Origin of the sequence: Nocardia sp. NPDC050712 (assembly GCF_040654295.1) — a bacterium.
GTDB lineage: Bacteria > Actinomycetota > Actinomycetes > Mycobacteriales > Mycobacteriaceae > Nocardia.
The window spans coordinates 1,914,338-1,969,544 of the sequence record NZ_JBFAHT010000001.1; the positions used below are offsets into that span (position 1 = coordinate 1,914,338).

At 67.4% G+C, this 55,207-nt stretch carries 57 protein-coding genes and 3 pseudogenes (2 of these 60 cut by a window edge); 32 read left to right on the forward strand and 28 right to left on the reverse strand.

Annotation, left to right across the window (positions count from 1 at the left end):
• The 5 genes in view from AB0H76_RS09220 to AB0H76_RS09240 are tightly spaced (each overlapping or abutting the next) and all read left to right on the forward strand, a layout consistent with a single transcriptional unit that may run on beyond the window.
• On the forward strand, window positions 1–556 hold the 3' portion of the coding sequence (locus AB0H76_RS09220) for an ABC transporter permease subunit (protein ID WP_357319615.1). It extends 329 nt beyond the left edge of the window; 556 of the gene's 885 nt are visible here — the last part of the coding sequence; its start codon lies off the left edge, out of view; the stop codon is at window positions 554–556.
• Window positions 553–1,443, forward strand: a complete 891-nt coding sequence (locus AB0H76_RS09225) for an ABC transporter ATP-binding protein (protein ID WP_357319617.1) — start codon at window positions 553–555, stop codon at window positions 1,441–1,443. Before AB0H76_RS09220 ends, AB0H76_RS09225 begins: the two co-directional genes overlap by 4 nt.
• A complete protein-coding gene (locus AB0H76_RS09230; protein WP_357319620.1) occupies window positions 1,440–2,210 on the forward strand; it encodes an ABC transporter permease subunit in 771 nt (256 codons plus the stop codon). Before AB0H76_RS09225 ends, AB0H76_RS09230 begins: the two co-directional genes overlap by 4 nt.
• The gene (locus tag AB0H76_RS09235; RefSeq protein WP_357319623.1) at window positions 2,207–3,349 is read left to right on the forward strand and encodes an ABC transporter substrate-binding protein; all 1,143 of its coding nucleotides are present in this window, start codon (window positions 2,207–2,209) and stop codon (window positions 3,347–3,349) included. Before AB0H76_RS09230 ends, AB0H76_RS09235 begins: the two co-directional genes overlap by 4 nt.
• Window positions 3,346–4,659, forward strand: coding sequence for an aspartate aminotransferase family protein (locus AB0H76_RS09240; RefSeq protein WP_357319625.1), 1,314 nt, complete (start codon window positions 3,346–3,348; stop codon window positions 4,657–4,659). The genes AB0H76_RS09235 and AB0H76_RS09240 overlap by 4 nt, the downstream gene beginning before the upstream one ends.
• A 3-nt stretch (window positions 4,660–4,662) precedes the next feature.
• Here the strand turns inward: AB0H76_RS09240 and AB0H76_RS09245 are convergent, their stop codons facing one another.
• Window positions 4,663–5,166, reverse strand: coding sequence for a nitroreductase/quinone reductase family protein (locus AB0H76_RS09245; RefSeq protein WP_357319627.1), 504 nt, complete (start codon window positions 5,164–5,166; stop codon window positions 4,663–4,665).
• Between the two features lie 90 nt (window positions 5,167–5,256).
• Here AB0H76_RS09245 and AB0H76_RS09250 point away from each other — a divergent pair, with 90 nt between their 5' ends.
• Both AB0H76_RS09250 and AB0H76_RS09255 read left to right on the forward strand, forming a co-directional pair.
• Complete coding sequence (locus AB0H76_RS09250; RefSeq protein ID WP_357319629.1) at window positions 5,257–5,616, forward strand: arsenate reductase family protein; 360 nt, start codon at window positions 5,257–5,259, stop codon at window positions 5,614–5,616.
• A gap of 21 nt (window positions 5,617–5,637) precedes the next feature.
• A complete protein-coding gene (locus AB0H76_RS09255; protein ID WP_357319630.1) occupies window positions 5,638–6,318 on the forward strand; it encodes a TIGR00266 family protein in 681 nt (226 codons plus the stop codon).
• Window positions 6,319–6,524: 206 nt separating this feature from the next.
• Here the strand turns inward: AB0H76_RS09255 and AB0H76_RS09260 are convergent, their stop codons facing one another.
• Window positions 6,525–7,031, reverse strand: a complete 507-nt coding sequence (locus AB0H76_RS09260) for an NUDIX domain-containing protein (RefSeq protein ID WP_357320548.1) — start codon at window positions 7,029–7,031, stop codon at window positions 6,525–6,527.
• A 90-nt stretch (window positions 7,032–7,121) separates the two neighbouring features.
• On the opposite strand from AB0H76_RS09260, the gene AB0H76_RS09265 reads away from it, so the two are divergent.
• Window positions 7,122–7,502, forward strand: coding sequence for a nitroreductase family deazaflavin-dependent oxidoreductase (locus tag AB0H76_RS09265; protein WP_357319632.1), 381 nt, complete (start codon window positions 7,122–7,124; stop codon window positions 7,500–7,502).
• A gap of 5 nt (window positions 7,503–7,507) precedes the next feature.
• Here AB0H76_RS09265 and yidC read toward each other — a convergent pair whose 3' ends face one another.
• The 3 genes from yidC to AB0H76_RS09280 form a co-directional block, all read right to left on the reverse strand.
• Window positions 7,508–8,386, reverse strand: coding sequence for a membrane protein insertase YidC (yidC, locus tag AB0H76_RS09270; protein WP_357319635.1), 879 nt, complete (start codon window positions 8,384–8,386; stop codon window positions 7,508–7,510).
• Between the two features lie 83 nt (window positions 8,387–8,469).
• Window positions 8,470–8,769 carry a DUF6412 domain-containing protein gene (locus AB0H76_RS09275; RefSeq protein ID WP_357319637.1) on the reverse strand — a complete coding sequence of 100 codons (300 nt, stop codon included), beginning with the start codon at window positions 8,767–8,769 and terminating at the stop codon, window positions 8,470–8,472.
• A gap of 9 nt (window positions 8,770–8,778) precedes the next feature.
• Window positions 8,779–9,486: a TetR/AcrR family transcriptional regulator gene (locus tag AB0H76_RS09280; RefSeq protein ID WP_357319640.1), complete on the reverse strand. Its 708-nt coding sequence runs from the start codon at window positions 9,484–9,486 to the stop codon at window positions 8,779–8,781.
• 96 nt (window positions 9,487–9,582) lie between these two features.
• Between AB0H76_RS09280 and AB0H76_RS09285 the strand changes: the two genes are divergently transcribed.
• Both AB0H76_RS09285 and AB0H76_RS09290 read left to right on the forward strand, forming a co-directional pair.
• Window positions 9,583–10,485, forward strand: coding sequence for a diiron oxygenase (locus AB0H76_RS09285; protein ID WP_357319642.1), 903 nt, complete (start codon window positions 9,583–9,585; stop codon window positions 10,483–10,485).
• Window positions 10,482–11,270: a DUF4873 domain-containing protein gene (locus tag AB0H76_RS09290; protein WP_357319645.1), complete on the forward strand. Its 789-nt coding sequence runs from the start codon at window positions 10,482–10,484 to the stop codon at window positions 11,268–11,270. The genes AB0H76_RS09285 and AB0H76_RS09290 overlap by 4 nt, the downstream gene beginning before the upstream one ends.
• Here AB0H76_RS09290 and AB0H76_RS09295 read toward each other — a convergent pair whose 3' ends face one another.
• From AB0H76_RS09295 to AB0H76_RS09315, 5 genes are all read right to left on the reverse strand, one after another.
• Window positions 11,271–12,062, reverse strand: coding sequence for a helix-turn-helix domain-containing protein (locus AB0H76_RS09295; protein ID WP_357319648.1), 792 nt, complete (start codon window positions 12,060–12,062; stop codon window positions 11,271–11,273).
• Window positions 12,063–12,225: 163 nt separating this feature from the next.
• Window positions 12,226–14,274, reverse strand: coding sequence for a CocE/NonD family hydrolase (locus AB0H76_RS09300; RefSeq protein ID WP_357320551.1), 2,049 nt, complete (start codon window positions 14,272–14,274; stop codon window positions 12,226–12,228).
• A gap of 160 nt (window positions 14,275–14,434) precedes the next feature.
• Entirely contained in the window at window positions 14,435–15,652 is a 1,218-nt protein-coding gene (locus AB0H76_RS09305; RefSeq protein ID WP_357319651.1) for a helix-turn-helix domain-containing protein, read from the reverse strand.
• Between the two features lie 45 nt (window positions 15,653–15,697).
• Window positions 15,698–17,506, reverse strand: a complete 1,809-nt coding sequence (locus AB0H76_RS09310) for an AMP-dependent synthetase/ligase (protein WP_357319653.1) — start codon at window positions 17,504–17,506, stop codon at window positions 15,698–15,700.
• Window positions 17,507–17,662: 156 nt separating this feature from the next.
• Window positions 17,663–19,249 carry a right-handed parallel beta-helix repeat-containing protein gene (locus AB0H76_RS09315; protein WP_357319656.1) on the reverse strand — a complete coding sequence of 529 codons (1,587 nt, stop codon included), beginning with the start codon at window positions 19,247–19,249 and terminating at the stop codon, window positions 17,663–17,665.
• A gap of 221 nt (window positions 19,250–19,470) precedes the next feature.
• Between AB0H76_RS09315 and glnA the strand changes: the two genes are divergently transcribed.
• The gene (gene glnA, locus AB0H76_RS09320; RefSeq protein WP_357319658.1) at window positions 19,471–20,910 is read left to right on the forward strand and encodes a type I glutamate--ammonia ligase; all 1,440 of its coding nucleotides are present in this window, start codon (window positions 19,471–19,473) and stop codon (window positions 20,908–20,910) included.
• Window positions 20,911–20,917: 7 nt separating this feature from the next.
• On the opposite strand, the gene AB0H76_RS09325 is transcribed toward glnA, so the two are convergent.
• From AB0H76_RS09325 to AB0H76_RS09340, 4 genes are all read right to left on the reverse strand, one after another.
• Window positions 20,918–21,673 (reverse strand): phosphotransferase, encoded by a 756-nt coding sequence (locus AB0H76_RS09325; protein ID WP_357319661.1) that lies wholly within the window; start codon window positions 21,671–21,673, stop codon window positions 20,918–20,920.
• Window positions 21,674–21,677: 4 nt separating this feature from the next.
• Entirely contained in the window at window positions 21,678–23,189 is a 1,512-nt protein-coding gene (locus tag AB0H76_RS09330) for an alkaline phosphatase family protein (protein WP_357319664.1), read from the reverse strand.
• 162 nt (window positions 23,190–23,351) lie between these two features.
• Window positions 23,352–23,792, reverse strand: a complete 441-nt coding sequence (locus AB0H76_RS09335; RefSeq protein ID WP_357319667.1) for a hypothetical protein — start codon at window positions 23,790–23,792, stop codon at window positions 23,352–23,354.
• A gap of 131 nt (window positions 23,793–23,923) precedes the next feature.
• Complete coding sequence (locus tag AB0H76_RS09340) at window positions 23,924–25,129, reverse strand: DUF418 domain-containing protein (protein WP_357319670.1); 1,206 nt, start codon at window positions 25,127–25,129, stop codon at window positions 23,924–23,926.
• A gap of 164 nt (window positions 25,130–25,293) precedes the next feature.
• On the opposite strand from AB0H76_RS09340, the gene dop reads away from it, so the two are divergent.
• From dop to AB0H76_RS09380, 8 genes are all read left to right on the forward strand, one after another.
• Window positions 25,294–26,793 (forward strand): depupylase/deamidase Dop, encoded by a 1,500-nt coding sequence (gene dop / locus AB0H76_RS09345; RefSeq protein WP_357319672.1) that lies wholly within the window; start codon window positions 25,294–25,296, stop codon window positions 26,791–26,793.
• 152 nt (window positions 26,794–26,945) lie between these two features.
• A complete protein-coding gene (locus AB0H76_RS09350; protein WP_194813738.1) occupies window positions 26,946–27,140 on the forward strand; it encodes a ubiquitin-like protein Pup in 195 nt (64 codons plus the stop codon).
• 14 nt (window positions 27,141–27,154) lie between these two features.
• Window positions 27,155–28,003, forward strand: a complete 849-nt coding sequence (gene prcB / locus AB0H76_RS09355) for a proteasome subunit beta (protein ID WP_357319675.1) — start codon at window positions 27,155–27,157, stop codon at window positions 28,001–28,003.
• Window positions 28,000–28,755 (forward strand): proteasome subunit alpha, encoded by a 756-nt coding sequence (gene prcA / locus AB0H76_RS09360; RefSeq protein ID WP_357319678.1) that lies wholly within the window; start codon window positions 28,000–28,002, stop codon window positions 28,753–28,755. The genes prcB and prcA overlap by 4 nt, the downstream gene beginning before the upstream one ends.
• Window positions 28,756–30,113: 1,358 nt before the next feature.
• Entirely contained in the window at window positions 30,114–30,797 is a 684-nt protein-coding gene (gene merB, locus AB0H76_RS09365) for an organomercurial lyase (RefSeq protein WP_357319681.1), read from the forward strand.
• Between the two features lie 483 nt (window positions 30,798–31,280).
• The gene (locus AB0H76_RS09370; protein ID WP_357319683.1) at window positions 31,281–31,826 is read left to right on the forward strand and encodes a hypothetical protein; all 546 of its coding nucleotides are present in this window, start codon (window positions 31,281–31,283) and stop codon (window positions 31,824–31,826) included.
• A gap of 362 nt (window positions 31,827–32,188) precedes the next feature.
• Window positions 32,189–32,440, forward strand: coding sequence for a hypothetical protein (locus AB0H76_RS09375; protein ID WP_357319686.1), 252 nt, complete (start codon window positions 32,189–32,191; stop codon window positions 32,438–32,440).
• 392 nt (window positions 32,441–32,832) lie between these two features.
• Window positions 32,833–33,603, forward strand: a complete 771-nt coding sequence (locus tag AB0H76_RS09380) for a hypothetical protein (RefSeq protein ID WP_357319689.1) — start codon at window positions 32,833–32,835, stop codon at window positions 33,601–33,603.
• Between the two features lie 274 nt (window positions 33,604–33,877).
• On the opposite strand, the gene AB0H76_RS09385 is transcribed toward AB0H76_RS09380, so the two are convergent.
• The 4 genes and pseudogenes from AB0H76_RS09385 to AB0H76_RS09400 form a co-directional block, all read right to left on the reverse strand.
• The gene (locus AB0H76_RS09385; protein ID WP_357319692.1) at window positions 33,878–34,531 is read right to left on the reverse strand and encodes a chitinase; all 654 of its coding nucleotides are present in this window, start codon (window positions 34,529–34,531) and stop codon (window positions 33,878–33,880) included.
• A 141-nt stretch (window positions 34,532–34,672) separates the two neighbouring features.
• Window positions 34,673–35,119, reverse strand: a complete 447-nt coding sequence (locus tag AB0H76_RS09390) for a transposase (protein ID WP_357320553.1) — start codon at window positions 35,117–35,119, stop codon at window positions 34,673–34,675.
• Window positions 35,082–35,837: pseudogene (locus AB0H76_RS09395) on the reverse strand (transposase); the annotation flags it as partial. The pseudogene AB0H76_RS09395 and the gene AB0H76_RS09390, both read right to left, overlap by 38 nt.
• Before the next feature lie 527 nt (window positions 35,838–36,364).
• Window positions 36,365–36,925: a TetR family transcriptional regulator gene (locus AB0H76_RS09400; RefSeq protein ID WP_357319695.1), complete on the reverse strand. Its 561-nt coding sequence runs from the start codon at window positions 36,923–36,925 to the stop codon at window positions 36,365–36,367.
• A gap of 79 nt (window positions 36,926–37,004) precedes the next feature.
• Here AB0H76_RS09400 and AB0H76_RS09405 point away from each other — a divergent pair, with 79 nt between their 5' ends.
• Complete coding sequence (locus AB0H76_RS09405; protein WP_357319698.1) at window positions 37,005–37,355, forward strand: DoxX family protein; 351 nt, start codon at window positions 37,005–37,007, stop codon at window positions 37,353–37,355.
• Window positions 37,356–37,672: 317 nt separating this feature from the next.
• Here AB0H76_RS09405 and AB0H76_RS09410 read toward each other — a convergent pair whose 3' ends face one another.
• Window positions 37,673–38,668 carry a pentapeptide repeat-containing protein gene (locus AB0H76_RS09410; RefSeq protein WP_357319701.1) on the reverse strand — a complete coding sequence of 332 codons (996 nt, stop codon included), beginning with the start codon at window positions 38,666–38,668 and terminating at the stop codon, window positions 37,673–37,675.
• Between the two features lie 464 nt (window positions 38,669–39,132).
• Between AB0H76_RS09410 and AB0H76_RS09415 the strand changes: the two genes are divergently transcribed.
• The 3 genes from AB0H76_RS09415 (at window position 39,133) to AB0H76_RS09425 (ending at window position 40,078) form a co-directional block, all read left to right on the forward strand.
• A complete protein-coding gene (locus tag AB0H76_RS09415) occupies window positions 39,133–39,309 on the forward strand; it encodes a hypothetical protein (protein WP_357319704.1) in 177 nt (58 codons plus the stop codon).
• Between the two features lie 75 nt (window positions 39,310–39,384).
• Window positions 39,385–39,645, forward strand: a complete 261-nt coding sequence (locus AB0H76_RS09420; protein WP_357319707.1) for a ubiquitin-like protein — start codon at window positions 39,385–39,387, stop codon at window positions 39,643–39,645.
• A 265-nt stretch (window positions 39,646–39,910) separates the two neighbouring features.
• Window positions 39,911–40,078: a hypothetical protein gene (locus AB0H76_RS09425; RefSeq protein ID WP_357319710.1), complete on the forward strand. Its 168-nt coding sequence runs from the start codon at window positions 39,911–39,913 to the stop codon at window positions 40,076–40,078.
• 143 nt (window positions 40,079–40,221) lie between these two features.
• Here the strand turns inward: AB0H76_RS09425 and AB0H76_RS09430 are convergent, their stop codons facing one another.
• Complete coding sequence (locus AB0H76_RS09430; protein ID WP_357319713.1) at window positions 40,222–40,359, reverse strand: hypothetical protein; 138 nt, start codon at window positions 40,357–40,359, stop codon at window positions 40,222–40,224.
• A gap of 127 nt (window positions 40,360–40,486) precedes the next feature.
• Between AB0H76_RS09430 and AB0H76_RS09435 the strand changes: the two genes are divergently transcribed.
• Entirely contained in the window at window positions 40,487–41,260 is a 774-nt protein-coding gene (locus AB0H76_RS09435; protein ID WP_357319715.1) for a sulfite exporter TauE/SafE family protein, read from the forward strand.
• Between the two features lie 191 nt (window positions 41,261–41,451).
• Here the strand turns inward: AB0H76_RS09435 and AB0H76_RS09440 are convergent, their stop codons facing one another.
• Entirely contained in the window at window positions 41,452–42,201 is a 750-nt protein-coding gene (locus AB0H76_RS09440) for a M12 family metallopeptidase (protein WP_357319718.1), read from the reverse strand.
• Window positions 42,202–43,219: 1,018 nt separating this feature from the next.
• Here AB0H76_RS09440 and AB0H76_RS09445 point away from each other — a divergent pair.
• Window positions 43,220–43,483, forward strand: a complete 264-nt coding sequence (locus AB0H76_RS09445) for a hypothetical protein (RefSeq protein ID WP_357319721.1) — start codon at window positions 43,220–43,222, stop codon at window positions 43,481–43,483.
• 50 nt (window positions 43,484–43,533) lie between these two features.
• Here AB0H76_RS09445 and AB0H76_RS09450 read toward each other — a convergent pair whose 3' ends face one another.
• Together AB0H76_RS09450 and AB0H76_RS09455 are read right to left on the reverse strand one after the other, a co-directional pair.
• Complete coding sequence (locus AB0H76_RS09450; protein ID WP_357319724.1) at window positions 43,534–43,821, reverse strand: hypothetical protein; 288 nt, start codon at window positions 43,819–43,821, stop codon at window positions 43,534–43,536.
• A gap of 136 nt (window positions 43,822–43,957) precedes the next feature.
• Window positions 43,958–44,314: an STAS domain-containing protein gene (locus AB0H76_RS09455; RefSeq protein ID WP_357319725.1), complete on the reverse strand. Its 357-nt coding sequence runs from the start codon at window positions 44,312–44,314 to the stop codon at window positions 43,958–43,960.
• Between the two features lie 577 nt (window positions 44,315–44,891).
• On the opposite strand from AB0H76_RS09455, the gene AB0H76_RS09460 reads away from it, so the two are divergent.
• Window positions 44,892–45,389, forward strand: a complete 498-nt coding sequence (locus AB0H76_RS09460; protein ID WP_357319728.1) for a GNAT family N-acetyltransferase — start codon at window positions 44,892–44,894, stop codon at window positions 45,387–45,389.
• A gap of 261 nt (window positions 45,390–45,650) precedes the next feature.
• On the opposite strand, the gene AB0H76_RS09465 is transcribed toward AB0H76_RS09460, so the two are convergent.
• Window positions 45,651–45,902, reverse strand: a complete 252-nt coding sequence (locus tag AB0H76_RS09465) for a hypothetical protein (protein WP_357319731.1) — start codon at window positions 45,900–45,902, stop codon at window positions 45,651–45,653.
• A gap of 3 nt (window positions 45,903–45,905) precedes the next feature.
• Window positions 45,906–46,176, reverse strand: a pseudogene (locus AB0H76_RS09470) (MerR family DNA-binding transcriptional regulator).
• 744 nt (window positions 46,177–46,920) lie between these two features.
• Between AB0H76_RS09470 and AB0H76_RS09475 the strand changes: the two are divergent.
• Window positions 46,921–47,307, forward strand: a pseudogene (locus AB0H76_RS09475) (ATP-binding protein); the annotation flags it as partial.
• A gap of 351 nt (window positions 47,308–47,658) precedes the next feature.
• Here the strand turns inward: AB0H76_RS09475 and AB0H76_RS09480 are convergent.
• Window positions 47,659–48,429: an SDR family oxidoreductase gene (locus AB0H76_RS09480; RefSeq protein ID WP_357319733.1), complete on the reverse strand. Its 771-nt coding sequence runs from the start codon at window positions 48,427–48,429 to the stop codon at window positions 47,659–47,661.
• Window positions 48,430–48,604: 175 nt separating this feature from the next.
• Here AB0H76_RS09480 and AB0H76_RS09485 point away from each other — a divergent pair, with 175 nt between their 5' ends.
• A complete protein-coding gene (locus AB0H76_RS09485; RefSeq protein ID WP_357319736.1) occupies window positions 48,605–49,477 on the forward strand; it encodes a helix-turn-helix transcriptional regulator in 873 nt (290 codons plus the stop codon).
• A 136-nt stretch (window positions 49,478–49,613) separates the two neighbouring features.
• Here the strand turns inward: AB0H76_RS09485 and AB0H76_RS09490 are convergent, their stop codons facing one another.
• Complete coding sequence (locus AB0H76_RS09490; protein WP_357319738.1) at window positions 49,614–50,561, reverse strand: alpha/beta hydrolase; 948 nt, start codon at window positions 50,559–50,561, stop codon at window positions 49,614–49,616.
• A gap of 10 nt (window positions 50,562–50,571) precedes the next feature.
• Between AB0H76_RS09490 and AB0H76_RS09495 the strand changes: the two genes are divergently transcribed.
• Complete coding sequence (locus AB0H76_RS09495) at window positions 50,572–51,069, forward strand: MarR family winged helix-turn-helix transcriptional regulator (RefSeq protein WP_357319740.1); 498 nt, start codon at window positions 50,572–50,574, stop codon at window positions 51,067–51,069.
• A 206-nt stretch (window positions 51,070–51,275) separates the two neighbouring features.
• Here AB0H76_RS09495 and AB0H76_RS09500 read toward each other — a convergent pair whose 3' ends face one another.
• Window positions 51,276–51,740: a CinA family protein gene (locus AB0H76_RS09500; RefSeq protein WP_357319743.1), complete on the reverse strand. Its 465-nt coding sequence runs from the start codon at window positions 51,738–51,740 to the stop codon at window positions 51,276–51,278.
• A gap of 277 nt (window positions 51,741–52,017) precedes the next feature.
• On the opposite strand from AB0H76_RS09500, the gene AB0H76_RS09505 reads away from it, so the two are divergent.
• From AB0H76_RS09505 to AB0H76_RS09515, 3 genes are all read left to right on the forward strand, one after another.
• Entirely contained in the window at window positions 52,018–52,449 is a 432-nt protein-coding gene (locus AB0H76_RS09505; protein ID WP_357319744.1) for a Fur family transcriptional regulator, read from the forward strand.
• Between the two features lie 33 nt (window positions 52,450–52,482).
• On the forward strand, window positions 52,483–54,702 hold the full coding sequence (gene katG / locus AB0H76_RS09510; protein WP_357319747.1) for a catalase/peroxidase HPI: 2,220 nt from the start codon (window positions 52,483–52,485) through the stop codon (window positions 54,700–54,702).
• A gap of 179 nt (window positions 54,703–54,881) precedes the next feature.
• Window positions 54,882–55,207, forward strand: the start of a protein-coding gene (locus tag AB0H76_RS09515) for a hypothetical protein (RefSeq protein ID WP_357319750.1). The gene runs 961 nt beyond the window's last position; only the first 326 of its 1,287 coding nucleotides appear in the window; the start codon lies at window positions 54,882–54,884; the stop codon falls past the right edge of the window.

The following is a 55,207-nucleotide window of genomic DNA, read 5'->3' on the forward strand; positions in this document are numbered from 1 at the left end:
ACGTGGACTGCTGCCCTACATCGTTGTCTCCCAGACGGTTCCGCTGATCGCGCTGGCGCCGCTGGTGGCGGGCTGGGGCGGGAAGATCGTGATCGCCGGGGAGCCGTGGCGGCCGTGGATGAGTATCGCGGTGATCGCGTCGTATCTGGCGTTCTTCCCGGTCGCGGTCGGCATGCTGCGCGGGCTGCAAGCGCCGTCGAAGGCCTCGGTGGAGCTGCTCTACAGCTACTCGGCGGGCTGGTGGGACACGCTGGTGCACTTGCGGTTTCCCGCGGCCGTCCCGCATTTCCTGCCCGCGCTGCGCCTGGCCGCCGCCGCCTCGGTGATCGGCGCGGTGGTCGCGGAGATCTCCACCGGCACCGCCGGCGGCATCGGCCGCCAGATCATCGTCTTCTCCCAGCAGGCCACCGGCGATTCGTCGCGGCTGTTCGCGGCCGTGCTCGCCGCCGCGCTGCTGGGTATCGCGGTCACCGGCGTGGTCGCGCTCGCGGAAATCGCGCTTCGCCGCTACAGCCGTCCCGCCGGGGCCGGCCGCTCGTCAGGAGGTACTCGTTGATCGCCGAACAAAGTCCGGCACCCGGCCTCGAACTAGCCGCGACCGCGGCGGTTCTGGAGCCCGAAGCGGCGACCGTGCCGGCGGTCGCCGCCCCGGGCCAGGTGGCCGCGGTCGAGTTGAGCGACGTCGGGAAGATCTTCGCGGCGGGCTCGGTCACTGCCCTGTCCGAGGTCGCCCTGACCGTCGGCGCGGGCGAGTTCGTGGCGCTGATCGGCCCGTCCGGCTGCGGCAAGTCGACGCTGCTGCGCATCATCGCCGACCTGGAGCAGCCCACCGGCGGCACCGTCACCGTGCACGGCAAGACCGCCCGGCAGGCCCGCCTCGATCAGGACTACGGCATCGCCTTCCAGCAGGCCGGGCTGCTGGATTGGCGCACGGTGCAGGCCAATGTCGAACTCCCGCTGGAGTTGCACAAGGTGCCCAAGGCCGAAAGACGCAGGCGCAGTGCCGAACTGCTGGAGATGGCCGGGTTGACCGAGTTCGCCACCCGGTATCCGCCCGAGTTGTCCGGCGGCATGCAGCAGCGCGTCGCGATCGCCCGCGCCCTGGCCCGCAAACCCTCGCTGCTGCTGATGGACGAACCATTCGGCGCGCTCGACGAGATGACCCGGGAACGCATGCAGGGCGAGTTGCTGCGCATCACCGGGGAGACCGGCGCCGCGGTCGTTTTCGTCACCCACTCCATTCCGGAGGCGGTGTTCCTGGCCGATCGCGTGGTGGTGATGTCGCCGCGCCCCGGCCGCATCACCGGCATCGTCGACACCGGCGGCTGGGGCCGCGCGCAGTCCGGCGACGACGTCCGCGCCGGTGCGCCGTTCTTCGCGGCGGTCGCCGCGGTCCGCGCCGCCCTGCACGGCGGCCACGCGCCGGAACGGGACCTCGGATGACAACGCTGCGAACGGTGTTCCCGCCGTTGCTGTTCGGCGTCGGCGGGCTGGCGCTGTGGCAGGTGCTCACGGTCGTCGCCGGAGTCCCGTCGTTCCTGCTGCCCGCCCCCACCGCAATCGCCGGCCAGTTCACCGAGAACTTCGACCGCATCCTCGAGGCCGCCACCGCGACCGGCACCAACGCCCTGGTCGGTCTGCTGCTCGGCGCGGTGCTCGGTATCGCCGCCGCGATGGTGGCGGTGCGCTTCCACGTCGTCGACGGGCTGCTGAGCCCGATGGCGGCCGCCGCGGCCGCCGTGCCGATCGTGGCCCTGGCGCCCCTGCTCAATTCGATGTACTCGACCACCACCGACACCCCGCGCCGGATGGTCGTGACCATCGTGGTGTTCTTCCCGATGTTCGTCAGCACCGCCAAGGGCCTGCGCCAGGTGCCGCAGGTGCAGCAGGACCTGATGACCTCCTACGCCGCGGGCGGCTGGCAGGTCACGCGCACGGTCCGCCTGCCCGCGGCGCTGCCCTACCTGTTCACCGGCCTGCGCATCGCCGCGCCGGGCGCGGTGATCGCCGCCATCATCGCCGAATACTTCGGCGGCCTGCAGAACGGCCTCGGCTCGCGGATCATCTCGGCGGCCTCGAACACCGCCTATCCCCGCGCCTGGGCCTACGTCGCCGGCGCCATGCTCGTCGGCCTGCTCTTCCTCGCCGCCGTCGTCCTACTGGAACTACTCACTCGCAAGCCCCGCACCACGCTCAGGAGATCGACATGACCACATCCACCCGGAGACTGCGCGCCTGTCTGGCGCTGGCAGTGCTCGCCGCCGCGGCGCTGACCGGCTGTAGCACCACCGAGAGCGGCTCGGGTACCACCGCCGACGGGCTCACCGAGGTCCGCCTGCAGTTGCAGTGGTTCAAGCAGGGACAGTTCGCGGGCTATCTGGCCGCGGTCGATCAGGGCTTCTACAAGGAACAGGGCCTGGCCGTCGAAATCCTGGACGGTGGAACCGATATCGTGCCGCAGACCGTGCTCGCGCAGGGCCAGGCCGACTACGCGGTGGCCTGGGTGCCCAAGGCGCTGGCCTCGCGGGAGGCGGGCGCGGGCATCACCCAGGTGGCGCAGGTGTTCCAGCGCTCGGGCACCAAGCAGGTCGCGTTCAAGTCCGACAACATCGCCGACGCGGCCGCGCTGCGCGGCAAGACCGTCGGAAACTGGGGCTACGGCAACGAATTCGAGCTCTTCGCGGGCATGACCAAGGCGGGGATCGACCCGTCCCGCGACGTGAAGCTGGTGCAGCAGCAGTTCGACATGAACGCCTTCCTGGCCAAGGACATCAACGCCGCCCAGGCCATGTCCTACAACGAGTACGCCCAGCTGCTCGAGACCAAGAACCCGGCCACCGGAAAGCTCTACACCGCAGACGATTTCACCACCATCGACTGGAACGACCAGGGCGTGGCGATGCTGCAGGACGCGATCTGGGCCAACACCGAGAAACTGAAGGACGCGAAGTACCAGGACCAGACCGTGCGCTTCCTGGCCGCCTCGCTCAAGGGCTGGGCGTTCTGCCGCGACAATGTCGACAAGTGCCGTGACATCACCGTCGCCGCCGGTTCCACGCTGGGCGCCAGCCACCAGCAGTGGCAGATCAACGAGGTGAACAAGCTCATCTGGCCCTCGCCCGCCGGGATCGGCGTGGTCGAGCCGGCCGCCTGGGAGCGCACGGTCAAGATCGCCAAGGAGACCCGCAACGCCGAGGGCGCGACGGTGCTGAAGCAGGATCCCGACGCCGCGGCCAGCACCGGCGAGTACGTGACCAAGGCCCTGCAACTGCTGAAAGACGGTGGAATCGATGTCACCGGAACGGGGTTCAAGCCCATTCAGGTGACCCTGACCGAAGGTGGGAAATGAGCGCTGACGACCATGTTTTTTATCCCTGGAGTGTGCAGGGCGGCCCGAATCCGCCGCTGATCACGGGCGCGTCCGGCTCCTGGTTCTGGGACGAGCACGGCAAGAAGTACCTGGATTTCTCCTCCCAGCTGGTCAACGTCAATATCGGGCACCAGCATCCGGATCTGATCGCCGCGATCGTCGAGCAGGCCCAGCTGCTGGCCACCATCTCGCCGACCGTCGGCAATCAGGCGCGCAGCGACCTGGCCCGGCTGATCACCGAACGCGCACCGGGACAACTGAATCGGATCCTGTTCACCACCGGCGGCGCGGAAGCGGTCGAGCATGCGGTGCGCCTGGCCCGCAGCTTCACCGGCCGCACCAAGATGCTGGCCGCCTACCGCTCCTATCACGGCGGCACCGGCACGGCGATCGGCCTGACCGGTGAACCCCGCCGCTGGGGCACCGAGCCGACCAACGTCGATGTGACCCGGTTCTTCGCGCCCTTCCCGTACCGATCACCCTGGGGGACGGACAGTCCCGAGGCCGAGACGGCGGCGGCGCTGAGCCACCTGCGCCAGGTCATCGAGCTGGAGGGCCCGGACCACATCGCGGGCCTGATCCTGGAGACCGTCGTCGGCACCAACGGCGTGCTGGTCCCGCCGCCCGGCTACCTGGCCGGGGTGCGGGCGCTGTGCGACGAGTTCGGCATCGTCTACATCGCCGACGAGGTGATGGTCGGTTTCGGGCGGATCGGGGAGTGGTTCGCGGTCCAGGCCTGGGAGGTCGAACCCGATCTCATCACCTTCGCCAAAGGCGTGAACTCCGGCTATGTTCCGCTCGGCGGCGTGCTCATCGCCGAACGCATCGCGCAGCGCTACGACGACACGCTCTACCCGGGCGGGCTCACCTACGCGGGTCATCCGCTGGCCTGCGCGGCGGGGGTGGCCTCCATCGGCATCTTCGAGCGCGACGGCATCCTCGACCATGTCCGCACGGTCGGCGCGGATGTGCTCGGAAAAGGGTTGCAGGAGCTGGCGACCCGGCATCCGAGCGTCGGGGAGGTGCGCGGGCTCGGGTTCTTCTGGGCGCTGGAACTCGTGCGCGACCCCGGTACCCGGGAGCCGCTGATCCCGTTCGCCGCGAGCGGCGCGGCGGCCGAGCCGATGGCACGGGTGACCGCCGCCGCCAAGGAACGCGGCCTCTGGCCGTTCAACGCGGGCAACCGATTCCAGATCGCGCCGCCGCTGACCACCTCGGCCGACGACCTGCGCACCGGACTCGAGCTCGTCGACCAGGTGCTGGAGGTGGCCGACCAGTACGTGGCGTGAGGGTCAGCGCGGGGTCAGTTCGATGACGACCCCGCCCAGCTTCCAGGTCTGGTAGATATCGGCCTTCTCCGGCGCGCCGTCGGCGGCGAAACCGATGCCGTTGAACTTGGCGTTGGTGGGGTTGTCCCGGGCGATGATCTCGTAGAGCCGCATGACATCCAGCTCGCCGGTGTGCACGCGCGGCGCGAACTCGCGCGGCCTACCGCCCAGCGAGGCCGACACCGGCGTGCCGGCGATCAGGTTCTTGACCCAGGGCCGCAGCGCGGTGCCGATCAGGATGGCGCCGTCGTGGCGGGTGTAGGCGACGGGCACGTCGAAGGTCTTGCCGGACTTGCGGCCCACCACGTGCAGCACCAGCAGGCGCTTGCCGATCACCCCGGACAGCCCGGGGACGCGCAGCAGTTTACGGACGATCGAATTGACCAGTTGCTGGCGCTTCATCAGCGGTTCGGGCCCGCTGGTCGTCGGTGTGCCGAAAGGGTTTTCGGCCGGTTTGTGCTCGCTCATCACCCCAGTATCGGCCGCTCGCGCGAGCGCCGCCGGGTGCCGTCGCGGTCGGGGGTCTGGCCTGCGGCGATGGCCTCTAGGCTGGCAGCCATGAGCACCGAGATCTGGCACAATCCGCGCTGCACCAAGAGCCGCGACGCGACCGCCTATCTGGCCGCGGCCGGTATCGAGTACCGCGAGCGGCGTTACCTCGACGACCCGCCGACCGCCGCCGAGCTGCGCGAAGTGCTGACCCGGCTCGGCGCCGAGCCGTGGGAGATCACCCGCACGGGCGAGCAGATCGCCAAGGATCTCGGCCTGGCGAGCTGGGGTCGCACGGCCGCGGACCGGGACCGCTGGATCGCGGCGCTGGCCGCGAATCCCAAGTTGATCCAGCGTCCGATAGTGCTCACCGACGACGGCGGCGCGGTCGTCGCGCGCACCGAGGAAGTACTGCATACGCTGGGCTGAATCCCGGTAGGGTCGGCGGATATGAAGGTACAACTGCGCCACAATCCCGCCTCCGCCATCGCGCGCTGCTTCCTCGACGGCGGCGAGCCGATGCGCGTGGAAAGCGGTGCCATGGTGGCTCATTCGGCCGGCGTCACGCTGCAGGCCAAGGCCGAGGGCGGGATCCTGGCCGGGCTCAAGCGGTCGGTGCTGTCCGGCGAATCGTTCTTCGTCTCCACCTTCACCGCGCCGCCGCAGGGCGGCTGGGTGGACGTGGCGCCCGCGCTACCCGGCGACATGCTGAACCTGCAGATCACCCCGGACCGCCCGTACTTCATCAGCCGCGGCGGCTGGATCGCCAATTCCCATGCCGTGCAGGTGGAAAGCAAATGGGGCGGCTTCGCGAACATGTTCGGCGGCGAGGGCGGGTTCGGCCTGCGCGCGCACGGTGAGGGTGAGGTCGTGGTCGGTGTCTTCGGCGCGATCGATGTGATCGATCTGCAGCCGGGCGAGCCCATCACCATCGATACCGGGCACGTGGTCGCCTACGACCTGGCGATGAACTTCACCATCCGGCGCGCGGTGGTCGGGCGGTCGATCCAGTCGCTGAAATCGGGGGAGGGCTTCGTCTTCGATTTCGTCGGCCCCGGCCGGGTACTGCTGCAAACCCGCAATCCCGGCGCGTTCGCGGCCTGGGCTGGGTCGGTCACCTCCAGCAGCTGATTCGCCCAGCGATTGCGGAGTGAGGGTTTCATTGCGAGGATGACGCCGCACGATAGTCGTTGTCGATCTATTGAAGGATTCCTCCATGGAACTGCTCACTGTGCTGGCCGATCTCGTGAAGAACCTGCTCGACCTGAGCTCCCTGAGCGCAGGCTGATCCACCACTGATCGACCAGGCGGCCCACCGGTATTCCGGTGGGCCGTTCTCATGCGAGGAGGTCCTCGATGAACTCCCGGGTGTCGGGGACGAACGGCCAGGCCGGATCGGCCAGGTGGGCGCGCAATTCGGCGTCGGTCCACCACCAGCCCTCGGCGATCTCCTCCGGCTGGTGCCGGATCGGCCCGTCGTAGCGCAGCTCGTAGGCGAACAGATGGCAGCGCATCGGCCGGCCGTGCCACTCGCCGTCCCACGCCGCCGCGGCCAGGGGCAGCGGTCCGGTGTCCTCGGGCAGCACGATGCCGAGTTCCTCGGCCAGTTCGCGCACGGCCGTCTGCTCCGGGCTCTCACCCGGGCCGACCACGCCGCCGGCCAGGCAATCGTGCATGCCCGCGAACACCATTTTCGTCTCGGTGCGCCGGTGCACGTAGATCCGCTCGGCGTCCAGCGAGCGGACCAGCACGCCCGCGCTGGCGTGCCACAGCCCGTCGCGATAGACCCGCGCCCGGTCCTCGGCGCCGACGACCCGGCCCAGCCGGTCGTAGACGGCGATCATTTCACTTTGTTGCGGCTGCGAGTTCGGCTGCGCTGACACCGGTCGAGAGTAGCGTGAGGTCAGCAGGCCACCCTTTCGAGAGGACCGCCGATGGTGCTTCCCCGCGCACTCGCGAAATTCAACCGGCATGTGACGAACCCGGCGGCCAGCGTGCTGGCCGGGCGCGTACCGCCCTTCGGCACCATCGTGCACAAGGGGCGAAAATCCGGGCGCGAGTACCGGACACCGGTCTGGGTGTTCGAATCCGACGGGGAGTACCGGGTGGCGCTCACCTACGGGCCCGCGGTGGACTGGGTCAAGAATCTCACCGCCGCCCAGGCTTTCGCGCTCGAGTGGAAGGGCCGCACCCTGGCGCTGATCGACCCCGAGGTGGTGCACGACCCGGCCGCGAGCTGGGCGCCGCTCGGGGTGCGGCAGGTGCTGGTCGGCATCAACGCCGACTACTACCTGCGCGCACGCCCGGCGGTGTAGGCGCCCTACCGGCGCCGCTGCGGCTTCACCCCCGGCTTCGGCGCGGTCGCCTTGCGCACCACCACTTCCTTTGCCGCCGTGGCCGATTCCGCGTCCAGCCGCCGGTAGACCAGGTGCTGCTGGGCCAGCGTCCAGGCGTTGTTGGACACCCAGTACAGCAGGATCGCCACCGGCAGCAGCGCGCCGCCGATCAGCACGCCCGCCGGGAACACCCACAGCATCAGCGTGTTCATCAGCGGCAGCTGCTGGGCGGCCGGATCCTGCCGGGCGATCGAGGCCCGCGCGGTGAAATGCGTGGCGACCGCGGCGATCACCATCAACCCGACCGCCACCACGCTCATGGCGACCGACGGATGCCCGGCCAGCGTGCCCGAGAGCGGCGCGCCGAACAGCTTGGCCTGCAAGAAGGACCGCACCGCCTCGGCGTCGAAGAAATAGTTGGCGGTACTGGCGTTCTGCTCCGCGGTCATCGGTGTGGGCGTCGAACCGAACGGCACATGCCCGGCCGTCCCGGTGCGATCGAAGGACCGCAGTACGTGGAACAGCGCGAAGAACACCAGGCCCTGCCCCAGCATCGGCAGGCAGCCCGCCAGCTGGTTGACGCCGTTGTCCTTGCGCAGCTGCTGCATCTCGCGATACTGCCGCGCCTTGTCGTCGGGGTACTTGCGCTGGATCGCCTGCAGTTGCGGTTGCAGCCGCTTGAGCGCGGCCTGCGTGCGGGCCTGCTTCAGGAAGGGCAGGACCAGGACCGCGCGTAATGAGGCGACGAGGAACACCACGGCGAGCACCCAGGCCAGACCGCTGGTGGGGCCGAGGACGGCGGCGAAGACGGTGTGCCACAACCAGAGCACGGCGGACACGGGGTAATAGACGAAATCGAACATGAAGGGAGCACCTGACTGGTGACGTGCGGGCACCGCACGGAACGGGAATGGTCAGCGTGGCCGACAACCCCGCGGGGGAGTCGTCAGGCGGTGACCAGACCGGGTGCTCGGGGGCGCGGCCGACCGGCGGTGTCCGGATTGCTCTGCCGCAGATAGGAACCGCGACGGCGGCGCTGCGCGGAGGACGGCGGCCCGGACCGGGCCATCCGCACCGGCAGCAGGCGGGTGGAGCGCAGCGAGACCAGCGCCAGCAGCGCCGAAGCGGCGACCACACCGAGCACGGCCAGGGCGGTGGACTCGTTGGCCGGCGCGGCGAACAGGGCCAGCGCGGGCAGCAGGCAGGCGAGAACCGCCAGCGTGCGCAGCTGCAACCCCGTGACCATGCTGCGAGCTTACCGGGTGGCGACCGGCGCCGGCTCGGTCCGGGTGAGCAGCTCGCTGACGATGGTGTCGCGGGTGACCGGCATGCCGAGGCTGCGGGCATTGCCCTCGAACAGTGCCAGCACCGATTCGGTCAGCATCGCCTCCACCTGTTCGGAAGTGAGCGGAGAGGCCGGGTCGGCGCGCCAGGCGTTCACCACGCCGTCGGCCAGGGCGACGATCCCGAAGGCCATGGGGCGGGCGGGCGCGGGATCGATCCCGAAGCGGGCGAGACCGACGGTGAACAGTTCGGCCAGCCGGCCGCCGATCCGGTGGCGCGCGCTGGCCAGCGCCCCGTCACCCGGGGTGGCCGCCGTGCTCAGGAACTGGTGCAGATTGGGGTGGGCGGCGACCCAGCGGACGTACGCGCCGATCGCCGTGCCGACGGCGTCGCGGACGGTGCCGTTCGGGTCGAGGGTCGGCATCAGTTCGGTCAGCAGCGACCGCAGGATGCGCTGACGGATCTGCTCGTCGAGATCGGCGCGACCCTCGAAGTGGCGGTAGACGACCGGGCGCGGCAAGGCCAGGCGGTCGGCGACCAGGCGCACCGACACCTCGACGCCGTGCTCCTCGATCACCGCGATCGCCGCGTCCAGCACCTCCGCGCGGCGGCGCGCCTTGTGCCCGTCCCAGCGGGTGGCGCGGCCGTCCACGGCATCGCGTTTTCCGTTGGTGGTCACAGCATTACGTTACCCGTTTCGGCATTGACTGAGACAGGTCGTCTCACTAATCTGAGTGATACACCTTGTCTCGTATACCTGAGGGTTGGAGTCGATATGGGCGACGATGCCGTAGTCCTGTCCGCGCCGGAAGCTTTCGCGCAACGCCTGCTCACCGGATCGGTGAAGAAGTCCTACGACCCGGTGGTCGACATGGACTGGGACGCGCCCCTGGATCCGGAGAAACTGTTCCTCCCAGCGGAATTGGTGTCGCTGTACGGCACCGCGCTGTGGGAGGCCATGACGCCCGAGCAGCGGCGCGAACTGTCCCGCCAGGAGCTGGCCAATGTGCTCTCGGCCGGCATCTGGTTCGAGAACCTGCTCAACCGCCTGCTGTTGCGCGAGCTCATGGCCGACGATCCGACCAGCAGGCACTCGCACTACACGCTGGTCGAGATGGGCGACGAATGCCGCCACATGATGATGTTCGGCAAGCTGATCGACCGCATCGACGCCCGCCCGTACTGGCCCAATCGGGCCGGGCGCCTTGCCATCAGCTCGTTGCAGGTGCTGCTGCGCGGGTCGATGACCTGGGTCGGCGCGCTCGTCGGCGAGGAGATCTTCGACGCGCTCCAGCGTAAGACGCTCGACGATCCGGAGTTGCAGCCCTTGGTGTCGCGGGCCATGCGCATCCACGTCACCGAGGAGGCGCGCCATATCGGGTTCGCGCGGGACGCGCTCGCGCGGCGGGTGCCGGTCATGTCGAGGGCCGAAATCGCTTACACCCGGCTGTGTGTCGCCGTGGCCGCGCCGCTGTTCGTCTACCTGCTGACCAATCGGCACATGTACGACCGCGCCGGGCTGGACGGGCGCGCCGCCCGCCGCGTCGCCACCCGGAATCCGCACGCGCACCAGGCCTTGGCGACCGGTGCGGCCAATCTCGCGGCCTTCCTGGACAAGCAGGGCCTGATCGACCCGGTCGGCAAATGGATCTGGCGGCGGCGGGGTCTGCTCGGATGAGCGACCCGGAGGTGATCGTCGTCGGCTCGTTCGCCGTCGCGGCGGAATTGCGCGCGGCCGATGTGCTGGTTCTCGAACAGGGTGTGCGGCGGCTCGAATTCGATCCGGCCGAGGATCGATGGGAACTGGGAACCGCGGACGGACGGCACTACCGGCCGCGAGTGGTCGTGCTCGGAGCGGCTGCCCAGCTCGCGAACACCGTTGCGCTGCCGATGGATTGGGCCACCGGCAAGATCGGTTTCCTGGGCGTCGCCCTGCACGGATTCCCGAACCTGTTCCTGCACACCGCGTCCGGCCCCGAGGGCACGCGGCAGCTCCACTACATCCGGCACTGCCTGGAGCTACTGCGCCGCACCGCCGGTACGCGCATCGAAGTCCGCTCCGCCACCCAGCACGAATACCTGCGCCGCACCGCCCACCCGGGCGCGGACACCTGGCGCCGCCGTGCCCTGCGCCGCCCCGACCCGCACCACTACGACCTCACCGTCCCCGCCGATCGTGAACCACCCCACGACTATTCGGGCCCCGCCATGCTCGACGCCCCCGGCGTCCTCCTCCCGGTCCAGGTCACCCTGAGCGGCCACCCCGACCCCATCGACGGTCAATTCCACTGGTACGGCCGAATCTCGGCCACACCCGACCTCCCCGACCCCGGCCGCGCCACCGTCACGCTCACTCTGCCCGGCCACCACCCCGCCACCGGTCGCCTCCAAGAACGCGACCCCTGGGGCAACCTCCGCATCACCGGCACCGGCACCCCACCCTTCCCCCGGGACGCGGTCTGACTATCGCCCGGCGATCGGGTGCCAGGCGCCTTCGCCGAGGTCCCAGTCGGCGGCGCGGCTCAGGGCGGCGGGGAAGAGGCCGAAGGTGCGGCGGCAGGTGCGGGTGAGGTGGGCGGTGTCGTCGAAACCCGCGGCGGTGGCGGCGGCGGCGAGGTCGTCGCCGGAGCCGACGCGGATGATCGCCACGCGCAGGCGCAGCCAGAGAATGTAGGGGCGCAACGGGATTCCGACCTGGGCGGCGAACAGGTGGGAGAGGCGGGCGGGGGAGAGGCCGACCCGGCGGGCGACATCGGCGCCGCGGATCGAGCGGTCGGGTACCAGCGTCGGCAGCACGCGTAAGGCCTCGGTGACGGCGGTGTGCCGGGCGCCGCCGGTGGTGGCGGGATCGCAGCGCAGGTCGCCGATGATGGCGGCCACCTGGTTCGCCAGCGCCGCGCGGGCCGGGCCCGTGTTCGGCAGCCGGGTGGTGCTGGCCCAGCCGTTGTCGTGGGCACGGCGGTCGGCGGTGGCGCCCGCCACGGTTTCCGGGTCCAGGTAGAGCGCGGCCCCGTCCTCGGCGCCCGCGTCGATGCGATGCGGGGCGTCGGCGGGAACGATGACCTGGGTGCCGCGGTGCCGGACACCGCTGGCGTCCATCACGGTGAGCGGCGTGGCCGCGGTCAAGACCTGGACGGCGTGGTGGGCGTGCAGATCGGAGGGGGCGATGGGGCCGCCGAAGGCGAGGATCCCCGGGCGCAGAAAAGCCGTGCCAGTCCGTGCGGACACCCCATTGGTGACCAGAGCCTTCTCCATCGGACGCTCCCGGCAGGTGACGCGGGATCCAGGTGCGGATCCATGGCTGAGACTATCGGGACGATGCGGGCACGGTGCGGGTTTCGGTGAGCTGAGGGGGAATTCGCCAGGTACGCAAAGGGTCCCCGGCGGAAATTCGCCGGGGACCCCGAGTGATCACCTGCTAGAACGCCGAGGCCGGCGCGAGCGGCAGCACGATGCTGGACGGCCGGGCCGCGTCCCGGTGAATCTGCTGCGACGAGCCGAGCAGCCGGGGCAGATCGGTCGGAATCGGAATCGTGGACGGGAAGGTGCCGGTGGTGATGCGCAGGCGCAGCGCGTGGCCCGGCTCCAGCCGGTAGAAGGTCGGACGGAGTTTGATCTCCATCCGGACCACCTCACCCGGCGTCAGCAGCTGCTCGGTGTCCTTGCGCACGACATGCTCCGGGCCGTAGACGGTGCCGTCCGGCGCCCGCCAGGTCTTGGACTCCTCCAGCAGGCGCTGGCTGGCCAGCTGCGAACCGCCCGTGATGTTCACGGCCGTCCCGTCCGGCGCGACGTCGTCCAGCCACACCTGGAAGGCGGCGTCGGTGCTGGTCGAGGACGCGTACAGGGCGATACTGCCCGGCCCGGCCAGCATGGTCGGCTCGGTCACCGGATCCATCGTGTACTTGCGCCCCGCGACCGGCTCCTGCACCCACTCGGTGCACGGGTTGTAGGCGGTGAACAGCCGGAACACGAAATCGAACAGGCCCGCGGCGTACTGGCCGAGCGACTGCCGGTTGCAGATGGTGTCGATTCCGCTGTAGTCCAGGCGATCCGAGGCGTCGGGCACCGCCGGCGGCTGCGCCACCAGCCGATCGCCGTCGAAGTAGCGCTGCTGGATGGCGGTCTGCTCGAACGGGTAGCGGGCCGTGGAGACGGCCACATTGTTCGGGTCGATCACGTGCAGCGTGTTGTCGAGTTCGTCGATGCCGTTGGGCATGTCCTTGAGCCACCGGTCGAACCAGGCCACGGTGATCATGGTGGTGTCCAGCCGCGACCCGGGCCCGGAGCCGAGGCCGACGTGGTACCACGGGCCCATCATGAGCTGGAAGCGTCCGTCGGTCGGCTGGCCCGGCGCCATCGGCGCGAACTGGTCGCGCCCGGCGGAGAGGTTCTGCAACTGCGAGTAGTTGCGGAACGGACCCTCCTGGTACAGGTCCCACAGCCCGCCGACCTGATACATGGCGATGTCGTTTTCCACCAGCTTGGCCAGCCCGGTCTCGAAACGCCTCTCCTGCCACCAGGATCCGTCATAGGCGAGCGGTCCGCCCGCATACGCCTCCAGCAGCAGTTTGATCGTGGAGTCGGAGGACACCAGCGCCGCCAGGTGATCGCCGAGCGCGCGCAGGAACGTCTGCGGTGACACCGCCGCGGTCAGGAACGGCCCGATCAGGCTCAGGTACGGCACCATCACCGAGATGACGGTGAGCAGCAGCGGGCTCATCATGCCGTCGTGCCCGAGCACCTCGTTGAAGATGTTGTTGGGCATGGCCATCGGCACGATCGCCTTCAACGGCGAACCGGGACCGACGGTTTCGGCCGTGCGCAGCGCCGAGAGCGCCGGGAACGAATAGCCGTACATGCCGACCTTGCCGTTGGAGCCGGGCAGCTTCGCCGCCCAGTCCACCAGCTGCGCACCGTCGACGCCGTCCTGGTCGGAGGCCGGATTCCAGGCGCCGGTGGAACCACCGGTGCCGCGCACGTCGGCGATGACCTCGATGTAGCCGCGGCGCACCAGCGTGTCCTGAGCACTGGTGGCCTGGTTGATGATTCGGCGCGCGTCCTTCAGCTGATCGGGCAGCGCGATGTGCAGCGTGTCGACCACGCTGGTCACGGCGGCGGCCAGCGAACTGGTCAGGGCGCCGTAGGTGGTGAAGTTGACGACGACGGGGAACTCGCCGCCCGCGCGCTGCCCGGTGGCCGGGTCGGTCGGGTAGCGGACCTCGGTCTGCAACTGGGTGCCGTCGGCGAGTGGCACCACGTGCCCGAGTTCATAACCGATGCCGTACCGCTCGGGGCTCGGCTGGAAATCGGCGGGCAGCCCGAAGTTCGCGGGCGCGGTCGGCACCGGCCCGGCGGTGGGGACCGCCTGGGCGGGCACCGTCTGCACGGTCAAGCCGAGGGTGGTGATCGCGGCCGCGGCGATCGTCGCGAAGCGGCGCCGGTGCCACCGCGCGCGGGTCGTCATTCTCAACTGCCTGATCCTCATCTGGGAAGTCGGCGAGGTCAGGGCAAGCGCGCACCGCGCAGGTGACCTCATCGTCGAGATACAGCACACCGCACAGCGCGGGGTGCGCAGTACCAGCAATTCGCCCGATGAACGACGGTTGTCTTGTGCGCTCGACCAATCAGGGGGCGAACGAGGCCGACTCCAGCCGGCGCGCGAGCCGGGCCGCCGACAACGTCATCGCGTCGGCCGGGCGATGCGGGTCCAGCCCGGTCAGTTCGTGCACCCGGGACAGCCGGTAGGTCACCGTGTTGCGGTGCACGTTGAGCTGGCGGGCGGTGGCGAGCTGGTTGAACCCGCTGTCGACGAACACCTCGAGCGTCTCGGCGAGCATCGGCTGCGCGTCCAGTGGCGCGAGCACCGAGGCCAGGCCCGGGCGCGCGGCGTCACTCACGGCCACGGTGTACTCGAATTGCAGATTCGTGCGGCGGCACAGGATTTCGCGGCGGGTCAGGCAGCGGCCGAGTTCGGCCAGTACCCGGGCTTCGGCGTACATCACCGGGATCTCGGCGCGGGTGCGGGACGCGCCCACCCCGACCCAGTACGGCGGCGTCTGCCCGGCCTGCTGCGCGGGCAGGCGGGCGGTGAGCCCGGCCAGGGTGGCCGCGCCGTCGTCGCCGGGTTGCAGCGGGATCAGCGCGGTCCAGCCGCCCGCGTCCAGGCGCAGGAACACCCCGGGGATGGCCTCGACCCGGTGCCGCAGCGCCGAGGCGGGACCGCCGTTGGTGCCGCACAGGCGGAATACCGCGACCAGGAACGCGTCGGCGACCGGGATCACCGGATCGTTGGCCCACTCCACCGGATCCTGCCCGGTGAGCAGCGCGTCGGCGATGCCGCGCCGGCGCTCCAGTAGTTCCCACCGCGGATCGTGGGACCGCTGGGTGGCGGCCGTGGCGATCCGGGTGGTCACCAGCGTGACGTACTGCAAGAGCGCCAGCGACACATCCAGCAGCGCGTCGGATTCGCCGGGCCCGGCCGAGGCCCGCAGCCGCTCCCACAGGGAGGTCGCGCCGAGCCGGTAGCGGTCGAGCACGTCGGTGAGCGGCGTGCCGTCGCGCACCCGTTCCATCGCGAGTTCGACCAGCTCCCGGGTGTCCTCGTCCGAGGGTTCCGCGCCGCGGCGCAGGAAGTCGAAGAACAGATCCACGTTGAGCTTGGTGCCCCGCGCGAAATCCGTCTCCACCAGCGACTGTGGCATCTGCGTGTAGGGCGGCAGCTCGGAGTAGAAGCCATCCACCATCGAGGCCGCTCGCCGGTGCAGATCCTCGAACAAGGTCACGGTGCGGGTCGCGCGCACCCGGTCGGCGCCGAGGCGCGCGGCCTCGCCTGCAGGGCTCATCCGGGACTCCGGGTGCACGCTGACTTCATGGCCGATCTCCCCAACTTACTGCGAGTAAAGATCCTCGATCGTAGCGGTATAACGAGCTGCGATGGGGTTCCGTTTGAGTTTTCCGGTGGCGGTCAGGCAGTCGCCGCCGTTCTCCCACACGTCCGGAAGCACCAGGTACTTCTTGACCTGCTCCACCCGGGAGAGCTTGCTGTTCGCCTCGGCGACGCCCTGTTCGATCGCGGTCAGCACCTGCGGATCCACCGCCAGCTCGGCGGTCGAGGTCGCGGTGATCCCGTGCCGCTGCGCGAACGCGGCGACCAGATCCGGATCCAGGCAGATCAGCGCGGTGTTGAACGGGCGCTGCTCGCCGATCACCACCACGGTGCCGGCCAGCGCGGTCGAGGCGGCGATGGTGTTCTCGATATTGGACGGCGACATGTTCTTGCCGGCCGCGTTGATGATGATCTCCTTCTTGCGGTCGACGATGGACAGGTAGCCGTCGCTGTCGATGGTCCCGATGTCGCCGGTGTGCAGCCAGCCGTCCGCGTCGATGGTCTCGGCGGTCTTCTCCGGGTCGTTGCGGTAGCCGCGCATCACCATCTTGCCGCGCACCAGGACCTCGCCGTCGTCGGCGAGCTTGATCTCCGCGCCGGGCAGCGGCGTGCCGACGGTGCCGATCTTGACCCGCTCGGGGCCGTTCAGCGTGGCGCCCGCGGTGCACTCGGTCATGCCGTACCCCTCACACAACGGCAGACCGAGGCCCAGGAAGAACTCGTGCACCTCGCGCGGGATCGCCACCGACCCGGTGACCGCGGCGCGCACCTGCTCCAGCCCCAGCTTCTCCCGGATCGGGTACAGCACAAGCTTTTCCGCGATGCCGTACCGGAGCTGCTCGACCGCGCCGAGCGCGCGGGCCTCCGAGGCGGCCCGGGCGCGGGCCCGGCCGACGCCGATAGCCCAGTGCACCAGGCGGCGCTTGAGCGGCTTCTCGGCGGCGAAGCGCTCCTCCAGGGCGCCCTTGACCTTCACCCACACCCGGGGCACGCCGAGGAAGACGGTCGGATGCACCTCGCTCAACGCGGCGGCGACCTGCTTGAAGTCCGGCACCGTGGTGATCTGGCCGCCCTCGAGCATGGTCAGGTAGTGCGCGAACCAGCGGTTGGCGGCGTGCGCGTCGGGCAGGTAGGAGATCACCCGGTCGTCCCGGCCGCCACCGCCGAATTGCTCGATGACGCGGGCGTTTTCGATGAAGTTGGTGTGGGTGAGCTCCACGCCCTTGGGCGGTCCGGTGGTGCCGGAGGTGTAGACGATGGTGAGCAGCCCCTCGGGGTCCACTGCGCGCCAGGTGGCCTCGAAGTCGAAGTCCGCGTGCGGATTCGACTCCACCTCGGCCAGCGACAGGGTGCCCTCGACCGCCTCGTCGACGCAGATGACGTGCTCGACCTGGAAGCCCTGCGCGGCCGCCTTGGCCACCGCGGCCAGAATCTGTGGCGTGAACTGCTTTTCGCAGATCACCACCTTGTTGCCGGCATTGCCGAACTGGTAGGCCAGCAGATCCACCGGGTTGGTGTTGTAGACCGAGAACGGCGTCGCGCCGGTGTGCAGCACGCCGGTGTCGCACAGGTGGAACTCGGGGCGGTTGGTCATCATCAGCGCGACCGTGTCGCCCGGCCCGACCCCCAGCCCGGCCAGCCCGGCGGCGATCGCCCGCACCCGGTCCCCGTACTCCCGCCAGGTCAGCGTCTGCGCGCCGCCCATGGTGCGCAGGGCGACCGCGTCGCCGAAGCGCGCAACGTTCGCCTGGAATGCGGCGCACAACGTGTCCGGACGGGCCTTGCCCGCCGGGACTGTCGATGAAACCAAAACCCGACCCTGTCTACTCATCGTGGTAGAGGCCACACCATCGCCTGCGCAACCAGCGCTGACCTCCGCGTCCCTTTAAGAACAGCGCATCGACCAGGCTTACGGCTAGCGGCAAACGCAAAGACTGTATGTCACGGGTTTGTGCACTTGACCAAACTAGCCGCAGGAGATCCCCGTGCCGGTCCGGACCGGCAGCGGCGACCGGGCCAGCACCTCGGCCGCCGCCGGGGTCAGGCAGTTGCCGCCGCCGGTGAAATCGAGCACCGAGCCCGGGCCCAGCGTGCCGCCGGAGTGGCCGAGTGCGACCGCCCCCGCCACCTGGGTGCCGGCGAGCGCGCCGGTGAGGGTGAGATCGCCGACGGCCCGGACATGCAGGTCGGCGACCTGCGCACCGGAGATGGTGGTATCGGACACCGCGAAGGTCATCAGATGCCGGGCCGGGTCCGGGCCCGCGGGGGAGTAGGCGTAGACGCCGAGGCCGTCGGCGCTGCACCGGCTCAGCCGGGCGTTGCGCAGGGTGAGCGCGGTGTGATTGGCGCGGCCGAAACTGGCCGAGAACACACAGGTTCCGAGGTTGCCCGGCACGATCGGGTTGAGCGCCGCACCCGGGAAGCTGGAGCCGCTCGCGACCAGGCCGTCGATGGTCATGACGTGGCGGGCGCCCTCGTTGCTGAGGTTCAGGTTCTGCACGATATCGCCGGGCACGTCCCGGAATTCGCTGTCGGTCAGGGTGACCTCGCTGTCGGGGGTGCCGTTGCTGGTGACGAATTCGATGCCGTTGGCGGAGAAGTGGCCGCCGCCCTGCTCGTAGCGGTTGCCCGCGATGGTGATCCGCATCCGCGCCCGCTCGGCGGCGTTGATGAACAGGCCCTCGCTGTCGGCCACCGCGTTCTTGGGATCGTTGGCGGGCAGGGCGATTCGGCGCTGCACGTTGTCGCGCAGGGTGGCGGTCAGCGCGGAGGCGCCGGTGCTCTGCAAGCCCACGGCCAGAACCGAGAACTTGGACAGGCCCTCGTTGATGTCCTCGGTGAGATTGCCGGTCAGGGTGGCGCTGACCTGCGCGGCGCCGCTGGTGCGGACATCGATGCCGTCGCCGCAGGCGGTGTCGCGCACCGTGTTCCGCTCGATGGTCACGGTGCTCGGGCCGGTGTCGGAGTCGACCATGATCCCGGCCCAGCCGTTGGTCAGCGCGACCAGGTTCGGCGCCGCGGGCAGCGACATGCCGAACGGGACGCCCAGCATCGGCGGGAACGGCTGCACGACGAAACCGGTGCGGCAGGCGCGGTTGGTGCCGCTGACGGTGTTGCCGCTGAGCAGCACCGAGCCGACGTTGCGGCCGTAGATGCCCGCGCGCTGCGCGCCCGCGATGGTGAGGTCACGGACCTCGGTGTCCGGGGCCAAACGCACCGCGTCGCCGTCGTGGGCGGTGGTCGTGTTCGTCAGTGTGCCGCCGCGTCCGAGCAGCTTCTGACGCGGCGCGAGGGCGAGGCCGCCGTCCAGTGGGCTGGACCCGGCGAGCACGACGATCGTGTCACCCGGCCCGGCCGCGGCCTGCACCGCCGCCAGCGAGTTGAAAGGTGATGTCTGCGAGCCGTTTCCGTCCGCCGCGGCGTCGGCGCCGACGTACCAGGTGCGTCCCGGCTCGGCCGCGGCGAATCCGGGCAGGATCGCGGCCGTGACCGCGCAGCACAGGGCAGCCACCGCGCTGTTCCGGCGGAACGCGTGCAGCGCAGACGAATTCATCTCGGGCCTTTCGGAATCGGCGCGCGCCGAGGCGGCGGGCGTGTGGTTCAGCTCACCGCACGGCGGGCCGCGGCGGTAGCGGCAGAATGCCGAACCCGGACGGGTGTCTTTGTGCCGCGCGCCGATTCTCGCTCCGGGCCGTGGGCCCGAGTCGTATGGTGAAATCGGCGAGCAGCACCTGGTCGGGACGGTCGCCTCGCCGATCCGCGAGGAGTGCAGCCATGTCGATCGCCCACACCACCGCAGCGATTCAGGACTTCATTCGCGAGCAGGACGTCGAATACATCGATATCCGGTTCTGCGACGTACCCGGTGTGCAGCAACACTTCTCGGTGCCGGCCGTGATGTTCGGCGACGATCTGGTGGAGAACGGCCTGGCCTTCGACGGATCCTCGGTGCGCGGATTCCAATCCATCCACGAATCCGACATGCTGCTGCTGCCGGATCTGCGCACCGCGCGGCTGGATCCGTTCCGGACCGCGAAAACGTTGAACATGAACTGTTTCGTGCACGACCCGCACACCCGCGAGGCCTACAGTCGCGACCCGCGCAATGTCGCCCGCAAGGCCGAGGATTTCCTGCGCAGCACCGCGCTGGCCGATACCGCCTACTTCGGTCCGGAAGCCGAGTTCTACATTTTCGACGCCGTGCGGTACCGCACCTCGATCAACAGCGCCTTCTACGAGGTGGATTCGTCGTCGGCCTCGTGGAACACCGGCGCGAAGCGCAACCCCGACGGCACCCTGAACCGCGGCTACAAGGTGCGCGCCAAGGGCGGTTATTTCCCGGTCGCGCCCTACGACCACGATGTCGATCTGCGCGACGAGATGTGCACCAATCTGCAGGCCGCCGGGCTGGAGTTGGAGAAGGGCCACCACGAGGTCGGCACCGCCGGGCAGGCCGAGATCAATTACAAATACAACACGCTGCTGGCCGCCGCCGACGATTTGCAGCTCTACAAATACATCGTCAAGAACACCGCCTGGAACGCCGGCAAGACCGTCACCTTCATGCCGAAACCGCTCTTCGGCGACAACGGCTCCGGTATGCATGTCCACCAATCGCTGTGGAAAGACGGGGAACCGCTCTTCCACGACGAAGCCGGTTATGCCGGGCTCTCGGATATGGCGCGCCACTATATCGGCGGCCTGCTGCTGCACGCCCCGTCACTGCTGGCGTTCACCAATCCGACCGTGAACTCCTACAAGCGCCTGGTTCCCGGCTACGAAGCGCCGGTCAATCTGGTCTACAGCCAGCGCAATCGCTCGGCCGCCGTGCGCATTCCGGTCACCGGCAGCAACCGTTTCGCCAAGCGTCTGGAATTCCGCTGCCCCGATTCCTCCGGCAACCCCTATCTCGCCTTCGCCGCGATGATGATGGCGGGTCTGGACGGCATCAAGAACAAAATCGAACCCGCCACCCCCATCGACAAGGACCTCTACGAGCTCACCCCCGAGGAATCCGCGGAAGTCGTGCAAACGCCCGCCGGCCTCGACATAGTCATCGACCGGCTCGAAGCCGACCACGACTACCTCACCGAGGGCAACGTCTTCACCGACGACCTCATCGAAACCTGGATCCGCCTCAAACGCGACACCGAGATCGCCGAAATCAACATCCGCCCACACCCCTACGAATTCGACCTGTACTTCGACGTGTGAGTGCGGGCTACAAGCGGGCCAGAACTCCGGCCACGCCGTCTCGCACGACGTCGGGGTCCGCGATATCCAGGCCGTAGGTCACCTGGTACCACGGGCCCAGCCGATGCCAGAGCAGCGCGCGCCGGCGCAGCTCATCGGTGACGCCGTAGGCGGTGCCGAACGCCGCCGCGAACTCGGCCGGTGCGCCGAACAGGGGCCAGGCCAGATCGTTGGCGGCGTCGCCGAGATGGGCGTCGCCGAAGTCGATCACGCCGGTGAGGCGGCCGTTCTCGGTCAGGACATGCTCGGGGCCGAGGTCGCCGTGCACGACGGTGTCCGCGGGGGCCGCGCGCAGGGCGTGCAGGATGGCCAGCGCCGAATCATGCTGTGCGACAGGGATCAGCGGGAGGACGTCGGCTTCGAAGCGTTCGATGGCCGCCGCGCGGTCGCTCCGGGTCGCGGCGGCCGGGGGCAGGGCGTGGCGCAACGCCTCGGCCGCGGAGGTGTCGTGCAGAGCACGCAGAAATCGCGCGAGCCCGAGTCCGTGCTCGGCGGTGGGCGATTCGGTCGCCGCGCCCGGCACCAGGGCATGCCGCACGACCAAGGGCGCGTCGGTGACGAGTTCGGGAACCGGAACCGGGAGCGGCAATCGCGGTGCCAGCCAAGGCATCAGCCGGGTCTCGCGCCGGAGTTGTTCGGCGACCTCGGGCCGGCGCGGCCGTCGCTCGACCCACCGTCCGTCGACCAGCGTGGCGTGGCTGTCCCACCCCTGTGCGAACTCCATACGCTCACGGTATCCAAACGGCCAGTCCCGTGCGGACGCCCGAGGTGCTGATCGTCGGGGCGTCGACCGCCCAGTACCAATCGTTGTTGCCCGCGCTCAGTTCCCAGGCCACCTGCGCGGTGGCGGACCCGGCCGGTACGGGGATGTCGAGGTGCTCTACGCGGGCGGTGACGTCGCCGGTGTAGGTCAGCACCCGCTGGGGCGGGCCGTCGTCGAAAGAGACGGTCACGGCGGCGGTTTCGCCGCCGTGCTTGCGATAGTGGGAGGCGAAGCCGAGGGTGAGGGTGGTGGCGTCCGCGACCGGCACCGGCGGCGCGACCAGGCGGGAGTTGAACCGGCCGCGGAAGAATTTGTCGGCCCACTCGTCGGAGTCCGCGACGGCGAACACGCCCCGCGCCCGCACATTCGACTCCCGGGCTTGGCCGCGCTGGGTGGCGGTCCAGAACTCGTCGGTGGTGAAGGACCAGCCCCGCCATTCGGCCACGCCGCCGCGCATGCCGGAGTTGTCGATGCTCCAGCCCGCGGGGGTGCGGTGCGTCCAGCCGTGCAGCGCGGCCGGGATGTCGGGCTCGTCCAGGCGGGGCCGCAGGCCGGGCGCGAGCGTGTCGAACGGGTCGGCCGAGGGTTGGGTGATCGGCACACCGTCCAGGCCGGTGCGCGCCACGCCGAGGAAATCCAGCGCCGTCGCCGCCACGTCGACCAGCCGCGGTTCGAGCACCGGCACGCTGTGCGGTACACCCGCGCCCGCCGCGATCAGGAACGTCTGCCGCTCGGCGCGGGAGGTGCCGCCGTGCCCGCCGCCCGGGGTGTGCCCGTGATCGGTGGTGACCAGGAACAGCCACTCCTCGGAGCGGAAGTCCGGCCGCGCGCGGATCGCGGCGAGCACCTGGCCGATCTGGCGGTCGACCCCCTCGATCGCGGGCCGATAGCAGGCCCCGGCGGTGCCGCAGGTGTGGCCGGACTCGTCGACGTTGCCGAAGTACACGAACGAGGCCGCGGGCCCGTGCTCCGCGATCCAGGCCGACGCGTCGTCGGCGACCTGCTGATCGTTGACGCGATAGTCGTCGCGCAGCACCAGCTTCCGGTCGATGCCGTCGCCCAGAATGAACTCGTCGATGTGCTGCCAATCCGTCGCCGCGTAGGTCCGCGCGCCGGGCAGCCCCGCCTCGACCCGGCTCAGCAGATCCGGATAGCGCCCGAGAGCATGGCCGGCGAAGTCGTTGCCGAGCACCCGGTGCCGGTCGGGCCAGACGCCGGTCAGGACGGTGGCCCAGCCCGGCCCGCTCACCGTCGGCGCGAAAGGCGGTGCGTAGAGCCAGCTCTGCGAGCTGTAGCCGGTGGCGATCAGCTCATCCAGGGTGGGTGTGTCCGCGGGCGGGATCGAGTCCCAGGTCAAGCCGTCGACGCCGAAGACGACGACATGGCGGTTCCGGGACTCGGCCTGGGCGGTGGCCGGTGCCAGGGTCGCCGACAGCAACGCGACGACCAGCGCGGCGAGCGAGAGCAGACGGGGCATGCTCCTTGTTGTACCCAGCCGCGATGGAGGGACCGTGAATTCCGGCGGACGGGCATCCGACCCGCCGATGAAATAGTCGAGGTGACCCCGACCCCCGCGAGTTCGCCACCCACACCTCGTTGTACGGGCAACCGGTCATGCTGTTGCAGGGCTTTCCGGTACTCAGCGAACTCGCAGGAGCAGGGCTTCCGGGTCGAGCTCTTCGTGCTCGACCCGGAAGGCGTTGCGAAACAACTGCTGGTTGCGGTCGTTTCGGCGGGGAATCCGGCCGGCTTCGGGATTGATGCGGCAGGTGGCGGCGCAGCGGAGCCAGTCGCGGGTGAACGCGGCATCCTGGAAGCGCGGGAACTGGAACTTCGGGCCCATCGCCCAGCCCATCGACAACAACCCGAGCTGGGCGTCGGCGGGCCAGGAGTTGAACGCGGCGAACGGCATGATGACGGAGCCACTGTGGTGGTGCACCATCCGGCCGCGCAACAACGTTTCCAATTCCTCCAGCCGGCGGAAGACGGGATCGATCTCGTCCGGGGTGAGCTCCGGGGTTCCGTGGGCCAGTAGCGGCGCGTTGAACGGTAGCCAGACCTCGCGGACCGAGGCTTTCATCAAAGATCTCCGTATTTCCGGGCGGCGCCGGAGGTTTCGGTGTGCGGACTCGATGTACAGAGCGTGCCGTCCGCGGACGAGAAGAACACGAGTAGCGGACTACTCGTGTTCTTCGCGGGTCGAACTGGTGTTCAGCGTTCCCGGGCCAGCACCCGATAACTGCTGTGCCACAACCACTCCACCGGCCCGCGCTCGAAGCGGCGCAACCACAGGTGGGCGGCGGTGACGATGATCAGCGCCACCAGCGCGTACATGCCGATGGTGAACGGCACGTAGGCGCCCGGGGCGACCTTCGCCGCCCAGCCGAGACCCCAGCCGTAGCAGAACGCCGAGGCGACCAGGTTCTGCAGGATGTAGCAGCTCAGCGCCGTCCGCCCGACCTCGGTCAGCCGCCGGCCCAGGAAACCGACCCGGGGCCGGCGCACATAGAACTCGGCGACCAGCGCGAGCAGGCCGAACGCGACGAACGGGGCGGTGCCGTACCGGGTGAACACCACCACGTCACCGCCCACCAGGATCCCGGCGGCCAGGTCGATCGGCGCGGCGATCACACCGGCGAGCATGAGCCGCTTGCGGATTCGCGCGCCCTCGGCGCTGAACAGCCCGGCCCGGAACAGGCGCGCACCGGCCAGGAACAGCGCCACCGACATGGCGAAGACGAAGATCGCCTCCACCCGGAATATCGCCGCGTGCTCCAGCCGGAACAGCACCAGATCCCAGAACGAGCCGTCCGCATAGGGATTCGGCTCCAGCGGCTCGCGCGGCGCGGATTCGCCGCCCGGCGCGAACGCGATAGCCAGCGCGATCAGCGTCAGCATCGCGGTGTGCACGCTCGCCGCGATGATCAGCCAACGACGTTGTGCCCGTTCACTTGTCGCGAGCACATAGGCGACCACCAGGCCGGTCGCGGCGTACCCCATCAGCACGTCGAACTCGGCCACGAACACGAAGTTCAGCAAACCGTCGAGGAACAGCAACCCCGCCCGCCACGGATACTTGCCCGGCCAGCGGCGCCCGCCGCGCACCGCCGAGCGCTGCTGAATGGCGAGCCCGATGCCGAACATGATGGTCAGCAGCCCCAGGAATTTGCCCTGGGCCACCTGCTGCAGCACCCGCTCGGTCCACATCCAGCCGCCCTCGGCGGAACCGCCGAGCGCGGAGATGTAGCCGAGCAGCCCCTCCGGATCGGTGAGTATCCAGATATTGGTCCCCAGGGTGCCCAGAATCGCGATGCCGCGCAGCACGTCCAGCGCGACCAGACGGGAGGGCCGCGCGGGCTCCTCCGGTGTACGGTGCCGCCCCGCGTCCGGGCGGGGATCGACGATCGATTCGGTCATGTATCGACTATCGGATCCGGGCCCGTGCGCCGGGTCCTCCGGAAGTACGACTCCGAGGATGACATCGGGTCCACCGCCCGGAATATCCCCGGCGGGAACGACATCGGGCGCGCCGAATCCCGGGTGCGGCAGGCCCGGCACATCGCGTCGCCTAGGCTCGAGGTATGCAGCGCATTATCGGTATCGAGGTCGAATACGGCATCTCCACTCCCACCGAGCCGTCGGCGAACCCGATTCTCACCTCCACGCAAGCGGTACTCGCCTACGCCGCCGCCGAAGGAGTACCGCGTGCGAAGCGAACCCGCTGGGATTACGAGGTGGAGTCCCCGCTGCGGGACGCGCGCGGGTTCGACCTGTCCCGGATGAACGGCCCGGCCCCGGTGATCGACGCCGACGAGGTCGGCGCGGCCAACATGATCCTCACCAACGGCGCCCGCCTCTACGTCGACCACGCGCACCCGGAGTACTCCGCACCCGAGGTCATCGACGCCCTGGACGCGGTCATCTGGGACAAAGCGGGCGAGCGGGTCATGGAGGCGGCCGCCCGGCACGCCTCGAGCGTCCCCGGCGCCCCGCGCCTGCAGCTGTACAAGAACAACGTCGACGGCAAGGGCGCCTCCTACGGCACCCACGAGAACTACCTGATGAGCCGCGACACCCCGTTCAACCAGATCATCGTCGGGCTCACCCCGTTCTTCGTCTCCCGCCAGGTCATCTGCGGGTCCGGGCGGGTCGGCATCGGCCAGTCCGGTGACCACGCCGGCTTCCAGCTGTCCCAGCGCGCCGACTACATCGAGGTCGAGGTCGGCCTGGAGACCACGCTCAAGCGCGGCATCATCAACACCCGCGACGAGCCGCACGCCGACGCGGACAAGTACCGCCGCCTGCACGTCATCATCGGCGACGCCAATCTGGCCGAGATGTCGACCTACCTCAAGGTCGGCACCACCGCCCTGGTGCTGGATCTGATCGAGGCCGGCGAGGACCTCTCGGATCTGCAGCTGGCGCGCCCGGTGACCGCCGTGCACCAGATCAGCCACGACCCCACCCTGCGCACCGCTGTGGCGCTCGCTGACGGCCGGGAACTGACCGGCCTGGCCCTGCAGCGGCTCTACCACGAGCGGGTCGCCAAGTTCATGGACCGCGAGGGCGTCGACGACCCGCGCGCCCGCGACATCCTGGACAACTGGGCCATGGTGCTGGACCTGCTCGAGCGTGATCCGATGGATACCTCGGACCTGCTGGACTGGACCGCCAAGCTGCGCCTGCTCGAGGGCTACCGCCAGCGCGAGGGCCTGGCCTGGTCCGCGCCGAAACTGCACATGATCGACCTGCAGTACTCCGACGTGCGCCTGGACAAGGGCCTCTACAACCGCCTGGTCGCGCGCGGTTCGATGAAGCGGCTGATCACCGAGCAGCAGGTGCTGGACGCGATGACCAACCCGCCTACCGACACCCGCGCCTACTTCCGCGGCGAATGCCTGCGCCGCTTCGGCGCCGACATCGCGGCGGCCAGTTGGGATTCGGTGATCTTCGATCTCGGCGGCGATTCGCTGGTGCGAATTCCGACGCTGGAACCGCGCCGCGGGACCAAGGCACATGTCGGCAAACTGCTCGACGGGGTGAGCTCGGCCGCCGATCTGGTGGAACAGCTGACTACGTAAGCGAACACAACAGGACAGCGAATTGAACACAGATCCGCCACCTCGCCGGTGTTGCTGGGTAGGGTTGAAGAACGAGCACGCACATTGCTCATGATCGGGCCGTGCTCATAATTCAGGTCCGGTCATGTTGAGGACAGAGGAGGTCGGCTGCCATGGCACAAGAGCAGACCAAGCGCACCGGGGGCGGCGACGAGGACGAGGGTCCCGAGGGTGTAGACGCCGCGGGTCAGGAGCGTCGCGAGAAACTGGCGGAGGAGACCGACGACCTGCTCGACGAGATCGATGACGTGCTCGAGGAGAACGCCGAAGATTTCGTCCGTGCGTACGTGCAGAAGGGCGGCCAGTGACAGCGGGTGACCCGATGCGTCTCCAGCCGGGGCACGCGCTTTCCTCCTTCATCGAGCACCTGCGTCAGCACGCACCGGAACTGTTGCCGGGCAACAGGTTCGCCGCGATCGACAGTGCCGCCGGGATGACCGGCGGCACGTCCGCGTCCGACTTGGCTCCGCACGGCACCACCATCGTCGCGGTCAGTTACCGCGGCGGCGTGCTCATCGCCGGTGACCGGCGCGCCACCATGGGAAACCTGCTGGCCAGCCGCGACATGGAGAAGGTGCACATCACCGATACCTATTCGGCGGCCGGCATCGCGGGTACCGCGGGCCTGGCCATCGAGATGGTGCGGTTGTTCGCCGTGGAGCTGGAGTACTACGAGAAGATCGAGGGCGTCTCGCTCACCTTCGACGGCAAGGCCAACAAGCTGTCGAAGATGGTGCGCGACAACCTCCCTGCCGCCATGCAGGGCCTCGCCGTGGTGCCGGTGCTGGTCGGTTACGACGAGCACACGGTCGATCCGGATCGCAAGGGCCGGATCATCACCTACGACGCGGTCGGTGGCCGTAGTGAAGAACGCTTCGGGTACGCCGCGGTCGGCTCCGGATCGATGTTCGCCAAGTCGTCGCTGAAGAAGCTGTACGCCAAGGGAATCGACGAGGAGCGCGCGTTGCGCATCGCCGTCGAGTCCCTGTTCGACGCGGCCGATGACGACACCGCCACCGGCGGCCCGGACCTGGTGCGCGGCATCTTCCCGACGGCGGTCGTGATCGGTGCGGACGGTTCCGACCTGGTCTCCGAGGAGCGCCTGGCCGCCATCACCCGTGCGATCGTCGCCGATCGGGAAGCCGCAGAAGAAGGGGGCGCCCCCGCATGACACTGCCGTACTACGCCTCGGCCGAACAGATCATGCGCGACAAGACCGAGCTCGCGCGCAAGGGCATCGCGCGCGGTCGCAGTGTCATCGTGCTGGTGTACGACAAGGGTGTGCTGTTCGTCGCGGAGAATCCGTCGGCGACGCTGCACAAGGTGAGTGAGCTCTACGACCGCGTGGGTTTCGCGGCCGTGGGCAAGTACAACGAGTTCGAGAACCTGCGCCGCAACGGCATCCTGCAGGCCGATCTGCGGGGCTACCAGTTCGACCGGCGCGATGTCACCGGCCGGGCCCTGGCCAACGCCTACGCCCAGACCCTGGGCGCCATCTTCACCGACCAGCTCAAGCCCTACGAGGTGGAGATCTGTGTCGCGGAGGTGGGGTATCCGGAGCAGTCGACGCAGTCGGTGCTGTATCGGATCAATTTCGACGGCTCGATCGTCGACGAGCGCGAATACGTGGTGATGGGCGGCACGACCGAGCCGATCGTCAGCGCGTTGAAGAGCTCGTACCGGGCCGGTCTCGACCTGTCGGCCGCCATCGGTGTGGCGGTCGCGGCGTTGCAGGCCGGGGTGCCCGAGGGGCCGGACAAGCGGTCCATCGGGGTGGCCCAGCTCGAGGTGGCCACGCTGGAGCAGGCCCGGCCGCGCCGGGCGTTCCGGCGGGTCACCAAGCCGGCGCTGGAGCCACTGCTGAATCCGGGTTCGGCGGCCGCGCCGGAGCCCGATTCCAAGGACACGCCCGAGGCGGAATAGTCCGGAAAAGCAAGAGCCCGGGCCCACCCTGACCGATTCGGTCAGGGTGGGCCCGGGCATTTCGGGCGGGGGCCTCCGGTCAAATCGTTGTGAACCCGTATGGCCCGTGTTGTCCGCAGCCCCACGGAAGTACATGACATGGCTGTAGTGTTCTCAGCTCGACTCTTGGCGTCGCTTGGGGTCGGTCAGAAGCACCTCGGCGCTGGTCAAGCTGGTACTCGATGCCTGGCTCAACTGATATCCGATCACTGAGTATCAGTGTGGATCATGGAAGATCAGCCTGAAAACGTTCGCGAAAACGTTCAGGCGGTACCGACAGCCTTCGGCGTGTCGCAAAGCGGCACGCCGAAGGATTTTCACAGCGGCAACTTTTTGGCAAACGCGTTCACCTATCTGCCAGTTTTAGGTAACCGCTGCCTGCACTGCGCGAGGGGGCACCGGCGGCGGGCGGCACTTCCCTTCGGTGCTGAGCCGCATCTCGTCGGCGTTCATCGAACGCTCCACCTGGGCCAGGGAAAGTTCTGGTCATGCGAGGGCCTGCGAGTTCGTGCGGACAGGCTGATCGCTATGGAAATTGTCACCCGGACACCTCCTCGTGCATACGGGCGGTGGTGCCCGGCGGGGGGCTGTTTGGCCGGACAATGGTGACGTCGACGCGTGGTCCGCTCGCCATGACCAAGATCAGATTGGCAATGGCGCGGACGCGGTGCGAGGCGTCGGCCGACAGTCCCCTGTGTGCGGACTGGGTCAGTCCGAAGCTTTTGGAAGGCTGCGACGACCTGCCCGCCCCACGCGTATAGTGCTCGGCCCTGTTTGCGGCAAAGCGAGCCGAGCCCTCGCCATGATGTGGAGCAGCATCCAATCTGCTTGCACATTCAGAGCCGCTGGCTGGCTGGCTGGCTAAAGCCGCCATTGCTCAAAAAATCTGTTACTCCCGGTGCTCAATAGACTCTCGAGAGGTGAGCACGGGCACCCCGACGGCAAAGTGCGAGCTCACGGCCGCTGGGTGTGCGCGCTCATGCCGATTTTGTGTCGTCCAGCGACCGAAAAGACAAGGCCGTCGCCTCCGAAACTCCGTGTAGCGATGCTGACGCGACAAGCGCCGTTCTCGGTGCCGCCGCTTTTCCGTCGTTTCGCCCTGCGACCGAACCGATCAGTTGTGCATCGCCATTTTCCGTAAACGTGCAGCGCCGAGCGTGTGAATATGGGCATCTCACGGTTGACCGCACCACCGGTGCGATGTGCACGCCAGCCGGTAGTCGCGCACCTATGATTTGTATCCGACCACCAACTACTCGATCCGCTGGCACAACGGCAATGCATGATGACCGAAAGGGATATTCATGGATACGCTTTCCGTGCTCACCGAAGAACAGCACCGGCGCCTCGGCAACGTCAAGGATGTCCTGCTGGCGAAGTGGCGGCATCCCACCGGAAAAGAGTTGATTCGCGAAGGCGCGCGGATCGTCACCCACCTGATCGAGCGCGGGCCGTTACCCGCCGACCGTGCGGACTCATGGCTTCCGACGCCCGAGGACCGCGCGCGCGGCATGATCCGATACTTCGCCGACCGCGATTACCCTCTGGAGGTGAACGCGGCCGGCGACATCGTCGGAGCCGGGCTGTCGCTGATCGCCGATCAGACTTCGGCACGCCACCTCAGCCATATCCACGGACGCAAGTACTACAACTGGTGCGCCTGCGACATCGTCATGTTCCCCATCGTGCTGGGAATCGAGTCGCCGTCGAGTTCGATCGACCCGATCACCGGTGAACAGATCTCTTTCACCACCACGCCGGACGGATTCAAAGACGTGTCGCATCCGGACGCGTGGTTCACCCTGGCGCCGGTGCACGGCCCGATGAACGACCCGCGCATCGAGCCGCACGGGCTCAGTTGTCGCCAGGTGTACTGCGACCGGGTCAATATCTATCGAGACCGATCCACAGCGGAGGCGGTGATCGCTGCCGATTCCGACCTTGCCGCCGCCCCACTGGACGAGCTGTGGAATGACTCCAAAGCGCTCGCCACTCTGTTCTGACCACTGCAGACGGTGCCCACTTACCAATGGATGCGCTACGCCTACGCACCGCCGCCAGCAGCAGCGGCGGCGGCCAACGGAACAGCGGCTTGGCGCCGCCCCAGGCTTCCCTGGTGCGGCGAGGCCGGGGGCCGTGGGTGGCCGACCCATCGGGGTGAGTGCCGGAAGACCCGCCAACCAGCGACGAGACGAATGTCCGCAAAGGTCGCTGAGCGGAAGCGGCCATGCCGCGGCGGCAGACGAGCAAAGGCCATGGCCGGTTCAGGACGTTTGCTTCTGCCGCCCGTGCGCGCTGAGACAACCGGCCGATTCGCGGCCGGCCGAACGCACCGATCGGCCGACGAGCGGGGCGCATCGTGCACGAAAGCCGAACAGCCACACGCGACTCGAGTCGAGTAGCAGCCACACCCGGAGGCCTCGCCAGGGGTTTGCCGGAGGTGCTAGCGTGGGCGCGGAGAGGCTCGGTGCGGTGCCGGGGTGGGAATGTTTTACGAGGAACGGCACGGCTTCAACGTCAAAACAGTACTGATGTTGCTCGGTGGCGCGGTATTGGCGGCCTGCATGATTGTCTGGCCCCCTGATTCTGTGGTGCTGTCCGCAGCCGGATTGACGCTGTTCATCGGTGGCGGGTTGCTCGGGCTGGTGAACGCGTTGTCCCGCAAGGTTGCGCTGCGCGTCGACCGGAGCGGGATCACGATCGGTGGTGCTCCCGTGCGCTATCAGACGTCGACCCGCCGTATTCCGTGGGCTGATGCCGAGTCCGTGGTTCTGTGGAAGCAGCACTCTTCTGGCAGCAGCGTCTCGTGGATAGGTGTGCTGCGTCGCGCTGATGCACCGCCTCTGAACACTGCACGGAGAGGGGCGCTTTCACAGAGGATGTCGTCCATGACCGCGACGCTCGGCGGTGTGCCCGATCCACGGCTTCTGCAGTGCGCGGCGGCGGTTCTCGGCTGGAAGATCGACACCGCTCAGTTGGCTGCAACGTTGAAGAAGGTTGCGCCGGATGTGCGGCTCATCGACCACCGCTGAACCTCTGCGTTCCAGCTGGCGGACTCGCCCGTCGCATGTCGGGCGTTGAGCGCACGCGCATGTCGGGCAGGTGCTCTGGTCAGCCTGCGGTCGTGGGCAACTAAGCAAGGTTCAGTGACACGGGTGAAGAGACCGTGGTGAAGTATGCGAATGGACGAACACCGGGCCGGGCTGCCCGACGAATTCCCTGCCGCCAGGATGTTGCCGTCGGAGACCGAGCGCGAATACATGTCGTTGTTCAGGCAGCGCAGCGGGATGTATCTCGGTCGCACCACACTGCTGGGCGTAAGGGCTTCCTCAACGGCTACGACTTCGGTTGTGCCCGATACGGTGGGTTGGGGCTCGAGGGTTTTCGTGAGTGGTTGCTCGCCGGCTATCCGAACTGCGGCAGCAATCTCGGATGGTCGGAACAGATCAGAAACATCGCGCTGCCGGAGCGGGACAGGGCGTCTGCGCTGACCTCTGCGCAGGAATCACACGTCCTCGAGGTGCTGTTCGGCCTGCTCGACGAGTTTCTGGGGGTACGCGAGGGCACTGAGCTGGTCGCAGGCAAACCCTTGAGGCTCGACGCGGCTACTGATTCAAATGGTGTCGCCCAACTCCACGAGCGGTAACTCGACCGCCGCGCCGGTGCACGGTCATGGCCGCATACCGCTCTGGTCGAACCGGCCAGCGCGGTGCGACGGAAGATCAACTGGCGGTGGCTATCCCGCGCCGAATGCACGCACTTGCCGAATCCAGGGCGTTCTGGGCTGCGGATCCGCAGGTGTGACCGCCGTCAACCTGATGTGTGCACCCCGCGCCCGCCAGCAGCTGGTTGGCGGTTAGGGACCCTGTCCGGACAGTGGGTGGCCCAGATTCGCGTGTCGGCGACGAACCTCACCGCGCGCAAGTTCGAATACACGGGCGACATCGATGTCGACATCGGTGCTCGACTTACCGCAGCCACCCAACCATTAGGAATCGAGGCCTCATGCTCGGCAGTTCTCACGGTTCACGACTCACAATGGCAGTGACCGCGGTCCTCGCCGGAATAACGCTGGCCGCACCGGCGGCGTCGGCAGAGCCAGCGGACGACTTTCACCCACAGCTGGAGAAGATCAGCCCTGATGGCACGATCTCGGTGCGCGATGACAAGGACTGCTTCACCGCGAGCGTCAAGGGCAGCGGCTTCGCCCCGGGCAAGCCCGGCAAAATCCAAGTCGGTACCGACATCGCCATGGGCACTCTCCGTGGAGACGACGTCGCCTTCACCGCCGACAAGGACGGCAACTTCGGCCCGGTCAATCTCCAGCCCTGCGGGCTCACCACTCATTACTCGACCGAGCAAAACCACACGTGCACTGACGAAGACCTGCGGCCCAGCAGCTCTTCTCAATGGTCAGAAGAGTGTGAAGGCCACGGCAAAGGGGCTGTAGTGCAGAGTGGGCAAAGGCATTTCGCCACAACGGTGGTCATTTCCGCCGTCCAATACCCATGGGACGACAGCTGCCCCACTGAGGACCCCGGCAACGGCTACGGCAACAGCAGCAGCACCGCCAGCCAACCCGAGTCTGACGACAAATGCGCCACCGCACCCCCCATCAACGGCTACGACGACGACAGCAACAGCGGCACCAACGACGGCGGCACCAGCACCGGCGACAACAGCGGCGGCGGCGATGACCCCACCGGCGGCGGCAGCGGCAGCGGCAGCAGTGGGGGGCCTACGGGCCCGAAGATTGAAGCTTCTGTGAGCTGGCCGTTGGAGGTCACCGCAGGTCGAGGCAAGCCTTAACCGTGGCCCCGGCCCGCGCTCACTCCTCGAACACGGGGTCGGGGACTGAGCGCCACCGGGTTCCGGGCAGCCCGGTCGATAGGGCATGTAGCAGGCTGCGGTCAGTGACGCAGCCAGCCCCGCCGGTCGCCACCGACATCCGCACATGCCGCTAACAAGGCTGTTCGAACCGGCCGGGGCATGGCCGGCCGAACGCACGATATCGCCGATTCCAGAACGCTGCTGGTTACTGCGGTAGGCGAGGTGTAGAGAGTTTGGCAGTTACTGAGAATGGCTACGAATAGCAACCTTCAGGCCCGAGCGGCTTCTCGTTCAACGCTGCGGCCACCTTGGTGTAGATCTCGTACCGCTTCTCAGCCTTGGTACTGTCACCGCCGCTGCACTCGAGTGCGCCGTTGATCGCTTTGGTTGTAGCACCGAATCCCTGCCCATACCCGGGGGCGACGGCCACCCTCGTGCGCCAGTACCAGAACGACACTGCCCATGCGGTCTCTTCGTCCTGCGCGACGGTCTCGGGCGACTGGTACAGGCGGTCGTCGCCGAAGAGGTCTTGTGAGGCTGCACGGTAGTTATCGGCCCAGGTGAGTTGGATGTAGCCGCGGCCATGGTAGGTCTCGCCGCCGTCGCCAGGGCCTCCGTAAGCGGCCGCGGCTTCTCGCGGGCTATTCGCTGCCAAATAGTCTTCTTTGCTCTGCAGGCCGTCCGATTCCCAGAGGATCTGAGCCAGGAACTGGGCAAGGTCCCCACGCGTCGACACGCCGCCGCCGGCAGCCGCAACGCTCAGACCTGCATACTGTTGCTCCGTGGGGGCCGGATAGGCGGCGTTGGTCACTGCCGCCACGAACTCGTCGTAGGTGATCAGGTTGTTGGTGTCTTTGGTTGCCAGGAGCCAATCATGACTTGCGCCAAGTGATCTCGCTGTCAACATTATCGATTCTGTTGTTTGCGCAGGGCATACCCAACCAGGCGCTTCTGGCCACAGGGCGCGGGTCCGCTTCCCCACGCCGCAGGAGTGCGCGCCGAGATCATTTCGACGTCGACAACGCACGATATTGGCTCCCCTCTATTGTCAAGGCGCGCTTCGCAGGTGGCCGCTATTCTGGTTGATGGTGAGTCCGGGATGTGGCTTGTCCGAAGGACCGGTGTGCGGGGTCGAGCCGGTCGCGCTGGAGTCAGTAGCCGCCCCCGATTGCCCTCCCGGGCTTGCCGTTTCCCGTCGCCGCTGGTCATCGAGCATGCGCGCGTAGACGACATTCGACAGCCGCCGTTTCAAGGCTCGCATCGCTTCCATCGAGGTCTTGCCCTCGGCTCTGCGCCGGTCGAAATAGGTGCGCCCGGCGCTGGGACGGCGTAGTTGAACGATGGCCATGGTGTGCAGGACTCGGTTGATCTTGCGGTTTCCGGCGCGCGAGAGCCGATGGCGTTGCTGCTGGCCGGAAGAGGCGTCCAGCGGTGCGGTGGGAGTTCCAGGACGCGAACCTGTTCCGGTCCCGGAATCGGTGGATGTCACCGACATCGGCGAGCAGCCGGGCTGCGCCGGCTGCTCCGATGCCGTAGAGATCGGTCAAGGTGGCGCCGTGCTCGCCGACGAGCTGACGCAGTTCTTTGTCCGCGGCTTTGGTCTTGCGATCGATGGTTTCCAGCTCACCGATCGATTCCACGACCAGGCGGCGCCGAACCTTTCCGGCCGGATCGCGGGGTTTGACGGTGGCGACCAGCTTGCGTGCTTGGGTCGCGGTCAGGAATTTCTTCGCTCCACCAGGCAGTAGTTCCAGCAGCAGACGGTGCAGGCGGTTGACGGTGTCGGTGCGGGCCCGGCCGAGTTCGTCGCGGCGATCAGCGAGCATGCCCAACGCGATCAGCGCCGAATCGGCTTGCACCCGATGTAGATTCGGTGCCCGCAGGGCCGCCATGGCTACCGAGTGCGCGTCGACCGGGTCGGTTTTGCGGCCGTTCCCGGTCGCGAATACCCGTATCTGGGCTGAGAGTTTCGCGGGCACGTCGATCACGGTTTCGCCGTCGTGGACCAGGCGGTGGGCGATATGGCGGCCGATGCCGTTGCAGCCTTCGATGGCCCACACTCGATCCGCGTATTTCCTGGCCGCGGTGAGCATTTCGGTGTATTCGGTGTTGTCGGTGCCGTATCGGCCGGTGGCCAGCGCCGTGCCGGCTGGGTCGATGATCTCGATCGTGGCTGAGCGTTTGTGTGGGTCCATTCCGATGATGACCGTCATCAGTGCGTCCTTCCCGATCCGCGGATGGTGTCCGTGCGGGAAGGCACCGCTACTTCGAGCTTTGGGCAGACCCCTCTTCAGCCATTCCCGGCACGGTGACCGGTGAGAGGCAAGCCGTTATTGAGCCACACCAATGACGCTGGCGGGCAGCCGCATAGAGAGCTTCTCACCGGGCACCTGGACCCGATCCTGGCCGGGATCAGGCCCTGTCGCCAGTATTAAGTAGCCGCGACCCGTGCGTTTCGAGCAGGCCAACGCGAGCACGTGGAAGGTCCTCGGGCCGAAGGGGTTTGCCGCCGGCCTCTAACGGAATCGCCAAGCGGCTCCTTCGCGACCAGTCGAAGGAGTCGCCCGGCGAGCCGCGACGCGGACCTGTTGCTGCGCCGAATTTGATGCTCATCCACGCGGCGTTGGATAGAGAGAGCCATACGAAAAGCATTGCAGTACAGATGAGTTCACTCACTGAGCGCCTGCTCGAACCTCGCCGCCGACCTGCCACACGCGCCGGTGGCATAGGGGTTCTGTGTTCACTCGCTCGATTGCAGCAGGCCGGCGCAGATGGCATCGAAGAGTGCGCGCGGATCCATTCCGGGTACGCCCAGGGCGATGCGGTCCAATGCGATGCCGGTGAAGACCGAGCCCAGGGCGTCGATCTGTTCGTCGGTGGAATGCCGATAGCGGGCACGCAGGATGGCGGTGAGTTGCCGTAACGCGCTGGCGCGAAGTCGGCGCATGAGCTCGGCGAGTTCGGGGTCCCGCGCTGCGGCCAGGGTCAGCTCGGTGCGGGCCAGCAGACGGTTGCGGGCCACGCTGGAGTCGGGATCGGCCAGAGCGGCGAGCAGGTCCGCCGGGTCGGTGTCGGCAGGTGTGGTGATCCGGTCGATCTCGGCGAGTTGAAGTTCGAGCAGTCGCTGGGCGATGGCCTGGTAGAGCGCGGCCCGGGTGCGGAAGTAGTTCGAGGTGGTACCCGCCGGGACTCCGGCGGCGGTGTCGATGGCGCGGTGGGTGACCTGGCTCAGGCCCTCGCGGTCGATGAGGGACAGGGCGGCATCGGCGAGCAATTCACGACGCGATGTTTTCTTCGGCATGCACTTGACACTACTACATCGTAGTACTACATATTAGTACTACAACGTAGTGAATGAATCCCCCGCTGAGGAGCACCCCATGAACATCGCCTTCGTCGTCGTCACCGTGCTGGCCGCCCTATGGGTCGGCTTCTCCGCCGTCTCGACCTTCACCCGCGCCGCGTGGGTGGTCGAGCCGCTGGCCGACTACGGCGTGCCCCGCACGTGGTGGTCCGGTCTGGCCACGGTGAAGACGGCAGGCGCGCTGGGCATGCTCGCCGGGCTGTTCGTGCCCGCCCTGGGCGTAGCGGCCGCGATCGGCCTGATCGTGTACTTCCTCGGGGCCGTGGCCACGGTGCTGCGAGCCCGCGCCTACGCACACATCGCCTACCCACTGCTGTATCTGGTGCCGGTCGTTGCGGCTCTCGTGCTGGGTTACGCCGCCGCCTGAGCGGCCCCACCTGTCCCGTCAGCCGCCGCACACGCCCATGTGCGGCGGCACGGTGGCTGCGCTCACCGAATCTCCCGACCGTGCTCGCCGAAATGCCCCACCACGAGCGGTGCAGATTATGGGGTTCACGATTTCCGGTGGTGGCTGCCAACTCTGCAGTTCGCATGCCACAACCGTTCTCTACCAGCCGATTACGCCATACCCGCCCGAAACTCGGCCGATACCACGGCCGCCCCCGGTGTCGTAAACCATCTTGGGCTCAAGGGGTGACTGCATCACCACGTGGACTCAGTGAGCCGACGCTTCTGCGCTGTCGGCTATCTGGGCGGAGTGAAATCCTTAGGCCACCGAGTGCCGGAGTTATGGACGCTCCTCGTCAGGTCTGCGTGGGTCAGGTCCGCGCCGGTCAGGTCCGCGCCATTCAGGTTCGCTTCGGTCAGGTCCGCACCGACCAGGACTGTGAACTTCAAATTCGCGCCGGTCAGGTCCGCACAGAGCAGGTTCACGCCGTTCAGTTTCGCGAGGCTTAGGTTTGCGCCGCCCAGCTTCGCGCTGGAAAGCCTCGCACTGGTCAGCTTCGTGTTGTACAGGTCCGCGCCGGTCAGGTTCGCGCTGTACAACTTTGCGCCGGTCAGGTCGGCGCTACGCAGGGAAAGGTTGGCAAGAACAATGCCGCTGAGATCGCACTCTGGAAGCGAGGCCTGACTCAAGTCGATGATGGTCGATGCCCAGGATTTCGGTCCTTGGCGCCGACGGCGTTGGGCAAGGATGCCGACAATGGTCTGCCGGATCTCGCGTTCGGACAGGTCCGGCTTCGCGGGATCGTCACCGACTGGAAATGGGACGCGCAGGTACCACCGGAGCAGGTTGATACAAACCTGGCGTTCGTCGTCCTCTCCGAAGGCGTGCCAGTCGTCGGCGAGCGCGGTCAGCGCATAGACCCCAGCCTGGCGGATCGCGGGGGAGTCGTGGGCGATCTGCGCGACCACGGCGGTGTAGCGATCACGCAGGGCCGATTCGCGCGCGCGGTGGGAGTCGTCTCGGTGCCGTTCGCGCTCTCGATCCATGCTGGCCTGGTGATGGGTCGCTTCCTGGGCTCGGCTGCGTTGGCCGTTGAGGTAGGCCAAGGTGCCTGCGGCGAGTGCTCCCGCGCCGGCCAGCACGGTGGCCAGCGGCTGGGAGAAGCTCGTCGCAACCCCCGACAACGCAGCCACACTGAACCCGGCTACGCCGGCCCCGCCCACCATGAGACCCACCGAGCGCCAGCGCAATTCGACCGGCCCGCGGCGTACGGGCTTTTCCCCCTCAGACACGAACGCGACGGTACTGGCCTGTCTCCGATCGCGCTGAGCATTCGGATTCGAGCTGATTATTTTTCGAAGGCTGGACTGGCGGATGCGTCTCGGGTGGTCCGGCCTGGCGTACACCGCGAAAAGCTCGCCGGATCTGGTAGTGGCGGGCGGGAGAGCGATTGCCGTGGAGCTCTCCCGACCAACCCGTATCCGATTACAGCGTCGGCCTCCGCTAACGGACGAGGCCAGGGGCCGCTGAGCAGGCGGCCAGTACCTCGATCCGGCCGCGGGCACAGCCTCGGCGTCGAGCTACAACCGCAGGAGTAACCCCACCGGCGCCAGCTCAAACAGCCATCCAAAAAGTGGTCGCGAATGTCCGATATTTCTTTACCGCTCAGCAGTATTCATCTGCAGAGCCTCTGACAGGGCGTGCCAAAGGGCGACAATGCGTGCCACACCCACAGAGACCCTGACAGGGCGTGCCAATGGGGGACAGTGCGTGCCACACCCGGGCGGTGGTCTCCTGGATTGTGCGGCTGCCGACCGGACGAGAGCGTGAAGTGCTGCTCGTCGAGGGCGGTGCGGTCATAGTGGAGTTCGGAGCCCCGGTCGAGGCCGGCGAACCGATGGGGTTGCTGAAGGTCCCCGACGCTGCCCGCTGACGCGGCGCGACAGTGCATCCGCGCCAGGCCGTGGGCTTGGGCCAGGGATCGCCGGCACGGCGATACGCTGCCTTCATGGACGTCTTCGGGCAAACCGCGAGCGGCAGTAAGTACCTGGTCAGCGTCGGTTCCGAGACGACGGTTCTCGACTTCAAGACCGTCATGGCAGCGCTCATGCCCAGGGATGGCCAGATTCCGGTGGCGGAGCAGCGGGTGGCCTTCGACGGCAAGATCTTGAGGGACTCGGACCTCATCAGCGGCATTGAGAATGTCCGGGAAGGAAGCGCGTTGTTCGTCATGGCCAAGACCCGCGGCAAGTGGGCTGATCAGCCCTAAAGGTCCGCGCTCGCCGACCGCGTCAACACCAACGCGTTGCGATCGGCGCCCGGTTGGTGCTCTGAACAGTTCGTATAGCAGTGCGAGCGTCAGTCGGTGTAGCGACTGGAGCGCTACACCGCACGCACGCTGAGCGGCCGGTCACGCCCACTATTCGTGTCGCTGCGCCGTCCAGGGTCCTACCTCTCCGTAGGAGTACACCCACATTCCGCGCCCCAGGGCGGGTGGACCGCCGCTGTCGGCAGCCGCTCGTATCGTTGGCCCCGTGACCGACATCTCGCCGCTGGTCGCTTCCTCGCGGGCCAGGTTCGGCGACGCCGGCGTGCACGCGGTCGTGCCGGCCGGGCGCACCGTGCACGCGATCAGCATGAGCGAGTGGATCGGCAGGGAGCAAGCTCCGGAGCTGCTGTGCCACCCCGGCGTCGCCGGGTAATCACCGGCCGCACTGGAACCCACGCGCGCCGAGGTCACCTGCGCCCGTGCCTGCGCAAGATCGACGGCGATTCACCCTCGCGTCAGCTGCCCCTGTTCGGCGACTGAACAGATTGCCCGTGCCGGCGGTGTCGCCTCGCCCGGTCAGGCGTCATCCTCGGCGTCGGCCGGTACCAGGAACCGCACCGGCCAGCTGAACGCGTAGCGGCCCGGGGAGTCCTCGGGTACGGACTCGATCAGTGCGCGCTCGTCGTCGATCTCGCGGATCACGAACACCGACACTCCGGCGGCTGTCGTCTTGACCTTGTCTCCTCGAACGCACGCACATGAGCGCGCGGTTCAGCTAGCCGTCGGTTGATCTCGCGGACACACGCACATGCCGAATCCCGAAGCTGGGATAGTTTCGCGAGTGAATGTGCTGGTGACCGGTTTCGTGGCCGGGTTGGTCGTCGCGGTGCTGACTGCTCCGGTCGGGGTGTCGGGCGCGGTGTTCCTGCTACCGGTACAGATCAGCATGCTGGGGGTGCCCAGCCCGGCGGTGACTCCGACCAACCTGCTGTTCAACGTGGTCTCGATCCCGGGAGCGCTGTGGCGCTACAGTCGGCGCGGCCCGCTACACAGCCCGTTGACACGAATCCTGTTGGTAGGCACCCTGCCCGGTGTGATGGTCGGTGCGCTCATCCGAGTGTTCCTGGTTCCCAGCGCCGGGGTGTTCAAGCTGATCGCGGCGGCACTGCTGTTGCCGCTGGGGGTGTGGTTGTGCCTGCGGACCGCCGCGCGCACCGACAGCGGCAGGCCCCGCCCGTCCAACCAATTCATCACCACCGCCGCGCTACTGGTCGGTGTCGTGGGCGGGATCTACGGCATCGGCGGCGGATCGTTGCTCAGCCCGATCCTGGCCGGTCGAGGCGTTCCACTGGCCGAAGTCGCGCCAGCGGCGTTGGCCTCGACGCTGGTGACCTCGCTCGCGGGTGCGGCCACCTACCTCGGTATCGCCATCGCGACCGGTGGTGCCGATATCGCCCCGGACTGGGCTATCGGGCTGAGCTGCGGAGTCGGCGGGCTGGTCGGCGGATACCTCGGGGCGCACCTGCAACCACGGCTACCAGAACGCGGACTGCGCTTCGGCCTGGGTGGTGTGGCCATCGCGACTGCGGGGATGTATGTCGTGCAAGCGCTCTGAGGCATGTTCTGAACGCACTGTACTGCCGCGATCAGGGCGATCCGACGAGCCGTCCGCCCATGCTGATCAGGCGCGAGTTGGACGCGGGAGCCCGCTCTATCGAGGAGCACAGGCCGCGCAAACAGCCGAAGACGAAGCTTGGGGCGGCGACCCCGATCGGGTCTCGCGAAGTCGCCTGGCCCAGGGATGGGCTAGCAATACGCCGTGTTCACTGTATTCACATCGGGGTCCGTGAAATCGTCCCCTCGGCCGATCCGCGATTGGTCAATGCCGTTCCTTTTAACCCGATAGGAGGGCTTGGTGGCACCGACGGCAGTGACCGGGAGCATCCGTACCGAGTAGTAGTCGAAGCTCCCCAGGAATCTGAAATCGTTCGGATTCTGCTTCTCGAACAGGTATCGCTGTCCCTCGGGAATGTTGTCCCAGAGAATCTCGATGTAACCATCGCGATCGGGTGAGTTGTGCTCCCATCCGATCCCGGCGGCGAACATGAACTGGCGCAGAACCTCACGTTGATGAACGCAACCGTTCGTGTTCAGAGATATCCTCTGCTGGCCACCCTGTCTGCCCAGGTCGGAACTGCAGTAGTCACCGGGCGTGACATTCACGTAGTCGTTCTCGCCCGCACGCGGCCTCAGCTTGAGACAGCGGATCCTCTGATTCCAGCGGTCAATGGACCGCTCGATGACGTTTCTCTGGTCGGTGTCGAAACGCTCGCTGATGTAGTAAGGAATGGCCCCATTCGGCCACTTCTTCTCCGGGTGTACGTCGAACCGAAAGCCACCGCTGGTGAGCCTGTCGTGTGGATTGGCCCGCGCCGCGGGTGCGGCGCACGAGCCGGCCGGTGCCGCCTCCGCTATGGCGGCAGTCGCGACCCCTGAGGTGCAAGCGATCAGAACGAGACCGACATTCAAACCCCATCGAGCCAGACGGTTCCTCATGTGCGGAGTAGATCGGAGGTGGGACATACGGCTCACTGCCTTCTCCTATGTGTCGCAAGTACCTGCCATCGGCGTCCCGTCGACCACCATCGCTACGCACCTCGGCAGCCAGTGCGATGAGGCCGGAATTCACGGGTCTCGGATTCATCTGGACATCGGCGATCAGGTCGATGCCCAGCGAACGCTCACCTGCACTGGTGTGTCAGGGGTGTTCTTCGCGCTCGTGGGCGGGCCGGCGGACAGGCCCCGCAGCATGCTGCTCCGGCGACAACGCGTACTCCTCGGCTACGGCGGCCGCACATTTCCTCCCGCTGGGTACGTCGGTGTATCGGCGTTGGCGCGCAACAGCATTCGGTTCAGCCGGCAATCGAGAACTGCGATCCAGGTGTGCCATCGGGGCCGTGGAAGCACCGGCGATAGGCGTTTGACCGTGGCGCTCACCGTAGCAGTCCACGCCTGGATAATGGCTGGTTATCGACGCCATCGGCGGTCCACGAACCGCGCCACTCGCACTCGCCCCACCCCGCCCGGGCCGTGAACGGCCGGCTCGGGTTCGCGGCGAGATCACGGCAACGAAAACCCAAGGGCCCGTGCGCTACATCAACCAGCCGTCTGCGCCGGCAGCAGCCTTCACTCCCCGCGCCACCCTGATCTGCCGCCGTTTCGTTCAGCTTGCGCCCGCGCGGTGACTGAAATTGTTCACTCCGACCACGTGTTCGCGGCGGTGCACTCACGGGGGCTGGTTGGGTCGATCGGTTGTCCTCCGAGCCGATATCGCGGCGCGCTAGGTTGAAGCGGTTCTTGATGGAGCTTGTGCCACTTCCACCAGCGAGAGGGGCTTCACATGACCTACAGAATCCTCACCACCACCGCGGTCACGCCGTCGCCGAGTTGACCCATGCGACGCCGGTAGATCGTGAAGCCCTGTGCGTCCAACGACTGATCGAGCTCGGTAGCGGATAACACCGATCTGGGTCACGCGCTGGACCAGCACCCAAGCCATGACCCACACTGAGCCATGACCATCACCCGCACCGGCCGGATGAATGTGCTTCTGCCCCAAGCCGTGCAGCCCGACGTGCTCGACACCGTGATCAGAATCCATGTGGCCGCGGCCTTGGCCGCCACCGGCGAACACGCCCTCTCTATCGAATTCGGCCCCGGAGAACAGCACTCACCTGGCGTCACGTGCTGGCCGGTGATCTACACGACCGGACCCACGCAATCGCTCCCGGCAGCCGGGATCAGTGGCAGCGCGGCCCGAGAGTCAGTGCACCGGTAGCGCGCGGCCACCGGTCAATTCGATGCTTTCTCCACCGGGCCAGCTGGTACTCAGCGTGGATTGGCGGCGCGGGCTTCGCGTTCCACCTCGTCGTCATCGTCGCGGAACTCCGCGGAGATGGCCCGGATCTGGCGCATGACCAGCTCGGGGAATACCCCGATCGCCTGCACCGTGCGTTCCTCGGCACCGAGATTAAGTGCCTCGGCGGCCGCGACCAGACGCCGTTCCAGCAGGTCGGGGTAGGCGGGATCGTCGGCGGGTAGTCGTTCGATCAGAGTCCGTACCTCCGAGAGCACCGCCAAGGCCTCCAGCACCGCCGCGCCGTCACCGGCCATCATTTTTACACCTGCCTTAACGGCTACTCGGGGTGCTCAAGAGGATACCGGGCGTGTCCTGGCCTGGGATTCGAATCCCCTGCCCCCGCTCATATCTCGGTCTTTCGACGAGCGCGGGCAACGCCCTTGCAGCTGGCGATCAGGCGATGGTGCCCGCCAGCGCCATCACCCGATTCGGATAGACCGCGATCTCGGTGGCCAGGCCGGTGAGCTGCAACGGCCGAGCGGCCGCGCCGTAGGCGATCACCACGAACACCGTTTCCGGCCACGCCTGGTTATTGGCCGAGCACAGCGCGGTCAGGCCGGCCGCGTCCATGAACGAGACCTCGCTCAAATCGACCAGGACCCGGGACGGTCGCTCGGCCACGACCCGCTCCAACGTCTGGGCGAGTACGGGCACGGTGCGGGTGTCTATCTCACCGCCGACGACCACAACGCGGCCGTATTCCCGATGATCCTCGACCTCGACGGTGATCGTGCCTGGCTTGCGGATCATCGGAGACCTCCCTCGATCGGAACACCACCACGACGCTGTAGGGCTGTGCTGTGTACTGATTTAGGGTTACCCGCACCCAGCATCACCGACACCTCTCGCCGACCCCACCCCGTGTGAGCGGCGGGAACGCCGGACCGGACGGGGCGGTCGCGATCACATCAGGCGCCTGAACCGAGCCCGGGTCGCATGGGTAGCCGTCGACACGGGCCCTGGCAGTCGTCCGCCTCCCCTCCGCAGCAGCCGGGTGGCTGGAGCGGTCCGGAGCCCTCGTAACCGACATCCTCGAGGCTGTGGCCGGGACTAAGCCGGCAGATACCTCGCATTCGCACAGGCGATGCCGAGCCGGATGTAGAAGACTCCCTGCCTGTTCGGTAACGACGTTGGCCAGGTGAAGAGCCGGAGGGCGCGCCACCGCTGTCTCGCCCTCCGGCCCTCTTAGTCAAGGACGCCGCCAGCAAGGAATCGCGTCGGTGCAGAGCAACGCCGTCGGCGCAGCGGTCATTGACCTTACGGAAGCCGCTAAGTAAGCCGAATATCGAGAAGTTCTATACATGTTTGTACGTGGTTGAATTCGGTCGTGGAGACCCGATTCGAACAGGTCGCGGTGCGACGGGCGACGGAGGCGGACGTCGAGGCGATCCAGCGGGTGCTCGCTGCGAACGCCGCCGATACCTCGCTGTTTCAGCAATCCAGCGGCCGGATCCGTCGCAACCTGGATGACTTCGTGGTCGCGGTCGAGGCTGGGCAGCAGGTCGGTTGTGCTGCGCTGCAACGTCACACGCGAACGAATGCGGAGATCCTCGCGGTGGCGGTCGATCCGTACGCGCACGGTCGAGGTGTCGGCGCGATGCTCGTGCGGGCGTGTATGACCGAGGCCGGAATTGCCGGCGCCACCTTTGTGTGGCTTGCGACCGAGAAGCCGGACTACTTCGCCCGCTTCGGCTTTCGTCGCATGTCGAAGTGGCGGCTTCCGCTTCGTGTTGTTCTGCACAAGTTGTGGCTCGTGTTCGAGCAGCCAGCGTCTCGTTGGTTACCGGCGTTATACGGACGGCATACGTTCATGCGCTTACCGTAGGTCGAGCGTGCGAACAAGGATCGCGCGAAGCGGTTGTGGGCGCGCCCCTCTATTGTCAAGGCGCGCTTCGCGAGTGGCCGCTCTTCTGGTTGATGGCGAGTCCGGGACGTTGCTTGTCCGCAGTGCCGGCCACGGTGTTCGCGGTGATCGCCTACGGCGCCGCGGCGCGCCCGTTGCAGCTCACCGCCTTGGCCACCGAGATCGCGGTATCCAGATCGGGCGATGGCGCTGGCGGGCACCAGCGCCTGACCGTACGGATCGCTACGCGCAGGCCTCGCTATTAGCGGCGAGCCCGGCCAGAGGAAGGGGCTCGGAGCCGGTCGTGTAAGTCACTTCCCAGCGCATGACCCCGGGTGAATCCAAGTGACCGGGACCGCGGTCGATACAGGCCGCCTGTTCTCCGGTCAGGGCCAGGGCCGAGGACACGTGCATGCCGATCACGATGTCGAGCACATCAGCAGCGATGGCCTGGGGCAGAAGCACATTCATCCGGCTCGTGCGCGTGGTGGTCATGGCTCAGTGTGAACCATGGGTGACGTGCTGGTCCACGGCGTATCGCAGAGCGGTGTTGAGTTGGCGGGCCTCAGTGAGCTGGTCTTCGAGAATGACGATCCGGCAGGGCGTTGCCGGCATCGACGAGTTCGCGAACACACCCGGCCAGGCGCAGCTGGTAGTGCGAGTAGCGGCTGTGCTCACCAGGCGAGCGTTGTGAGATCAGTAGTTGCCCGGCGTCCAATCCGCGTAGGAACGCTTGGGTGACGCCCAGGATCTCCGCGGCCCTGCCCATGCTGTAGGCGGGGAAGGTGTCGTCCTCGAGCTTTCTCGGTGCCCGAAGCGCCGACGGGGTGGTCGGGGTCGGTTCGGCACAGCACCTCTCGGGATTCTGGGGGTTCAATGTCAGCAGGCCCCGGCGCGTGTGCGCCGGGGCCTGGAATTGCGGAAGAGGGGGATCAGTCTTCAATACTTCGTCTCACCGGCCATGAGCGGCCGATCTTTCCTCGGGTCCGGCGCTTTCTTGGACGCGGACCGATAGATGGATACTCAGTGACCACCTCCTGATGTGCCGGTCTTACCTGTGGTTCTCGATCTCGGTGTTGCGGGTTGCCCCCTCTGCGGCGGTCCGGCCGAGTGCACCGGGTTCTCTTCTCCGCCGCGGGGCGAGGTGGAACGGGTCCGGGCAGTTCACCTGCCCGGCTTCTGGACTTATCTGCTGACGACAGCGACTGTACGGCGCCATCCGCAGAATGTCTACATTCGCCACTGCAGTTTTTCTATGGTGTGCCGACGCGGTTTCAGTGCCGCCTGGCATGCCGGGCTGCGACCTGCGGTGACACTCGACCCGCACGGAGTTGGGCGCCGCGGCCCTCAGAATCGCGCGCCGCGGCAGATGAGTACATGCGGGATCGCCGCTTCGCGCGTGCTCGTGACGGAATCGGGTATGCGCGCCTTAACCAGGGAGGTGACCGATGATGTATCCCCGCCCCTCAGCGCCCCTGCTGAGTCTGAGTTTCCCCGCTGACCCGACTCGGCTGGTCAGGTGCGCAGGACGCTGCGGCGATGGCTCGCCGACTGTGCTGTCGACACCGATCAGGCGGCTGACATCCTGGCCGCCACCGACGAAGCGTGCGCTAACGCCATCGAACACGGGTGCCGCGACCAGTCCGGCGGCACAGTAGGGCTATGGGTCTGGGCCGACGCCGACGTGCTGCACGTTATCGTCAGTGACGATGGCAGTTGGAGGGTTCCGGCTAATGTCCCTGAGAGCAATCGCGGTCGGGGGCTGTCCCTCATGCACACGTTGATGCATCAGGTTCACATTCGGCCAAGCAATCGCGGCACCACCGTCGAGCTGCACACCGAACTACGGCAAGCGGCCCCCTGGGCGGCAGCCGAGTCCGCCGGTCTGATCGGCGGCTGAAGCTAGGCAGTGCGGTAGCCCTCAAAAGGCGCCGGACGGCAGCTGACCTGCTGGCTTCTGGGCTTCCTGCCCCGGATCGGTTGGGGATCGTGGAAGTGGCGAGGCGTGATCGCGGCCGGTGCGGGCAACCACGGCGCGCATCCCAGCGTGGTATGGGAACCGACCCAGGTCGTGATTGCCGCTGAACCCACCCAGCCGCCACAACCGCGCTGGTCGGCGTGGTCGCGATGATCAATGCCGCCAACCGGCTCGAGGTGATCCTGCACCAGCAGGGCGGTTCGTACCAGGTCGGTCAGTTCGGCTGACCCGCCGAACCGCGGCCCGGCCCCGAGCGGGGCCGGACCGGTCGGCTCAGGACGCCTGCCGCGTCGGCATAATGGTGATCTGCTGCAGGTTGACGTGCGCCGGCTGGGTCGCCAGGAAGTTGACCGCCTCGGCGACGTCCTCCGGATTCAGCCAGGTCATCGTCTCCTTCGCCCCCGCCAGCCACTCCAGCGCGCCCGGATCGGTGACATGCCCCTGCAATTCGGTACCGACGATGCCCGGCTCGATCGCCGACACCCGCACATCCTTGGCCCCGAGCTCCGCGCGCAGGGTACGCGACATATGCGTCACGTAAGCCTTGGTACCGGAGTACACCGCGAAGCTCGGAAAGATGTTCTGCGCGGCAATCGAGGACGTATTGATCAGATCGGCCACACCCTTTTCCGCCGCCGAGGCGATCAGCTGCGGCAGGAACGCGCCGATCACGTTCATCAGCCCCGACACGTTCAAATCGATCTGCTGCTGCCACTGCTGCAGCGGCAGCTCCTCGGCCGGGGCGGGCAGCATCACACCCGCGTTGTTGAAAAGCAGATCGGCCGTGTCCAATTCACCCGCGACCCGCTCGGCCGCGGCGGCCACAGCGGCCGCGTCGGTCACATCCACCGGCACCGCCAGCGCGACACCGCCGGCCTGTTCGATCTCCTTCACCAGCAACTCCAGCCGGTCACCGCGGCGCGCCAGCACCGCCACTTTCGCACCCGAGGCGGCCAGCCGCTTGGCGGTCGCCTCACCGAGTCCGCTGGAAGCGCCGGTCACCACGGCGACACGTCCGGCCAATGCGGAGGCATTCTGAGTCATAGGGTTATCTCCTCGTTTTCGTTCGCGGCCAACCGCCGCGTATTAGAGACAACTACGTGCGGAACCCCTTGTGAGCGCCAAAAATGGCCCTGCTCGACCGCGGTCCAGCCAACCTCGGTCCACCAGACCCACCTTGGTTGCCCCGGGTGTGCGCGGGACCCGGCAGACTGGACCCGTGGAACACAACGCCGAGCTCAAGGAGTTCTTGCGGAGCCGTCGCGCGCGCCTGAACGTCGATGACATGGCGATCGGCGGAACCGGGGGCGTCCGCCGGGTCCCCGGGCTGCGTCGCGAAGAGGTCGCGCAGCTGGCCGGGGTGAGCGTCGACTACTACAGCCGCCTCGAACAGGGCCGCAACCTCAATGTGTCGGACGAGGTGCTCGACGCCGTCGCCCGCGCGCTGCGCCTCGACGAGACCGAACGCTCCTACCTCTTCCAGATCGCCCGCACCAACCCGCGCCGGCCCCGCCGCCGCACACCCGCCCGGGTCCAGCGGGTCCGGCCCGGAATCCGGCGCATCCTGGAAACCCTCGACGACGTAACCCCCGCCTTCGTCTTCGGCCGCCGCATGGACATCCTCGCCACCAACCACCTGGCCCGCGCCCTGATGACCGATTTCGAGGCCCTCCCGCCCCGCGACCGCAACATGCTGCGCTACTGCTTCCTCGACGAATCCGCCCGCGAACTATACGTGGACTGGGAAGAGGTAGCCCGCGACAACGTCGGCATCCTGCGCCTGGACGCCGGCCGCCACCCCGACGACCCCCTCCTGGCCGAACTGGTCGGCGAACTGTCCATCAAAAGCCCCGAATTCCGCCGCTGGTGGGCCGACCACAATGTCCGCGAACGCAGCTACGGCACCAAGCGCTACCACCACCCCTTGGTCGGCGACCTCACCATCGACTACGAAAGTGTCGCGCTACCAGGCGATCCCGACCAGAACCTGTGCATCTACACAGCCGAGGCGGGTTCGGCCTCGGAGTCCGCGCTGCGTCTGCTCGCCAGCTGGACGGTGAGCGCACCGGCGGTAACCGAACTCGCCCCATAGCGTCAAACCGCCCCTCGTTCCCACGCCCAGGAAACCGACGCGCTAATCATTGTCTGGGCATGGGGAGCGACGTCGCTGGGCACCGGCAATACGCGCTGGAATGCCGGTGGGCGTACGAGGGTGCGAGCCTCCTCGATCATCCAGCAGTGCGATCCGCCATCTCATTCGAAGCGGTTTGCTGGGGGGATGTAGCCGATGACGCCCCGCAAGAGGTGGAGGTGACGGTGTCCAGGAACTCCGCTACGAGCCGGTTGTAGACCTGCGGTTGTTCCATATTCGGGTAATGGCCCGCGTCATCGATCATGGTGCGACGGCCGTTGGGAACCGCGTCGAGCAACCGATCCACCGTCGCTATCAGGCCGGGTGAGTCGTATACGCCGTCAAGGGCCAGCACCGGGCAGCGGATAGCCTGTGCGCGGGTCATGACATCGGCCACGGCGATGCTGTGATCCGGTTCCGGGACAGTATGTTTGGCCAGCGTGCGTGCTGCCATCCGCCGAAGTTTCGCGAGTACGCCTGGATCGACCTCGTCCAGCGCACGATCTGGACCGGCCGCCCAGCACACGAAAGCATCCATCCAAGCAGCGACATCGCGCCGCGCCAGCGCGTCCTCCTGGATCGTGGCGACCTCGCGGGACCATCGATCCCGGAACTCGGGCTCTCCGATACCGCGCCCGCTGACGACGAGCCCATCGACCAGCTCCGGATACTCGATCGCGGCGTCGATCGCGATCATCGCTCCCATCGAGACTCCGACCAGCACAGCGGAATTCACGTTGAGATGACGCAATAGTGCGGCTAGATCGTCGACCTGACGGAATGGCTTGGCGGCATTGGCGGAGGCGCCGTGTCCACGGGCGTCGGGAGTGATCACCCGGTAGTGGCGACCGAGCGCCGACAGTTGCGGATCGAACATGGTGAAGTCCGTGAAGCCGGCGTGCAGCAACACCACCGGGGTGCCGACGCCGCCGGAGTCGCGATAGGCCAAAGTGCCGTCGGCTGAGTCGAATCCGAGTACATCGGTAACGGTGAACATGACAACTAAGGTGTCATAAGCATGACAGTTTGACAACTGAGGTGTCATAGTTGTGGGTGTGGCCGATCCTCTGACACCCGATGAACTCGCCCGACGACTGCGGGAGGTCTTCGCCCAGGTCGGCGTCCTTTATCGCCACGTCTATCGCAGGATCGAGCAGGAGGCGCTGCCGCAGGGCCTGTCGGTCGGCGTCCGTGCAGTCTGCGAGTTACTCGACGTGAGCGGGCCTGCGACCGTTCCGCAGATGGGACGAACTTTGGCGTTGAGTCGCCAGTTCGTGCAGCGCATGGTCAACGATGCGCACGCGACGCATCTGGTCGAGACGCGTGACAACCCGCGCCATCAACGCTCACCCCTGATCGCGCTGACCCCGGAAGGGCAGAAGGTAATTGCGGCGACCATCGCCCGCGAGCATGCTGTCCTGCGCGATGTCGGTGGCGAACTCACCGCTGCCGAGATAGACACCTGCCTGCGCGTCCTGCACCACTTGGGGCGCCCCTTTGTAGAGGGCGGCCTCTACGAAGCGGCGCTTCCTGCACCGCACATTCAGGGCTGATGTGCCCCGCGCTGACTTAATCAGTACGAGTGAGCGATGGTGCCGCGGAGCGCGCGATCCCGAGGGCTGAGGCATCGGCCGACGAAACCACTGATCTGGCTCCATTACACGATGTCTGGCAGAAGCCGATGGAACGGGTCAGTTTGGTGAAGAGTCCAGCGATGCCGACCGGGTGGGTCGCTTACCTTGCTCTGTCTTGGCAGCCGTCAGGCGGCCCGGGCTTTCACGGCGGTGAGCAGAAGATCGAGCGCGTGGGCGATGGTCTGGTCGAGGACTTTCCCGGGTTCGCCGTCGAAGTGCCGGTGTTCGGCGATGGTGTCGTTCGGGGTGGACATCGCGAACCAGACCGAGCCCGGTGGTTCGCCATCCTGTGAGTCGGGGCCACCGGCGCCGGTCACCGCGATGGCAAGGGTGGCGTCGAGCAGGGCCCGGACACCGTCGGCCATGGCGACGGCGGCGGGTTCGCAGACCACCGGGCCCGGTGGGACCTTCAACAGGTCGTGTTTGACGGTGCGGGAGTAGGCGACGATGCCGCCGCGGAACCAGTCGCCGGAGGAGGACGCCGCGCCGAGGGCGGCGCACAGATTGCCCCCGGTGAGCGATTCCGCAACGGCTACGGTCAATTCGCTCTCGGCAGCGAGGGTGGCCAGCTGCTCTGCCACTGCTTGCAACGAACCTCCTGGTCAGCTTATTCGCCGAAGGTGCCGGCGAGTTGTCCGCTTCAGAACGCCGAGCGCCAGGCTACCTGGCGGAGCCTGCCGCCACGGTACTGTTTCCAGCGCTGACTCCGCCGAGTGCCTTCGGCGGTGAACGAGTGATCGCGGGGTGGCGGTGAAAACTGGCCTCGTGAACCGGGTTTCGGTCGGGTCGGAAGCTGAATCGCCGTGGTGATCAGGGTTCCACCGAGAATCCTTGACTCGTTCAAGAGTGCGGACGAGACTTTCGAGGGTGTCCACGGCCACGGATTTCCAGCAGATGCTGCGGGAAGTTTCACTGCGTGTGACCGCGCCGCGTGTGGCGGTGCTGAACGCGGTCCACGAAAACCCGCATGCCGATACGGATTCGATCATCCGCTCGGTGCGATCGCGCCTATCGGCGGTCTCGCACCAGGCGGTGTACGACTCGCTGCACACGCTCACCGCCGTCGGCCTGCTCCGGCGCATCCAGCCCTTCGGTTCGGTGGCGCGATACGAGACCCGCGTCGGCGACAACCACCATCACCTCGTCTGCCGGACGTGCGGGGTCATCGCGGATGTCGATTGTGCCATCGGTGCGGCCCCATGTCTGACCGCCTCCGATGACCACGGTTTCGCGATCGACGAAGCCGAGGTCATCTACTGGGGTCTGTGTCCTGACTGTGCGACATCGCCCCGGCCCTGAGCAGCCCGCTCCACCCCTTCAGGAAGGAATGTTGTGACATCCGATAGTCGTCCACCGGTTCCCGGCACCGAGACTCGCAGCGAGAGCGAGAGCGAGAATCCGGCGATCCCGTCCCCGACCCCCAAGACCGACCAGCGTCCGCGCGGCAATGCGGACTGGTGGCCCGAGCAGATCGATGTCTCGGTACTGCACGCCCATTCGTCCAAAGCCAACCCGCTGGGCGAGGATTTCGATTACGCCGAAGAATTCGCCAAGCTCGATGTCGAGGCGCTCAAATCCGACGTCGCGGCGGTGCTGACCGATTCGCAGGACTGGTGGCCCGCCGACTACGGCAACTACGGCGGCCTGTTCATCCGGATGAGCTGGCATGCCGCGGGCACCTACCGCATCGCCGACGGACGCGGCGGCGGCGGCCAGGGCGCGCAGCGCTTCGCCCCACTCAACAGTTGGCCCGACAACGCCAACCTGGACAAGGCGCGCCGCTTGCTCTGGCCGGTCAAGCAGAAGTACGGCAACAGCGTCTCCTGGGCCGACCTGCTGGTGTTCGCCGGGAACGTGGCGTTGGAGTCGATGGGCTTCCACACCTTCGGTTTCGGCTTCGGCCGCCCCGATATCTGGGAGCCGGAGGAGATCTTCTGGGGCCCGGAGGACACCTGGCTGGGCGATGAGCGCTACAGCGGCGAGCGCGAGCTGTCGGGTCCGCTCGGCGCGGTCCAGATGGGCTTGATCTATGTGAATCCGGAGGGGCCCAACGGCCAGCCGGATCCGGTCGCCGCGGCGCGCGATATCCGGGACACGTTCGGGCGCATGGCCATGAACGACCAGGAGACGGCGGCCCTGATCGTCGGCGGCCACAGCTTCGGTAAGACCCACGGCGCGGGCGACGCCGATCTCGTCGGCCCCGAGCCCGAAGCCGCACCACTCGAGCAGCAGGGCCTGGGCTGGAAGAGCACCTACGGCACCGGCAAGGGCAAGGACGCCATCACCAGCGGTCTTGAGGTCGTCTGGACCTCGACTCCGACCAAGTGGGGCAACGGTTTTCTGCAAAACCTCTACGGCCATGAGTGGGAACTGACCAAGAGCCCCGCCGGGGCCTGGCAGTGGACCGCCAAGGACGCCGAAGCGAGCATCCCGGATCCGTTCGACGGGCCCGCCCGCAAACCCACCATGCTGACCACCGACCTGGCGCTGCGCGAGGATTCGGTCTACCGGGAGATCACCAGCCGCTGGCTGGAGCATCCGGAGGAGCTGTCCGAGGCGTTCGCCAAGGCCTGGTACAAGCTGCTGCACCGCGATATGGGTCCGGTCAGCCGCTACCTCGGACCGTGGGTGCCCGAGCCGCAGCTGTGGCAGGACCCGGTGCCGGCTGTCGATCACGAACTGATCGGCGCGCAGGATATCGCCGCCCTGAAGGGCAAGATCCTGGAATCGGGTCTGTCGGTCCCGCAGCTGGTCAAGACGGCCTGGGCGTCGGCGGCGAGCTTCCGCAGCACCGACAAACGGGGCGGCGCCAACGGTGCCCGGATTCGGCTGGAACCGCAAAAGAATTGGGAGATCAACGAACCCGCGGAACTGGGCAAGGTACTGCCCGTCCTGGAACAGATCCAGCAGGACTTCAACGGCGCGGGCGGCAAGCAGGTTTCGCTCGCCGACGTAATCATCCTCGCCGGCTCCGCTGCCATCGAGAAGGCAGCCAAGGAGGCCGGCCACGACATCACGGTGCCCTTCCGGCCGGGACGAACCGACGCGACCCAGGAGAACACCGATGTGGAGTCGTTCGCGGTGCTCGAACCGCGGGCCGACGGCTTCCGCAACTACGTGCGCACGGGGGAGAAGGCTCCGCTGGAGCGCTTGCTGCTGGACCGGGCATACATGCTCGATGTGACGGCTCCAGAACTGACGGTCCTGATCGGCGGCCTGCGTGCGCTCGGCGCCAACTACGGCGGCAGCTCGCACGGCGTCTTCACCGACCGCCCGGGCGCCTTGACGAACGATTTCTTCGTCAACGTGCTCGATATGAATACCGAGTGGAAGCCGTCCGGCACGGCGGAGAACGTGTACGACGGGGTCGACCGGCGTTCCGGCGAGACCAAGTGGACCGCGACCGCCAATGATCTTCTCTTCGGCTCGCATTCGGTCCTGCGCGCCGTGGCCGAGGTCTACGCGCAGCAGGACGCGGGCGCGCGTTTCGTCCGCGACTTCGTGGCCGCGTGGGTCAAGGTCGCCGAGAACGATCGCTTCGACCTCGCCTGATCCGGTCGACCGATGGTCGGCGACACGCGAAGTCGCCGACCATCTCTCCTCTCGAGCCAACCGATCCAGCGGCACCTATCCCGCAACGTGCCAGTTAGTGGCCGGTCAACCCCGAAGCCGGGCCGACCCGTGGTGACCAGCGAGTGTTTCAGAGCGTGCGGCGCGGCTAGCCCTCAGTTATGACGAAGAGTGTTTTCGTTCCTGCCCTGACCGACCTGCAGCGCGGGGAGATCGACACGGTCGATCTGCCCGATGGGATGCGGTTGCATCAACTGCTGGACTACGAGACCTTGGTCGGAGCTGAGGAATTCGACTTCGAGGATCTGCTCGACCGCGCCCGCAGCGAACTGCGCGCACACGACGGCGCGGTCGATGCGATCATCGTCCACTGGGACTTTCCGACCAGCGTGATCGTGCCGATTCTCGCGGCCGAGCGCGGCCTGCCCTCGCCGAGCCTGGAGAGCGTGCTCCGATCGGAGCACAAGCTGTGGAGCCGGGTGCTGCA

Excerpts from the sequence above, each read along its gene's own strand:
- AB0H76_RS09315 (WP_357319656.1), bottom strand. The coding sequence starts at position 19,249 with ATGAATTCGTCTGCGCTGCACGCGTTCCGCCGGAACAGCGCGGTGGCT.
- AB0H76_RS09240 (WP_357319625.1), top strand. The coding sequence starts at position 3,346 with ATGAGCGCTGACGACCATGTTTTTTATCCCTGGAGTGTGCAGGGCGGC.
- prcA (WP_357319678.1), top strand. The coding sequence starts at position 28,000 with ATGACACTGCCGTACTACGCCTCGGCCGAACAGATCATGCGCGACAAG.
- AB0H76_RS09255 (WP_357319630.1), top strand. The coding sequence starts at position 5,638 with ATGAAGGTACAACTGCGCCACAATCCCGCCTCCGCCATCGCGCGCTGC.
- AB0H76_RS09265 (WP_357319632.1), top strand. The coding sequence starts at position 7,122 with ATGGTGCTTCCCCGCGCACTCGCGAAATTCAACCGGCATGTGACGAAC.
- glnA (WP_357319658.1), top strand. The coding sequence starts at position 19,471 with ATGTCGATCGCCCACACCACCGCAGCGATTCAGGACTTCATTCGCGAG.
- dop (WP_357319672.1), top strand. The coding sequence starts at position 25,294 with ATGCAGCGCATTATCGGTATCGAGGTCGAATACGGCATCTCCACTCCC.
- AB0H76_RS09330 (WP_357319664.1), bottom strand. The coding sequence starts at position 23,189 with ATGCCCCGTCTGCTCTCGCTCGCCGCGCTGGTCGTCGCGTTGCTGTCG.
- AB0H76_RS09450 (WP_357319724.1), bottom strand. The coding sequence starts at position 43,821 with ATGATGGCCGGTGACGGCGCGGCGGTGCTGGAGGCCTTGGCGGTGCTC.
- AB0H76_RS09385 (WP_357319692.1), bottom strand. The coding sequence starts at position 34,531 with ATGTTGACAGCGAGATCACTTGGCGCAAGTCATGATTGGCTCCTGGCA.
- AB0H76_RS09400 (WP_357319695.1), bottom strand. The coding sequence starts at position 36,925 with ATGCCGAAGAAAACATCGCGTCGTGAATTGCTCGCCGATGCCGCCCTG.
- AB0H76_RS09235 (WP_357319623.1), top strand. The coding sequence starts at position 2,207 with ATGACCACATCCACCCGGAGACTGCGCGCCTGTCTGGCGCTGGCAGTG.
- AB0H76_RS09350 (WP_194813738.1), top strand. The coding sequence starts at position 26,946 with ATGGCACAAGAGCAGACCAAGCGCACCGGGGGCGGCGACGAGGACGAG.
- AB0H76_RS09440 (WP_357319718.1), bottom strand. The coding sequence starts at position 42,201 with ATGAGGAACCGTCTGGCTCGATGGGGTTTGAATGTCGGTCTCGTTCTG.
- AB0H76_RS09295 (WP_357319648.1), bottom strand. The coding sequence starts at position 12,062 with ATGGAGAAGGCTCTGGTCACCAATGGGGTGTCCGCACGGACTGGCACG.
- AB0H76_RS09370 (WP_357319683.1), top strand. The coding sequence starts at position 31,281 with ATGTTTTACGAGGAACGGCACGGCTTCAACGTCAAAACAGTACTGATG.
- AB0H76_RS09420 (WP_357319707.1), top strand. The coding sequence starts at position 39,385 with ATGGACGTCTTCGGGCAAACCGCGAGCGGCAGTAAGTACCTGGTCAGC.
- AB0H76_RS09290 (WP_357319645.1), top strand. The coding sequence starts at position 10,482 with ATGAGCGACCCGGAGGTGATCGTCGTCGGCTCGTTCGCCGTCGCGGCG.
- AB0H76_RS09380 (WP_357319689.1), top strand. The coding sequence starts at position 32,833 with ATGGCAGTGACCGCGGTCCTCGCCGGAATAACGCTGGCCGCACCGGCG.
- AB0H76_RS09390 (WP_357320553.1), bottom strand. The coding sequence starts at position 35,119 with ATGTCGGTGACATCCACCGATTCCGGGACCGGAACAGGTTCGCGTCCT.
- AB0H76_RS09465 (WP_357319731.1), bottom strand. The coding sequence starts at position 45,902 with ATGACCACCACGCGCACGAGCCGGATGAATGTGCTTCTGCCCCAGGCC.
- AB0H76_RS09285 (WP_357319642.1), top strand. The coding sequence starts at position 9,583 with ATGGGCGACGATGCCGTAGTCCTGTCCGCGCCGGAAGCTTTCGCGCAA.
- AB0H76_RS09415 (WP_357319704.1), top strand. The coding sequence starts at position 39,133 with ATGGGGGACAGTGCGTGCCACACCCGGGCGGTGGTCTCCTGGATTGTG.
- AB0H76_RS09490 (WP_357319738.1), bottom strand. The coding sequence starts at position 50,561 with ATGACACCTCAGTTGTCAAACTGTCATGCTTATGACACCTTAGTTGTC.
- AB0H76_RS09335 (WP_357319667.1), bottom strand. The coding sequence starts at position 23,792 with ATGAAAGCCTCGGTCCGCGAGGTCTGGCTACCGTTCAACGCGCCGCTA.
- AB0H76_RS09480 (WP_357319733.1), bottom strand. The coding sequence starts at position 48,429 with ATGACTCAGAATGCCTCCGCATTGGCCGGACGTGTCGCCGTGGTGACC.
- AB0H76_RS09340 (WP_357319670.1), bottom strand. The coding sequence starts at position 25,129 with ATGACCGAATCGATCGTCGATCCCCGCCCGGACGCGGGGCGGCACCGT.
- AB0H76_RS09405 (WP_357319698.1), top strand. The coding sequence starts at position 37,005 with ATGAACATCGCCTTCGTCGTCGTCACCGTGCTGGCCGCCCTATGGGTC.
- yidC (WP_357319635.1), bottom strand. The coding sequence starts at position 8,386 with ATGTTCGATTTCGTCTATTACCCCGTGTCCGCCGTGCTCTGGTTGTGG.
- AB0H76_RS09300 (WP_357320551.1), bottom strand. The coding sequence starts at position 14,274 with ATGACGACCCGCGCGCGGTGGCACCGGCGCCGCTTCGCGACGATCGCC.
- AB0H76_RS09325 (WP_357319661.1), bottom strand. The coding sequence starts at position 21,673 with ATGGAGTTCGCACAGGGGTGGGACAGCCACGCCACGCTGGTCGACGGA.
- AB0H76_RS09230 (WP_357319620.1), top strand. The coding sequence starts at position 1,440 with ATGACAACGCTGCGAACGGTGTTCCCGCCGTTGCTGTTCGGCGTCGGC.
- AB0H76_RS09455 (WP_357319725.1), bottom strand. The coding sequence starts at position 44,314 with ATGATCCGCAAGCCAGGCACGATCACCGTCGAGGTCGAGGATCATCGG.
- AB0H76_RS09250 (WP_357319629.1), top strand. The coding sequence starts at position 5,257 with ATGAGCACCGAGATCTGGCACAATCCGCGCTGCACCAAGAGCCGCGAC.
- prcB (WP_357319675.1), top strand. The coding sequence starts at position 27,155 with ATGCGTCTCCAGCCGGGGCACGCGCTTTCCTCCTTCATCGAGCACCTG.
- AB0H76_RS09245 (WP_357319627.1), bottom strand. The coding sequence starts at position 5,166 with ATGAGCGAGCACAAACCGGCCGAAAACCCTTTCGGCACACCGACGACC.
- AB0H76_RS09305 (WP_357319651.1), bottom strand. The coding sequence starts at position 15,652 with ATGAGCCCTGCAGGCGAGGCCGCGCGCCTCGGCGCCGACCGGGTGCGC.
- AB0H76_RS09275 (WP_357319637.1), bottom strand. The coding sequence starts at position 8,769 with ATGGTCACGGGGTTGCAGCTGCGCACGCTGGCGGTTCTCGCCTGCCTG.
- AB0H76_RS09260 (WP_357320548.1), bottom strand. The coding sequence starts at position 7,031 with ATGATCGCCGTCTACGACCGGCTGGGCCGGGTCGTCGGCGCCGAGGAC.
- AB0H76_RS09445 (WP_357319721.1), top strand. The coding sequence starts at position 43,220 with ATGACCATCACCCGCACCGGCCGGATGAATGTGCTTCTGCCCCAAGCC.